The organism is Stenotrophomonas sp. YJH_SMC_12-1, assembly GCF_059370935.1.
On sequence record NZ_JCAFUD010000007.1, the window covers coordinates 111076 to 168746 of the forward strand.

Here is a 57671-nt window from a genome sequence, read left to right on the forward strand (position 1 = left end):
CGACGCCGGACGACAACCGCGTCACCCACGGCTGCATCAACGTCTCGCCCGCGTTCTACGAGCAGATCGTGCAGTCCACGTTCGAGAAGGGCGGTGTGTTCTACATCCTGCCGGACAAGGATTCGATCGCGAAGACGTTCCCGGAGTTCGCGCAGAGCCGTGGCGATGCAAAGGACGAAGACGAGAAAGGCGCGCGGCGCGCAAGCAAGTAGAAGTGGGTAGTGGAAAGCGTTTGCGTACTGGAAGTCAGGAAGCCGCAGCGCCCGCCGCCCGCGCCAATGCAGCGGCATGCGCATCGCCCTTCCTCTCGCTGTAACGGTCCACCAGGTAGTCCGTCCTGCCACGCGTCAGCAGCGTGAACTTCACCAGCTCTTCCATCACATCCACCACCCGATCGTAGTACGGCGAGGGTTTCATCCGGCCGTCGTCATCGAATTCCTGCCAGGCCTTGGCCACTGACGACTGGTTGGGGATGGTCAGCATGCGCATCCAACGGCCGAGCACGCGCAACGTGTTGACCGTATTGAACGACTGCGAGCCGCCACTCACCTGCAGCAGCGCCAGCGTCCTGCCCTGCGTGGGCCGCACGCTGCCATCTTCCAGCGGCAACCAGTCGATCTGGTTCTTGAACACGCCGGTGACCGTGCCATGCCGCTCGGGGCTGACCCAGACCTGGCCTTCCGACCACTGCGACCATTCGCGCAGTCGCTGCACTTCAGGGTGGTGCGGGTGCACGCTGTCCAGCATGGGCAGCGCATGCGGATCGAACACGCGGGTCTCGCACCCCAGGTGACGCAGCAATCGCTCGGCTTCCAGCGCCAGCTTGCGACTGAACGACTGCGGCCGAAGCGAGCCGTAGAGCAGGAGGATGCGTGGCGGTCCCGGATCTGCCGCGGCGAGCTGGTGGTGATCGGGCTGGGGCAGCGAGGCGTCTACCAGATTCGGTAGATGGGGGCTTGTGATGGGCTTATTCATTCGATTATTCTAGAAATATGGAAACGTTGAATGCAATTGCTGCCCTGACTGCCCTGGGCCATGCCACCCGCTTGGCTGCCTTCCGCTTGCTGGTGGAGGCTGGCCCGGCAGGTCGCATGGCGGGCGACATCGCCACGGCCCTGCAGGTGCCCCCAGCCACGCTCAGCTTCCACCTGAAGGAGCTGGTGCAGGCCGGCCTGGTGGAGAGCGAAAGCCAGGGTCGCCATGTCTGCTACCGCGCCAACTTCGATGCGATGAACGGCTTGATCGAGTACCTGACGCACAACTGCTGCGCGGGCTCGCCAACCGAGCAATGCATGCCGACGGCGCCCGCCTGCAAGGGCTGACCCCACACAGATCCTCTCCTCTCAAGGCAATTGCTCCATGACCCGCAATGTCCTGTTCCTCTGCACCGGCAACAGCGCCCGCAGCGTGCTTGCCGAAGCCACCCTGCGTGCATGGGGCGGTGATCGCTTCAGCGCATTCAGTGCGGGCAGCCAGCCCAATGGCCAGATCAACCCCTTCGCGCTGGCCCAGTTGCAGGCCGAAGGAATGCCCATTGAAGGGCTGCGCAGCAAGTCGTGGGATGAGTTCGTGGATGCAGCACCGATGGATCTGGTGATCACCGTGTGTAATGCAGCCGCAGCGGAGGCCTGCCCTGTGGTGTTCGGTGACTTCGTCCGCAGCCACTGGGGCCTGCCCGATCCGGCGGCCGTAGCGGGTAGCGATGCCGACAAGGCCGCAGCATTCGCGCAGGCCCATGCCATCGTGAAGCTGCGACTGCGTGCATTGCTCGCGTTGCCCGAATCGGTGTGGTCCGACCGCACGGCGCTGCAGCAGGCGCTGGACCGGATCGGCCGGCTGCTGCCGTCCGACGGCGCGCAGTGACGGTGCCATGAGCCTGTTCGAGCGACACCTGACGCTGTGGGTTGTGCTGTGCATTGCGGCTGGCACCCTGCTGGGCCACGTCCTGCCCGGCGCTTTTGCCGCGCTGGCATCCGCAGAGGTCGCCAAGGTCAACCTGCCGGTTGCGGTGCTGATCTGGCTGATGATCATCCCGATGCTGCTGAAGGTCGACTTCGCTGCGATGCGCCAGTTGCAGCAGCACTGGAAGGGCATCGGCGTAACGCTGTTCATCAACTGGGCCGTGAAGCCATTCTCGATGGCGCTGCTGGGCTGGCTATTCCTGCGCCATGCCTTCGCCGACTGGTTGCCAGCAGCACAGATCGACAGCTACATCGCCGGGTTGATCCTGCTGGCAGCCGCACCCTGCACCGCCATGGTGTTCGTGTGGAGCAACCTGTGCCGCGGTGATGCCAACTTCACCCTGAGCCAGGTGGCGTTGAACGACGCGATCATGGTGGTTGCCTACGCGCCGGTGGTTGCACTGCTGCTGGGCCTGTCGGCGATCACCGTGCCGTGGGATACGCTGCTGCTGTCGGTGGGCCTCTACATCGTGGCGCCGGTGCTGGTGGCTGCGTTGCTGCGGCGCTGGATCCTGATGCGTCGTGGCGAGGCAGCGTTGCAGCGGGTGCTTCGCAAGCTTGGGCCCGTCTCGCTGTGTGCGCTGCTGCTCACACTGGTCCTGCTGTTCGGCTTCCAGGGCCAGCAGATCGTGAAGCAGCCGCTGGTGATCGCACTGATTGCGGTGCCGATCCTGATCCAGGTCTATTTCACTTCCGGCCTGGCTTACCTGCTCAATCGTCGCCTGGGCGTGGCGCATTGCGTGGCCGGCCCTTCGGCGTTGATTGGTGCCAGCAACTTCTTCGAATTGGCGGTTGCCAGCGCGGTGGGACTGTTCGGCGTGCATTCGGGGGCGGCGCTGGCCACCGTGGTGGGCGTGCTGATCGAGGTGCCGGTGATGCTGTCCGTGGTGCGGATCGTGAACCGTACTCAGGGCTGGTATGAGAGGCGCGGGGAGCGCTGACAGATCAGGCGCGCGGCCAGCGTGGTCCTGCGGTGTCGATGTCCGATCCGACGTGCCGCTGTCGCTATTGCCTTGGCGATGCCGCCCCACGCCACACCCTCAACTTCGATCCGTGTCGCATATTGCCAAAGCCGCTGCGGCCATTGCGCCGCCTCGATCTTCGGCAACTCAACAGCATGCAAGAATGCTGAAAGCGTCTTCGATCGAATGCTGTTTGCAACTTGTCTGATTGGCGTTGCGCAGCGACGGCGGTACAGATGACGTGCCACCGGAAAAGGGTGGCCGGGACTCGAAAACCCGTCAGATCACGAACGTTGTTTTGCGCTTGCCGGCCGGCGTCACCTTGTGTGGCGCCGGTCGGTAATCCGTCTGCCGGCCATGGCGGGCGGAGCGTGGAGGCCTTGCGCCTGCCGGTCTTGTTCGTGATCTCCCGGTTTTCGAGCCACGTCTCCGCCCGCCACCTCTGCGTGGCGGCTGCCGTCTGTCCTGCACGGAGCCCTTGCCATGAGCACACCCGAATCCTCCCGCCTGCGCGCGCAGTACGTGCCCGCCAACGCGGACGCGCCCTCGGAAACACCGCACCCGCACGATCCGCACGGTTTCATCGCCACGCTCGACCGCATCGGCAAGGGCGCGGCCGCCGACGGCCAGCCCTGGCCCGAACGTCATCAGATGCCAGGGCGCCGCATGGCGCTGGCCGACGCGGACTGTGCGTTGGCCGGGCTGCGCGTGGCGCTGGAAATGCTGCTGGCTGCCGAGCGCGTGCGCCAGAACGGACCCGACAAGGAGTACGTGGGCGACCGCGTGATGGAGGGCCTGATGATGGCCAGTCTGTCGCTGGCCGCACAGGTCAGTGCACGCATGCGGCCGGAAGGGTGATACGGGGAACAACGCGCTCTGCAGCGCCGGGCACGGCCCGGCGCTGCAGAGCGCGCCACATCACTCGCAGAGCGCGCTGTCTTCCTTCAACGCGGCATCCTGCAGTGGCTGGCGCTGTTCGATCTGCGCACGCTGTTCCGCCGTCGGTTCGCCCAGCCACCACACACGGCAGCGCGCGGTAAGACGGCCGACCAGCTTCGACTGATCGGGCGAGTACAGCATCGCCAACGCGGTGCCGGGGCAATCGTGGGCCTGGCAGGCGGTGTAGAACCACCACGGCTCGCCCTGCAGCACTACCAGCTCGCCAGGGCCGCTGGGCCCGCTCAACAGGCGTTCGCGCAGCGATGGAATCTCCTTGTCAGCGGATTCGGCTGCGGCCGTGTTCTTCATCAGGGCGTTGAACGCGGCCAGCACCTTCGGATCCTTGCGGCCGCAGTCGTCCACGGTATTGCCGCCCACCAGGGTGAAGAAATGCGTCGCCAGCGGGTTGTCCGCGCAGGTGAGTTCCCCGCCGGCGCTCGGGTCTTCCGGTTCGCCTTCGTTGTCCCACACCGAGGGGTCCACACCGTCTTCGGCGGACGGTTCCTTCTCGACCACCGCCGCCGCGGCGGCCGGTGCTTCGGCGGTCGGCGCTGGCGCCACAGCAGGTGCAGTCTCGCCAGTCTTTTCCGGTGCCTGTCCGCAGGCTGCCAGCAGCGCGGCCATCATCGCCATCCCTGTGATTCGCATCTTCATTCCGTGTCCTTGTCTGATCTGCGCTGCGTCCGCCGAATCGGCGGCCGCGTGATTCTAACCAGCGGCGCGCTAGGATGCGTCTGAAGCCTTCCCATCATCGCCAGGGCCTGGACGCATGCGCCGCACACGACTCGCCATGATCTTCTGCAGTGCCCTGCTGATGGCATCGCCGGCAACTGCCCACGATGCAGAAGGCGCGAAGCCCGCACAGCCGCTTCCCGATATCGCGCTGCCCGCACCACTGGACCGTGTACTGCGCGACTACGAGCAGGCGTGGCGCACGGGTGATGTCAAGGCATTGGGTGCGCTGTTCGCCGAGGATGGCTTTGTGCTGCAGAGCAACCAGCCGCCGGTGCGCGGCCGCAGTGCGATCGAGGCCGCGTATGCCGGCCAGGGCGGCAGCCCGTTGCGGCTGCGTGCGCTGGCGTATTCGATGGAGGGCAACACGGGCTACATCGTCGGTGCGTACAGCTACGGCAACAACGTGGGCGATACCGGCAAGTTCACGCTCACGTTGAAGCGCGTGGGGGATGGGCCGTGGCTGATCTTTTCGGACATGGACAACACCAGCGCGCCGCCACGGGCGCGGTGATCGGCGTTGCAGTAGATCCACGCCATGCGTGGATATGCAGCGCGCGTGATGCCAAGCAAGCTTGGCACCCACCAAAGCCTGTCTCCCGTCCGGCACCCGCGTGTACTCCCTGATGAAAAAACCCCGGCACGTAGCCGGGGTTTTTCGATTCACTTGAACAGCGTGTCCGGGTATTCCGGTTTCTGTTCCCGCGCCAGCAATGCGCGCAGGCCTTCTTCCGGCGTCTGCTCGCCATGCAGCACGGCACGCACGCGGTCGGAGATCGGCAGGTCGATGCCATGGCGGCGCGCCTGTCGCATCACTTCGTCGGCGGTCTGCACCGACTCGACCACCTGGCCGATTTCGCGCACGGCATCCTGCAGCGTCTGGCCACGGCCCAGGGCCAGGCCCAGGCGGCGGTTGCGCGACAGGTCGCCGGTGCAGGTCAGCACCAGATCGCCCAGGCCCGCCAGGCCCATCAGCGTTTCCGGCTTGGCACCGATGGCAGCGGCCAGGCGCAGCATCTCGTTGAGGCCACGGGTGATCAGGCCGGCACGGGCGTTGAGGCCCAGCTGCATGCCATCGGCCACGCCGGTGGCCACGGCCAGCACGTTCTTCATCGCGCCGCCCAGCTCGGCACCAACCATGTCGTCGCCGGTGTAGGCGCGGAACGCCGGGCCATGCATCGCCTCGGCCACCATCTGCGCGAACTCGGGCACGTCGCCGTGCACGGTGATCGCGGTCGGCAGGCCCTGGGTCACTTCCTTGGCGAACGACGGCCCGGTGACAACGGCCAGCGGCACGTCCTCACCCAGCACTTCGCGCGCCACTTCATGCAGGAAGCGGCCCGAACCGGGTTCGAAGCCCTTGGTGGCCCAGGCCACGCCGGCACCGGCAGGACGCAGCGGCGCCAGCGCACGCACGGTTTCGCCGAAGGCATGCGAGGGGGTCACCACCAGGATCCAGGCCGCGCCCTCCACCGCCGACGCCAGGTCGGTGGTGGCACGCAGGCTGTCCGGCAGCGGGATGCCCGGCAGGTAACGCGGGTTCTCGTGGCGCTGGTCGATGGCTTCGACCACGGCAGCATCGCGCCCCCACAGCACGGTCGGATGACCGTGCCGTGCGAGCAGGCTGGCCAGCGCGGTTCCCCAGGAACCGGCGCCAAGCACGGCGATCTTGTCAGCGGTAGTGCTCATCCGTGACGTCGCGGCAGGAATCAGGCGTTGCCAGCCGGCTCGGAGTCAGCCAGCGACGGTGCGTCGCCCTGCTCCTGGCGCTGGCGCAGGGTTTCTGCGTACAGGCCTTCGAAGTTGATCGGCTGCAGGAAGAACGGCGGGAAGCCGCCGGCCTGGATCAGGTCGCTGATCAGCTGGCGCACGTACGGGAACAGGATATTCGGGCACTGGGTGCCGAGCAGCACGTCGATCGACTGCGGGTCCAGGCCGACCAGGCCGAACACGCCGGCCTGCTTCACTTCGGCCACGTAGGCGGTGCGCTCACCGGCCTGGCAGGTCAGGGTCACGGCCAGCACGACTTCGAAGGCGTTCTCACCCAGGCGCTGCACCTGCTGGTTCAGGTTCAGCTGCAGCTCCGGCTGCACCTGGTCATTGAAGATGGTCGGGGCGTTCGGCGACTCGAAGGAGACGTCCTTGACGTAGATCTTCTCGACGGTGAAAGCGGGGCCGGTGGCGGCATCGACCGGCGCAGCAGCGCCGTTGGTGATCTCTTCGGACATTTCCAGTAACTCCAATGAATGCAATGAAAACGATGGTCGAATTACTGCGATGGGGGCGGGATCAGGCCCATACAAGGCCGGATCCGCCACCCGCGGCAATCAGTTGCGGCCCTTGACCAGCGGCAGTTCGGCCTGCTGCCAGGCGGGAATGCCGCCGTCGAGCACGTAGACCTTCTCGAAGCCGGCCTTCTTCAGCGCCTTGGCGGCGGTTTCCGAGGCGTTGCCGCTGCGGCACACCAGCACCACCGGCGACTGCTTGGCGTTGGCCACCAGCTTGTGGTCCGGGCCGAAGGCACTGGCCTGGGCGTTGCGGCTGCCGGCAATGTGGCCCTTCTCGAAGTCACCGCTGGCCGACAGGTCGACCACCACCGTGCCGCCCGCGTTCATCAGCTGGGTCAGTTCGGCGGGCTTGATGCCCTTGAAGCCCCGGAACAGGCGGCGGATCTCGGTGACGATGATGGCCACGGTCAGGCCGACCAGGGCCGCGGACAGCATCGGGTTTCGGCCTGCAAAGGCCAGCAACTCTTCGTAATTCACTCAGGTCACGGGTCGATTAAGCGGGCGCCGATTGTCGCACAAGCCGGACGCGGCCCGTCACTGCCCCTTCCACAGGTCCGGCAGGCCGGCGGTCTGCCACCAGCGCTTGGCCTCCGGATCCCAGCGCCAGCGCTCGACCACCATCACGGTGCGTTCGGCCTGGGTGTTCTGGTTGATCACCCCGATTTCGACCCGGCGCTCGACCAGGCCGCCTTCCAGCGCCGCGCTGCTGCGCTCGCGGTAAGACGACACGCGCAGCTGCGCGTAGCGGTTGAGCTCGAACTCGGTAGGCGGCTTTTCCTTGCGCAGCTTGGGGTCCAGATAGCCGATGGCATCGTCCATGCTGCCCCAGCGGATGGTGGCGCCGTAGGCGATCTGGGTCTCTTCCAGCAGCTTGCGCTGCTTGCGGCTCAGGTCGTCGGCCGAAGCCACGGCGCTGACCAGCAGCAGGGAACACATCAGGAACTGGATGAGGCGGCGCATCGGTGGTTTCCCCAGAACGTCAGCCTGCCATCCTACCCTTTGGCGAAGGCAACAAAGCGACCGCTGAACTCTGCGGCAGGCTTGCCATCGGCACCGGGCTGGGTGGCGATGATGCTGATGCGGGCCTTGCGGCGCTGGCGGAAGGTGTTCAGGAAGGCGTCCCAGCCGGTGGCCTCGGCCGCTTCGGCGTGGGCGTGCAGGTCTTCGTAGACCGGCGCCAGGTAGCGCAGGTTGCTGTCGGCCACGTAGACCTCGGCATCGTGGCCGGCCAGGCGCAGGCGCAGGCTGACCAGCGCCCAGCCGGACAGGGTCAGCACCGAGGCCAGGCTGCCACCGAAGGCGTTGCCCTTGTCGTTGACGTTGGCGGCCAGCGGCGCGGTGATGCGCAGCACGCCATCGGCATAGCCGTCGAGCTGGATCTGCATGGCGCGGACCGCCGGCATGCAGTCCAGCACGTCCTGCAGGGCGGCCAGCGAGGAAGTCAGAGCATCAACGGACATCGGAGCAGAGACCACGACAACGAAGGGCCCGCATAATGCAGGCAATGGCCGACCATACGATACCCACTGGCGCCGCCGGTTCCGAGCCGGGCTGGACCTTCATTTCGCTGCGACCGCAGGGCCAGAATTCCGCGCTGCGCCGCGCCGTTGCTGGGCTGGGCGGGCATGTGGTGGCCCTGCCACCCTGGCGCCTGCAGCGCTTGAACGGCATGCCAGTGGTGCGTCAGCTGCAACGCGCGCTGAACTGCGATCGGGTGGTGTTCACCAGCCCGGCCGCCGTTGCCGCAGCCGCGTCCCTGCTGCCACTGGCCGAGGCGCAACGCAGCCCGTGGCTGACCGTGGGCGAAGGCACCGCGCGCGCACTGCGGGCGCAGGGCGTCGGCGAGGTGCATGCACCGCAACGGATGGACAGCGAGGGCCTGCTGGCGTTGCCGGTGCTGGCCGAGGCGCGGGGCCTGCGCATCGGCCTGGTCACCGCGCCCGGCGGACGCGGGCTGATTGCTGCACACCTGCAGGCCGCAGGCGCCACGATCGAACGTGCCGATGTCTACCAGCGCCGCCTGCTGCGACTGCCCCCGCGAACGCTGGCGCGATTGGCGCATTCAGCACAGCCGTGGGTACTGGCCGTGAGCAGTGGCGAAGCGCTGCAGCATTTCTGGCAACAGCTTCCGCCGGCCGGGCAGCAGCGCCTGCGGGCGTCTGCCCGCGTGGTGGTTGCCAGTGACCGCCTCGGCGAACAGGCGCAGGCGCTCGGCCTGCAGCGCATCACACGCAGCGCCGGCCCCACCGCTGCGCAGCTGGTGGCCGCTGCACACGCCACGCTCACCGTCCCGGCAGCGACCTGAACAGGGACGTGGGTCACGCTTGCCGCTGTGGTCGGCAACAGTGATGCTGTGCACAACGCGGCCTGCCGGATCCTGACCGGCGACGTTGCCGACAAGGAAGCCCCATGAACGAGACTCCGCCCGTTTCCCCGCCCCGTCGACCCGTGCGCTGGCTGCTGCCGCTGGCCGGGGTGGTCGTGCTTGGCGTGGGCGGCTATGCCGGCTGGTACGTCTGGCAGCAGCAACAGCACGAACAGGAGGCGCAGGCACAGACCATGGCCGTGCAGCTGCAGGGCCTGGAGGCGACGCTGGATGCACTGCGCCGCGACCAGCGCGCGACCAGCCAGCGGCTGCAGGATGCGGCGACCACCAACCGCGTGCTGCGCGACGAGATGCTGGGCCTTTCGCAGCGCAGTGCGCTGCTGGAAGAGAACCTGGCCAAGCTGGCCGACAGCGCCAACCAGGGCCGCCAGGCGGTACAGCGCGATGAGGCCGAACTGCTGCTGACCCAGGCGGCGCAGCGGCTGAATTATGCCGACGACGTGGAAGGCGCGCGCCGCCTGTATGCACAGGCCGCCACCGCGCTGGCCGATCTGCCCGACAGCGATGGCCTGAACCTGCGCCAGGCATTGGTGCAGGAGCGCGATGCACTGGATGCGCTGGGCGCCGGCCCGCGCGTGCAGTCGCTGCAGCGGCTGGACGCCCTGGCCAGGGCACTGCAGGGGCTGCCGTCGCAGGTGACCGGCAACGCTGCGACCGACACCGCAAAACCGTGGTGGCAATCGACGCTGGCCCCGTTCGTGGACATCACCCCGAGCCGCCAGAATGGCCCGCTGACCGCCGCCGAACGTCGCAATGCCGACGACGCCCTGCAGCTGGAACTGACCCTGGCGCGCGCCGCGATCGAACGCGGCGACCGCACGGGCCGCGATACCGCACTGGAACGCGTGGAGCACTGGGCACAGCGGCGCTGGCCGGATTCACCGGCCCTGCGCGCGCAACGTGCTGAACTGAAGGCCTTGCGCGAGCTTCCGCTGCAGGCCAGCAACACCGTGCTTGGCAGCACCCTGCAGCAACTGCGCACCCAGACCGACCGGAGGTAATCCCGCATGAAACCCCTGCAATCCCTGGTTGTGCTGTTGCTGGCGGTGGCCATCGGCGTGGTGGCCGCGCAATGGCTGGGCGCCGATGACCTCAACCGTTTCGGTGAAGTGACCCTGCGCTACGGCGGTTACGACTACCACAGCAACCTGCCGAAGGTGGCGCTGCTGTCGGTGATCGCAGTGCTGGTGCTGTGGCTGCTGTGGAGCCTGATTGCCGCACCGTTCCGCGCCTGGGGCCGCTACCGCCGCAAGCAGGGCCGGGTGCGCCTGATCGACGGCCTGCAGGCCTACGAGCACGGCCAGTGGCAGCGTGCCGAGAAGCTGCTGGATGGCGCTGCCAAGGACCCTGAAGTGAGCGCGGTGGCGCTGGCCAATGCCGTGCGCAGCGCACGGGCACGTGCCGACGGCCCCGCCGGTGAATCGCTGTTGCAGCGTCTTGGCGAGAGCGATGCCACCCTGCAGGCGCTGCTGCGCGCCGAACAGCTGCTGGCGCGCGATCTGCCGGTGGATGCGATCAACGCATTGGACGTGGCGGCGATCCAGCCGCTGCCGCCGCGCGGCCTGTGGCTGCGTACCGAAGCGCTGGCGCGTGCCGGCCGCGCACACGAGGCCTATGGCCAGCTGGGTGCGCTGCGCCAGAGCAAGGTACTGCCGGCCGAATCGAACAGCGAACTGGAAGCCCGCCTGGCCGCACAGGCGCTGCTGGAAGCGGCCGACGTCAATGCATTGGCCGCACAGTGGGAAGCCACGCCGAAGGCGCTGCGGCCGACCCCGGACGTGGTGGGCGCCTATGCCAGCCGTGCGGTGGCCCTGAACTGGGATGAGCCGGCGCTGCTGGCGCTGGAACAGGCGCTGGACCAGCGCTGGGACGACGAACTGGTCGCGCTGTACGGCCGTCTGCCGGCCGAGCGCCTGGCCACCCGCCAGGCCAACCTGGCGCGCTGGCGCAATGTGCATGATGGCTCGGCCGCACTGCATCTGGCGCAGGGCCGCGTCGCCCTGGCCCAGCAGCAGTGGGATGCTGCCGATACGTTCCTGCACGAGGCCATCGCCGCCGGCGCCGGTGCCCCGGCGTGGGAGGCACTGGGTGAACTGTTCGCGCAGCGTGGCGAGCACGCGCTGGCCGCGCAGTGCCTGGCCAATGCGCTGCGACTGCAGCGCGGCGAGGACAGCGTGGCGCTGGTGCGCGGCAGCGAGGCACCATTGCGTGCCACGGTGGAAGAGCAGCCGATCGCGGTGCAGCCGCCGGTGTATGACGCCAATGAAGAGCGCGACGAGTTCGGCAACCCGCGGTTGCCGTGAGGCGTGCCGACCAACGGTCGGAGCCCACCGGAGCAACAAAAAAACGCCGCCCATTGGGCGGCGTTTTCATGTGTGGAACCCGGTAGTCGCCAACCTTGGTTGGCGCGCGGTCGCAACGATCAGCGTTCGACGATCGCCACCACGCCCATGCCGCCGGCGGTGCAGATCGACACCAGCGCGCGGCCACCGCCGCGTTCGGCCAGCTGCTTGGCTGCGGTAGCAATCACACGTGCACCGGTGGCGGCGAACGGATGGCCGGTGGCCAGCGACGAGCCCAGCAGGTTGATCTTGTCCGGGTCGATGCGGCCCATCGGTGCATCCAGGCCCAGGCGGTTGCGGCAGTAATCCTCGCTCTCCCACGCACGCAGGGTGCACAGCACCTGTGCAGCGAAGGCCTCGTGGATCTCGTAGATGTCGAAGTCCTGCAGGGTCAGGCCGTTGCGCTTGAGCATCTCCGGCACGGCCACGGTCGGTGCCATCAGCAGGCCTTCGCCATGCACGAAGTCCACCGCAGAGACGTGCGCATCGCGCAGGTACGCCTGCGGCTCATGGCCGTGCGCACGCGCCCACTCTTCACTGGCCAGCAGCACCGCGGCGGCGCCATCGGTCAGCGGCGTGGAGTTGGCGGCGGTCAGGGTGCCACGGCCGGAGACCTTGTCGAAGGCCGGCTTCAGCGTGGCCAGCTTTTCCAGCGAGGTATCCGGACGCAGGATGTTGTCGCGCTCGACGCCACGGAACGGTGCGATCAGATCGTTGAAGAAACCGCGCTCATAGGCAGCGGCCAGCTTCTTGTGCGAGGACACCGCCCACTCGTCCTGCGAGTCGCGCGAGATGTTCCATTCCTTGGCCATGTCCTCGCAGTGGTCGCCCATGCTCTTGCCGGTGCGCGGCTCGGCCACACCCGGGAACTCGGGCTTGAGCTCGGAGAACTTGAAGCCGGAAGTGAGCGCGCGGATCTTGTCGCCGGTGCTCTTGGCACGGTTGGCGGCCAGCAGGCGCGCGCGCAGCTTCTTGCCGTAGACGATCGGCACGTCGGAGGTGGTGTCCGAACCGCCGCCGATGCCCGATTCGATCTGGCCCAGCGCGATCTTGTTGGCGACAGTGATGATGCTGTCCAGCGAGGTGCCACAGGCGCGCTGCAGGGTGATGCCCGGGGTCAGCGGCGACAGGCCGGACGACAGCGTGGCTTCACGGCCCAGGTTCCAGTCGCTGGAGTGCTTGATCACCGCACCCATCGCCACTTCACCCAGCTGCTGGCCGTGCAGGCCGAACCGTTCGACCAGCGCGCCCAGCGTACGGACCGACATGCCGAGGTTGCCGACATCCGAATACGCGGTGTTCTGGCGGCAGAACGGAATGCGGACGCCACCGAGGATGGCGACGGGACGAGCGTTGGGCATGGAGATACCTGGCATGGATGAGGGTGTCTGCAACATGGCCTGCACGGCGGAGCAGGCATAATGGAGCCAAGTGTAGCTGCCGCCCTGTGATGGGCCAACCGTGGAACCATGAGCAAACCCGACCCCGCGATGAATGCCCTTGGCGTGCTGGCCCTGGAACTGGCCGGCGGTGAAATCCCCCGCCAGGCGGTACTCAGCGCCGAACAGGCCGGTGAACTGGCCGATCGCGTCGGCCGCGACCTGTCCAAGCTGGTGCCGCAGGTGGCCGAGCTGGACCTGGTGTTCGCCGCCGCCCATTTCGACCCGGCCGAAGTGCTGCGCCCGGGCTGGCCGATCCACCGCCGCCTGGAAGAACTGCAGATGCGTGCCCCGGGCCGCAACCAGGGCCCGCGCCTGCTGGCCTTTGGTACCGACGCCCAGGGCGACGTGCCGCTACCGTTCCAGGCCGACGCCAGCCTGGTGGGCGGCGGCCTGCGCGTGGTGCCGTTCCTGCTGACCGGCAGCGACGTGGCGACGACCAATGCGGTGGCCGAGGCGCTGGAAGACACGCTGCTGGCCAACGGCATGGCCCATGCCGACACCGCGTTGATGGCGCAGAACACCTTCGGTGCCCGCATCGAGCACGCGCGCTATTTCACCGTGAATGATCTGGCCGCGATGATGTCGATGCAGTACGACAACCAGGGCCTGGCTGCGCTGTGGCCGCTGATCGAGACCGCGATCATGGCCCCCGGTGAAGACGAATGGCTCAACGCCGCGCCCGAGCCGCTGCTGCGTTACACGCATGGCGAAGCACGCATGGCGCTGTTCGATCCGGCCGGCTGGTGCGCGCACTACGATCACGGCAAGAACGATTGCGACCGCCTGAAGGGCATCTACGAGCAGTTCCTGATGCGCCAGCGACAGATGGCCGCGGTGCTGGAAGCACATGGCGTGCCGGTACTGTTCGTGCACTGCGAGGCCGGCCAGGACGCGCGCGAACTGCTGGCGCGCTGATCAAGCCGCACCACGCGCCGCCAACCGGTTCGGCGGCGCGATGTGCCACCATTGCGGGCTTGTGCATGGATACTCATGCGCGATCAAGGACGAACTGCATGCTGTATACACTTCAATGCGCAGGGCTGACCCTGCTTGCCACAGCCGTCTGTGGCCTTCCGATCATGGCCCAGGCAGCGGCACCGGTTGCCGCGACACCCACCTGCACAGTTGCGCCGGCCTTCGCTGCTGCCGTGGCGGAGCCCGAGGTCTATGACAGCCATATCAGCTTCAGCAACACGGTCAAGGTGCAGGTCAACGTCGATGCGCAGGGCCGCGCCCACGATGCGCGCGTGCTGAACGGCTCCCGCAACCGGGTGCTGGATGATGCAGCCCGGCAGGCGGCCCTCAGCTGGAAGTATCAGTGCAAGGGCCTTGGCGGCATCGCGCAACCGGTCGTGCCTGTTCCGGAACCGGCTTGCCGGCTGGACCGCCTGAGCTGGGCGGACAACGAACCCAGGTTCTCCAGCGCAGTGCGGTCCAGCGGTTTGCGCGGCTCGGCGGAAGTCTGGTTGCGCCCGGGGGCCGGCGATCCGGTAAAAACGGAGGTGAAGATCGGCCGGAGCAGCGGGGATGCACGCATTGATGACACGCTGCTCAACGCCGCACGGAACTGGCGGCTGACCTGCCCGCCGGACGCGCCCGTGAAGCACCCCTGGATCAGCTTCACCCAGTCATTCAACTTCGAACCGCGGCGCCAGCCAGCGGCCACGGAGGCATCAGAGCCGGAGCCAGATGATGTGGTGATTGCAAATGATGCCCTGCTGGAATTCGGCACCGTCGCCGGCTTCGTTGAAGCGCTGCCGAAGATGAAGGGTGTAGATCTTGCGCCGGATCAGTCGAGTCAGCCGGGGATGACGCTCTACAACACCAGTCTTGGCGCGATCATGCGGGAAATCGAGATGACCGAGGGACGGTTGAAGCCGGTGACCATGACCCACTGGCTGGTGATGGTGCCGCCCCACCGCACGGCACCGGCCGTGGTGCGCACCTTCAAGCGCGAAGTGATCGATGCCAAGACGGGCAAGGCCCACATGCAGACCGATATCTCGATCCTGTGTGAAAGCGGCCCTGCCGAATGCGCTGAACTGCGGCAGCGACGCGACACATTGCTGCGATACCCCTGACCGCAGCAAAGGCAGCCGAGCATCGGCTCGGCTCTACAGGAAGGGATACAAGAAAAACGCCGGCTTGCGCCGGCGTTTTCCATTTCCAGCAGGAGCGCGCTTACGGCGCCTTCTGGATCACCGCACACGCCAGGCGCGCGCCGGCATTGCCGGTCGGCTGGGTCTTGTAGTCATCCGCATCGGCGTGGACGATCAGGCCACGGCCGATGATGTCGAAGTCATCACCCTTGCCGATGTTGACGTTGCTCGACACCGGGCCGTCGATGGTGGCCACGCCCTTGTCGTCGGCCTTGATGTTGGGCATGTCGCCGCCGTGGTGCGGATCGGTGGCGACATTGCCGTGATCCTGCTTGCCCGGGTTGAAGTGGCCACCGGCGCTCATGCCATCCGGGGCGCTGCAGTCGCCCTTCTCGTGAATGTGGAAGCCGTGCTCGCTGCCCGGCTTCAGGCCGCTGATCTGGCCGGTCACGTGGACCTTGCCATCGACCACCTTGAAGGTGACGCTGCCCTTGGTCTCGTTGCCCTGGGTCGGTGCCAGCTCGGCGCTGGCCGTAGCATCGGCAGCCGGTGCAGCCGCCGGGGCCGGCGTTGCAGCCGGTTCGGTGGTGGCACCGTCGGCCGGCGCGGCCGGAGGGGTTTCAGCCTGCGGCGCGGCCGGCTGCTGGTTGCAGGCCGCCAGGCCCAGCGCAGCAATAGCTGCGAACAGCGAAGTGTGGATCAAGCGCATGGAATCTCTCCCTGGATGATGCCTGCAGTGATCAGCGGACAACCCGGATCACGCCACAGGCGATGCGGACGCCGGCATTGCCGGCGGGCTGGCTGCGATAGTCGTCGGCGTTGGCATGCACGACCAGTGCACGTCCGGCGATATCGGTGGCGGCGCCTCCGCCAAGGGTAACGCCCTTGAGGTGGATATCGACGTTGGCGCGGCCCTGGGCGTCGGCACGCAGATTGTCCATGTCGCCCAGATGGTGCTTGCCGGTGCCGGCGCGGCCATGCGCAGCGCCACCGGGATTGAAGTGATTGCCGGCACTGCTGGCATCCACCGCACTGCAGTCGCCGCGCTCGTGGATGTGGAAGCCGGCCTGCTGCATCGGCTGCAGGCCACCGATCAGGCCGGTGATGTGGATACCGCCGGGCTCCACCATCAGTGCGATGCGGCCACTGACAATGCTGGCCGAGGCCGGCGCAAGATTGGCCTCGCCCTGCTTCGCTGCGCTGACCACGGTCGGCGGCGGCGGAGTAGGTTCGGTCTTTTTCGGCGCGCTGCCGCAGGCAGACAGCAGCACGGCGGCGGACAACGGCAGGATGGCAAAGGACAGACGCATCAAAGACTCCTTGCAGATGACACTAAGCGTTGCATCGTCCATGAACGATCAACAGTTCGGCAAGCGGGCGCGAGGATCGCGTGCAGGGGCCGTTCAATGGCCCCCGCGGCGGCGTCCGGCGCCCAGCTTGCGGGTAAGGGTATTGCGGCCAAGGCCCAGGCGGGCCGCGGCTTCGGCACGGCGGCCGTGGGTGATCTGCAGCGCGGCCTCCAGCAGGGCATGGTCGACCCGCTCGCGCACCTGCGCGTGCAGCCCTTCCACGCCTTCGGCCAGCTGACGGCGTGCCCATTCGGCCAGCAGCGCTTCCCACTGCCCTGGATCGGCGCTGGTGGTGCTGCTGCGACGACCGCGCGTACGGTTGAGCGCGGTATCGACGTCGGCCACGCCGATGGTGTCGGCGGCCGCCAACGCCGCCATCCGCCAGCACACGTTTTCCAGTTCGCGCACGTTGCCCGGCCAGTCGTGTTCGCGCAGCGCCTGCAGTGCGGCCGCGGTCAGCCGCTTCGGCGGCGTATCCAGCTTGCGCGCGGCGGCGGCCAGGAACGTACTGGCCAGCTGTGCGATGTCCTCGCGGCGCTCGCGCAGCGGTGGCAGCTGCAGGCGCACCACGTCGAGGCGGTGCAGCAGGTCGGCGCGGAACTTTCCTTGTGCAACCAGCCCTTCCAGGTCCTGGTGGGTGGCGGCGACCACGCGCACGTCGACGCGGATCAGTTCACGGCCACCGACGCGGAAGAACTCGCCCTGCGCCAGCACGCGCAGCAGCCGGGTCTGCAACGGCAGCGGCATGTCGCCGATCTCATCCAGGAACAGCGTGCCGCCATCGGCCTGCTCGAAGCGGCCGATATGGCGGCGCTGTGCGCCGGTGAAGGCGCCGGCTTCGTGGCCGAACAACTCGCTTTCCAGCAGCTCGGACGGGATTGCAGCGGTATTGAGCGCGACGAAGGGCCCCTGCGCGCGCGGTGATTCGCGATGCAGCGCATTGGCCACCAGCTCCTTGCCGGTGCCGGTCTCGCCGGTGATCAGCACCGCCAGCGGTGCCTGCGCCAGGCGACCGATGGCGCGGAACAGCGCGCGCATCGGCGGGGTATCGCCCACCAGTTGCGGCGGTTGGTCGCTATGCGCTTCGGCCGCAGGTGTGGCCGCCGCCAATGCCGGTGCGACGGCCGGCAGCACCCGTTGCGCCAGTGCCACCGCATCGTCCAGATCGAACGGCTTGGACAGGAATTCATGCGCGCCACCGCGGAACGCGCCGGCCGTGCTGGCTACATCGGTATAGGCCGACATCACCACCACCGGCAGCTGCGGCAGCGCGGCCTTGAGCTTGTCCAGCAGCACCAGGCCATCGTCGCCGGGCATGCGCACATCGGTGAACAGCAGCGCCGGTGGCGGGCTTTCGCTCAACGCCTGCAGGGCGGGTGCGGCGCTGTCGAAATCGAGGACCTGGTAGCCCGCCTCGCGTAGCGCGGTGCACAGCACGAAGCGCACGGCCCGATCGTCATCGACCACCCAGATGCACTGCGGGGACGAAGAGGACTCAGACATCGCGCGGGACCTCCTCGGCCGGGGCGGCGCCGCTGACGATCGGCAGCAGCAGAGTGAACACGGTATGGCCCGGGCGCGAGCGGTAGGTCAGCGTGCCGCGATGCTCGCGCGCCACCTGCTGGGCCAGCGCCAGGCCCAGGCCAGTGCCTTCGGCACGGCCACTCACCAAGGGCAGGAACAGGTGTTCAGCCAGTTCCTCGGGAACGCCACGGCCGTCATCGGCGATTTCCAGGCGCAACGCCAGCGTGTGCAGCTGCTCGGCAATGCGCACGCCATGCTCCACGCGGGTGCGCAGGGTGATGTTGCCGGCGCCGGCCTGGATCGCGTTGCGCACCAGGTTCCAGACCGCCTGGGTGAGGCGGTCGGCGTCACCATGGAATTCGGGGATGCTGGGGTCGTAGTCACGCTGCAGGCGCACCGCCCAGCCGGCTTCGCTCTCGGCCAGGCGCAGCACGCGTTCCAGCGCGGCATGGATGTTCAGTTCGGCATGCGGCGCGGCCGGGGCCGGCGACAGCAGCTGGTCGAGCAGGCCGTTGAGGCGCTCGATCTCCGAACCGATCAGTTCGATCAGCTCACGTTCGCCGGCGTCGCGCTGAGCGGCACGCCGCGCCAGCAGCTGCGCCGCGCCCTTCAGCCCGGCCAGCGGATTACGCAGTTCGTGGGCCAGCCCCTTCAGCGCCGCGCTGAGCGCGCTGGGCAGCGCCTGGGTGGGATCGAGTCCTGGGAACTCATCGACCGGATGCGCCTCCAGCAGCCAGCCGCCATCGTCGCGGCGGCTCATCCAGCCCTCGGCGAAGCGCGGCGCCTCGCCGGGCACCGCCAGCGCCAGCCGGTTCAGGCGCAGGCTGTCGCGCTCGTCGCGGGCCAGGAAATGGGCCAACGCCTCGCCCTGCACTTCCAAGGCGACCAATGGCCGACCCAGCAGGCGCCGGACGCTGACGCCCAGCCAGCGGGCGAAGGCCGGATTGCAGCCGGCAATGCAGCCATCGGCCCCGGCCCAGGCCAGCGGCGTGCCCAGGGCATCGAGGGACGGCGGGGGTGCGGGGTCGGACATTGCACCAATGTAGTGCAAAACGGGGGTCCGGGGTCGGATCCCATTCCGTCAGGAAAGGGCTCTGACCCCTGCCGCAGGTCGAGCAAGCTCGACCACTACCAGATGCGTGGCCGGTTACAGCTTCATGTTCAGGCCGACGAACACGCTGCGGCCCGGGGCCGGCGAGAACATCGGGCGGGCGCTGTCCCAGAAGAAGCTGTCGTACCAGGCGTAGGCGTACTGGCGGCCGGTGACGTTCTTCAGCTGCAGGTCCACGCTGAAACGCGGGGTGAGCTGATAGGCCGCACTGAGGTCGAGCACGGCGAAGCCACCGAACTTGCCGGCCACGTTGCGTTCTTCCAGGTAGTAATCGCCCTGTGCACGCGCCTGCAGGCCCAGCCGCAGCGCATCAGCGGCGCGGTAATCCACACCCAGATTGCTGATATGGCGCGGGGTGGCAGCCACTTCGCGGCCCTGCAGGGAAATGCCGGCATCGCGGTCGTCGCGGGTGATCTTCGCTTCCTGGTAGGCGTGCGAGGCCCATACCGTCCAGTCGTCGCCCAGTTGCAGGCTCAGCTGCGCATCCACGCCGCGTCGGCGGGTCTTGCCCAGGGTGACCGTGGTGCCGGTGGCCGGCATGTTGGATACCTCGTTTTCCGCGTCCTGCTGCCACACCGCCAGGCGTGCCTGGCTGCCGGCAAACGGCTGGAATTTCAGGCCCAGCTCCATGCCGGTGTTGGTGGACGGCTGCATCGGTGCCTGCCCGGGGGTGAGGTAGGCCGGCGCGGTGGACCCGGTCAGTACCTGGAAGGTGCGGCCCCAGTTCGCGTAGACGTGGGTGGTCTGGCCCAGGCTGTGGATGACGCTCAGCTTGGGCTGACCGATGGTGCCGTAGTCCTGCAGGCGTCCGCGGACGCCATTCATCAGGTGCGTGCTGCCACTGAAGCGATCGATACGATAGGCCGGCACGATCTTCCAAGCCTCGACCGGCTGGTAGACGGCCTGCACGTAGGCACCCCAGTTGTCGAAGCTGTGGCGATCGTTGTTCTGCACCCGCGCCGGCGGCTGGCTGAAATCGGTGGGTTCGGCGTAGGCGTAGCGCTCGCGGATATAGCCGTTGTCCTGCTGCTCGTAGTTCAAGCCGCCTTCGAGGGTAAGCGCTGGGCTGGCCTGCCAGGTCAGCGTGCTGAACAGGCCAGTCTGGCGCTCATCCCACACGCGGCGCTGACGCGGCAGGTTGCCGGTGGGCAGGTCGCTGAAGGTCACGCGGCGGTCGTCTTCATAGCGGTTGTAGTAGAGCCGCGTGCCGAAGGTGAGTGCGTCGGACAGCTTCAGGTCGACGTGCGCGGCGATCTGCCGCATGTCGCGGTCATCGCCATCATTGCCGTTGCGCAGCTCGCTGCCACGGCGGTGCGTGCGCAGTTCCTCGGCGGTCATGAAGCCGGGTTCGTCGGCCTCATGGTGATAGGCGCGCGCCGTCAGGCCCACGCGCAGCCCTTCGTCCAGCGTGCCGAAGAACCACTTGCCGCCCAGCGAGTACTTCTTCGAGGTGTCGTGGTCGCGATAGCCATCGCTGGCCTGGGTGCCAACAAAATAGTTCTGCGCGAAGCCATTGGCTTCGCGGCCAACCGCCAGCTGTGCATCACGGGTGTTGTAGCTGCCGTAGGCCAGGCGCGCATCGGTGTAGCTGCCGCCCTGACGCGTACCGAAGTTCACGTTGCCACCGATGTTGTGCAGCCCATAGCGCGGGTCGTTGGTCCCGCGCACCACTTCGATGTAGCTGATGTCCAGCGGGAACAGCATGTCGATGAAGCGCTGGTTGCCACTGTTGACGTTGCTGGGGATGCCGTCGATGAGGGTCTTGATGGCGTTGAGGTAGCCCTCGCCGTTGAAGGCGCGGAAGCTGACCTTGCCCGATTCGGCCCCCTGCCGCGTTTCGGTGAGCTGGATGCCGGGCATCTGCCCCAGCAGCTCCCAGCTGTGCGAGACGTTGCGGTCTTCGATCTGGTCCGCGCCGAGCACGTCCACCGAAGTCAGCACCTGGCGCGCGCTGAGCTGGCCTTCGCCATGCTGGTGCACCTGCACCTTGCCGAGGGTGAGCGCGGCATCGGCGGACTGTGCGAAAGCTTCAGGGGCGAACGGAGCGGCCGCGAGGGCGGCCACAAGGGTGGGAGTCTTCATGGGAAGGGGCGGCTGCGGTGAAATGTAATCATATAACATTTCACATGCCCGCTTTTGCAGCGTCGAGCAAGGCTCGGCGCTACAAGGGCGGGTGCCGGGGGCTGGGATTACACCGGGTAGCCGGTGGCTTCCCGTGCCTTCTTCCAGGCGGCTTCGAATTCACGCGCGGAGATTTCGTCGTCCTCGTCGAAATCCAGGAACGACACTGGCTGGTCGGCCAGCAGGAAGCGGTCGTCGCTGTAGGCCTGCTCGTCGGCCCAGACCATCCTGGTGCCGTAGATTTCCACCTGGCGCACGATCTTCTCGCCACGGGCTTCCATCAGCACGTTGCCCTTGCCCAGGCCCGATTCGGCCCAGTGCTTGTAGTACTTCTTTGCGGCGGACTTCGCGCCGGGTTTTGCGTTGTGCTTTGCGTAGGTCATTGCAGGGGTCCTGGCCGCAGGCGCGGCCGGAAAGTTCGGAATGGCGCCATTATCAGGCATCCGGGGTCAGAGCCCTTCCCTTTGGAAAGGGATCCGACCCCTGCTGGTTCAGTTCGGCAGGGGCACGCCCTTCGGCCACAGCATCCAGATATTGCCCTTCTGCTTCATGTCGCCGGCCAGCTTGCCGGCGGCATCGCCGCTGCCCCAGTACAGGTCGGCGCGCACCTCACCGGCGATGGCGCCGCCGGTGTCCTGCGCGGCCACCGGGCGCACCACCGGGGTGCCGTCCGGGCGCGTGGTGGAGAGCCACAGCAGGCTGCCCAGCGGCACCACGCTGCGGTCCACCGCCACGCTGTAGCCGGCGGTGAGCGGCACGTTCAGCGAACCACGCGGGCCTTCCGGGCTGTCCGGGTTGCGCACGAAGAACACGTAGCTGGGGTTGCTGCGCAGCAGTTCCGGCACGCGCGCGGGATTGGCCCGGGCCCAGGCGCGGATCGCGTCCATGGTGACGTCTTCCTTCTTCAGCTGGCCCTGGTCGACCAGCCAGCGCCCGACGGCGCGGTAGGGGTGGCCATTCTGTTCCGCATAGGCCAGCCGCACCTGCTTGCCATCGGCCAGGCGCACGCGGCCGGACCCCTGGATCTGCAGCAGCTGCAGGTCCATCGGGTCGGTCAGCCAGGCCAGCACCGGGGCGTTGGCGCCCTTGGCCGCGATGGTGCCGGCGTCGTCATAGGGCTTGAGCACCTTGCCTTCGACGCGACCGCGCAGGCGCTTGCCCTTCAGTTCCGGGTAGAGGCTCTCCAGCTGCACCACCACCAGATCATCGGGAGTGCCGTAGACCGGCACCGTCGCCTTGTCGGTGCGGGTCAGGCTGCCGGCATAGATCGGCTCGTAGTAGCCGGTAATCAGTCCGTCGGCCTGGTGGCCACCGGCACGCAGCGCATAGGCATCAAGGTCGCGCTGCAGGAACTGGCGGATCGCGGCCGGGTCCTTGTCTGACACTGCTGCGGCGGTGGCGCAGGGTCTGGCCCAGACCGCATCGTTCTTCAGGCGGGTGCAGCTGCTGCGCCAGGCAACGAAACCGGCCTGCAGATCGCTGTTGGAGACCGCTGGCAGGGCTTTCCAGTCGACCCTGGCGTAGGTGGCCGCCGGCGGTGAGGTCGGCGTGGGCGCTTCGGAACCCGTGCGGGGAGCGGTGGTGGCGCAACCGGCGAGCACCGCCGCTGCCAACAGGGTCCAGTGCCTGCGCTTGAAGAAGGTAGCGGAATCGATCATGCCGCCATGGTGGCGGGCCGGCCGCTGGGCGGCAACCCAGCGCGGGGCCAAGCGTTCATGCGCGGGGTCACGGCGTCTGCAGCAGCAGCGAGTACAGGATGCGCGCGTCTTCGGCATCCAGCGTCTTCGGCAGGTCGTCGCGGCCACGGAAACGGCGGTGGAAGGCGGCGACGGTGGCCTCGCGGTTGTCCAGCGAATAGCCAAAGCGGGCCAGCGCATTCCACGCGTCGAAACCCTCTGGCGCAGCACCGTCGGCCGCGCGCGGCCACACGCCAAAGCCGGCCTCGGCCAACTGCTGCCAGGGGAAGAAGCGGCTCGGATCCTGCTTGCGCGTCGGCGCCAGATCGGCGTGGCCAATCACCTGGCGCGGCGGGATGTTCAGGCGGGTGGTGAGGTCGCGCAGCAGCAGGATCAGTGATTCGATCTGCGCCGCACTGAACCGGCTGCGGCCATCGTTGTCGAGCTCGATGCCGATCGAAGCCGAGTTGAGATCGGTGATGGTGCCCCAGCGCCCGGCACCGGCGTGCCAGGCACGGCGCTCATCGGCGACCAGTTGATAGCGATGGCCATCGGCGCCGATCAGGTAGTGCGCACTGACCGGCCCACCACTGTTGGCGGTACGCAGCGTATGCAGGCTCTGCTGCACCGACTTCTGCTCGGTGTGGTGGATGACGATGATGAGTGGCGTGCGCGCGTTCTGGTTGGGTGACGGCACCCAGGTGGCGAGCGGGTTGTGCTGCACGGGCGCGGTGGCGGTGCAGGCCGTCAGGGCGAGCGCCAGCAGTGCGGAAACCAGAAGGCGGGGGCTGATCATGGACGGATTGTAACCATGGACTGCAGCAGTCGTTCGGCGCGAAGTGCCGATCTCCCAGACACCCCTTGGCCCTGAAACCGGATATTCGACAACCACAATTCGCCTAATGACCCGCACGAGCCCATAGAAACAATTGCACGCAAACACCTCGCCCGACACTAGACACAACCCCACTCTCCAATGACAACCAAAATAATCAAAAACCCACAACCTCAATCAGACCACAAAGTACCAATCAGTATCCGCAAACAACCAACATCAAACTATCACTTCAAACACCAATTCATCCCTGAAAAGTGTAAGTCTTGAAACTTCCGCAATGGACGCAAGGTCTCTCCGGGTCGTCGCTTCGCGAACTACTCCCGATATGAGGATCTCATCAAAGTATGAGGAAACACCACCAACCCATCCCCCCACTGCCTCATCAAGCAACCTTTCGAGACCAGGTGAACACACATCCATCCTAAGATCAGAAAATTGATGATCACGACTATCCACCAGAAAGCATTCCCTACCACGAACAACAAGAAAAGCCCTCAACGAAACCACACTTCCATACAGAGCCGTAAAATCAATGCAAGAGAATTTTTCGAAACTATCCGACATTAAAAGCCACCCACTTTCCATTAATAATTTCTTCGCCAGAGAATTTTCTTCCAAACTCATCATCGCAGTGCTTCAGAACTGCCCGCCTTCGCACCCTTCCCGAGGCCTCCGCTCCCTTCGATTATGGTAACAGCGCCATATTTTCGAAGCAGTACCTTCGAAAGTCCAAGCCCCAGCTCAGCTGATGATTCCTTCGAGAAGAGGCCGTACTGATCAATCGTCCTGTCAAGATTCCCGGCCTACTCCGCCAGTGCAGCTACAGTGTGTTCTTGAGGCAGGATATAGACCGGCTGGAGCCCCCACTCTCAAAAATCAGCTCACGATAGGCACGTCCGTTCAGGGAGTGGCCGAACGAGGAAAGCGCCTCGCTACTGTGACCAAGTTCATCGAACAGCCCAAGCACTCCGGGCCACGAGCCGTACTTGTAGGAGACGGCCGCATTGACAAACACCTGACACGCAGGGCTCGACGAGTTCGCGCTACACACCGATAGCAGCCCGTAGTCCATTCGCTCCGACAGTTGCTTAACAACATCACGCACCGTCTTCTGGCATGAAGTGTCGCCGCCGCACTCGTCGAGCTGCTGCTTCATTGCACGAGCCTGTTCTTCCGCAAGGAAGTTGTTCTCAACCGAATTCTTGGCAATCCCCGCATTCAACGTGATCCCAGCCAGATCCTGCGCTAACAAGCCACCCGCCAGTACTCCGACCGCGTGCGACAGCGCCAGCGCCACCTCCTTCTGTTCCGGGCTCAGCTTGGCGGGGTTTCCGCCGGTCAACGAATTGGTCAGCACTCTCGCGGCCAACTCGCCGCCGGTCGCGGACACCGCTTCGGTTCCCGCGCTGCCTCCATTGGCTTCCGCCAGCGGCGCACCCAACACCGTATGCGACAGAAAGTGCAGAGTCGCATTGGGATCGCTGCCGTGGCTCGGGTCCAGCTTGCTGCCGATGAAGTAAGCGGCATATGGCGCCAGTGCATTGGGCGCGACCTGACCAGCGCCCTGTCCCGCCACACCACTCACCAGCGCCGTCGTCACTGCGTTCAGTGCACGGTTGTAGTCATCGAGGCGCCCCACTTCCCCGCGCCGCTGTATGCCTGGCTGTCAGCCGCCGCCACCTTGCTGCGCACAGGCACCCGATTCCATCGCCCTCAATCACAGGCCGTGTTGACCTTCATCATTCGTCCAATCCGCGGCCAGATCAACATGTAGAAGGCACCCGCGGCCAACCCAATGAAAAGCATGATGCCAGCGCGCCTGGGAGCCCACTCAAGCCAAAAGGAAGGACTGGTCCAGACCTTTATCCAAGCGCCAGGAGAGAAGGCACCCTCGAACGCGAGCCACGCCAACAAGGCACAGACTGGTGCAGCTACAACATGGCGAGCTTTGAGCCGCGGAAGAAATTTATCCACAAGCATAACCCCAGGCACACCGAAGATGAGGCCCAACACAGCAGCTATGGCGCAAACCAGCGATGCGAAAATTGCAGCCTGCGAAAGACTGCCTATCCGATAACTCAGCGGAATGCCTATGAATAAAGCCCCTCCAAGCGCGGAACTGGCAATCACGGACACAATCTTTGCCCCCAACTCACGCTCACTCACTGGCAGACCTCCACCATCTTTCCATCAGGGCCCCGGTAGCTCATGCGTTTCTGCCTCGAGGGAAAAGTACTCCAAAGCCACTGCAACTTGCCAATTTCGCTACCAATATCGCGCGTACTGGAACTCCACACTTGTCTATCGGCCCACGAATTCTAGTTGAACATTGGACTCGAACCCGTACCCCAGCCTCTGGTTGAGACTGAGAATCCACCGGATCCATTCGTATGCACCTGTCGGATCACAAAGCCCGGATCCAATGCATGTGCTCCAGGCACCGTGATGTTGATCAGACTACTGGTGCTCGGATCGATGAGGTGCGTTACGTAACCCGTCGGGTCATCCCGTCACGCTCCGGACTACTGCAAACCCAGAAGCGCTTTTGCGCGGCGATTGAACTACAGATACTCCTCATAGGAAAGATCAACCTTGTCACTCAGGAGAATGTAGACACCACTCGCTGTCAGTTCCACCTTATCAACCTTACCTTCAAGGCGGGAGGAAACCTCCTCGGGTCCAAATCCAAGTGCGTCGCTGCAAAGCCGGGCATCCCAGAACTGGGCAGGGTACATCGTCAGGATGTTCTTCCTGCCGTCGAAATCCTTGACTCCAGCAGCTTTCAGATCCTCAAGGGTTGGCCCCTCTCGGCCCACACCGTCCTGATAGTCCATCGAATGCATGCCGTACGTGACCTTCACTCTGTACGCACCGAACGCCTCGGCAACAGAAGCGACGCAGTTCGTCAGAACGCTCGGATAGTCCCGTGCCTTGTTGCTGCTTCTGAACCCATACAGAGTGATCTCGTCCAACGCAGCCACATCCGCGTAGTCGTACCCGGTCCCCCTGAAAGCGTATGTACCGATGATCGACAGACCTTTCAGTCCAGTCTTGATCTCATAGCTTGCCAGCAATTCTCCTCCACAGTCGGGTACAGGCGGCAGCTCGAGAGCATGGAATCCCAATGGGCACTCGATTGCCGACATCCTATCCATGACATGGAGATGCCTCTCGGCAATCGAGATGGCTCTGTCAGGCCGTGCCTGAAGATGGATTGCAATGCCCTCAGTACTCACTGATTCCTCGTCCTCACAGAAATCACATCATCCATTCCATCCGGCGTGTGCGCGTTCTGGTTCGGCGACCACACCCAGGTGACGAACGGGGTGTGCTGCACCGGCGCGCTAGCCGCGCAGGCCGCAAGGGCCAGTGCCAGCGGTGCGGAAACAGGGAGGCGGGAACTGATCATGGACAAATCGTAGCCAGTACACTGGCGATTGACAGAAGCGCGATCGACCACTTCGTCATCTTGCCCACATTGCTCATATCGCTACTGCCGAGCTGATTGAACCTGTTTCATTCATATGGAGTCTGCACTTGCCGGACGCCGATCACCCGAAGCACCGCTGCCCCCCCCCTTGGCCCTGAGCGGATATCCAGCAGGAAGTGAAGTACGTCGCGGAAAGTCCGAAAACAACCAACGAACAAATAAGCAAAATAGTTCAGGACGCCCGCAGCTGCGGTGCCGCATGAAGCGCACGATCGCCACGATACTCAGGACAGGTAGGGTGACCAACCCAAGCATGAGGATACAGCGAACCAAACCCCACAGTAGATCACATGGAATGAGTGCCACCACGCGCATCTGACCGCAGCGGAGGGAGCTGATTCGGAACTCAGAATCGAGGAAGACAATCGCCCCTGCGACCAAGCACGCCGACCAGATGGATAGATACATACCCATAACAGGTCGGTAGCGCCACGCATTTTGTCAACTTTCCATGTACTGATTGATTACTCATTCAGTAACAGGATCGTAGACCGCACCAACCACCCCAGCCTCATCCAGGCGACGCCTCACCTCTTCACTCACGATCAACGCGCCCATGAATTTCTCGATTCGGAAAATATGCCTCGCGCCGATCCTCTCTCGATCGACAATGAGTTTCGTGAACGCCCTGTACTGACCCGCGAGATCCGGTCTGACCGGATCATCCTCTTCAAACTTCATGAAATCGGAACGACCTTCGTCTACGCAGTCAACGCGCGTCTCCACGATCAATACAGAGTACTCGCCACGAACATCCTGACCCTCGATGATCAATGGTTCGACAACGACATTCATATAGGGCTCATCGAACTCAGGCAAGCCAACAAGCGCATCTCGAAATCTCGCACTTACCACTGGAACACTTGCATACCCGGCAAGAGAGTAATCGACCTCAACCCCACAATTCACGAGATCAAGGCTGTAGGTCCCAGGTTCCATGAAGTTGACGGGAGGATCTATGAAGAGCCAGTTATCCACATGATTGATATTCCCTAGAGTCCATCGCTCTGCAATGCTCATGTCGGGCCTGATGCGAAAGTATTTCAACTCAACTCCTCGTCAACCACTTGTTGACCTGACTTCCCACGATAACCGCTTCTGCCTTCATCCTCTCCAGCGTTCTTGTGACTGCAGAGTTGTACGCTGCCGTGCCAGGCTTCAAGCCACTGGTCGCTCTGTCAAGATTATCATATACGTACTGATGGTATGCCTCAGGGTGCGGCCCACGATGGCCCTTGACTGCAACCAGATTCTCTACAGACTTGTTTATATCAAGCCCTGCGCCTTCGAAGAACCGCATGTACTCTTTGGTCCACGCGACCTTTCCATTGGCCCCCACAAGACATTTATTGGTGCAAATATGATGCTTGGGAGCAGACTCGAAATCGACGGGAGCGGGGACCGATGAACGCGCACCATCCAAGGTGACGTAACCCCCACTATTGTCTTTGAAGATCGGCTTGCCTTCATCCGTATATCTCCCGGTCGAGGTGTAGGTTCCTCCTCGCGGACCAGTAACGCTGGCCGTGCCATCGGCGTTCTTGACCAGCGTGTAACCGTTGGGAACATTGAACTCTGGCGAAGGCAGTGCCAACGGCTTGTTCACAGGCGCCGGGACGTCTGCCGGCTGTCGCGGGGGGACCAGATCGGGTGCCACCGGCTTTGCAGCGGCGCCTGACTCCAACGCCGCCAGTTTCCTGGCCTTCGCGGCCGCCCGCATCGCGGTGACATCACCCAGGCTGATCACAGCCAATGCGACGTCCAGCCCCATGTCACCCTTGGTGAATCCGTTTGCGGCCACATCGGCCAGGTTCCATTTCTGGTTCAGGCCCAGCTCGTAGGTCGCCGCATCCCAGCCGTTCCCGAAGTAGCCTGAAATGGACGACCAGGCGCCGGCGCCCTTTTCCTTCATGACACCCCAGCCGCCAATTTCACCGATGCGCTGGAAGTCGTTCAAGGCCTGCTTGGTGCTCTCAATGGACATGTAGATGGCATTCATCTTCGCCATGTCCATGACCATTCCACCCGCGTTGGTCACCACGCCTGCTCCCGAGCCCGCCTTGTCGAACAGCAGATTCAGTGCCGCGTTGGCCGCCGCCTCCTGTGTCTTCCCATTCAACGCGAGCATGCCGGCGGTGAATGGATCGCAGCGCCCTGCCGCTGCACAGGTGATCTTGTAACGGGCATCCAGGGAAGACGTATGCGTCAGCAGATCGGAGGCGAGCTGGCCACCATTGCCCTTCGTCAGTGCCGCCTGGGCCAGATCAAGGCCATTGTCGTTGATCCATCGCAGATAGGTGGAATCATTCTGGGTAAGTGACCAATAGGCGTCACCCAGTTTCGACTGCTCTGCGCGGCAGGCAGGCGAATCGGCAGCCGCGGTACATGCTGCAATCAGTGCCGTATTGCGCGCATCCGACAGCGCTGCCAGCTCCTTCTGTTCGCCGCAACGCTCCCCGCTCTTCATGCAGCTAAGCATGGCGTCCAGGAACTGCATGCGCTCTGCATGATTCAGGTAGTTGTTCTCGACGGAGTTCTTGGCGATGGTGGCTCCCAACGCCGCACCCATGGCTCCGTCTCCACCAATCCCACCAGCCATCGCGCCGACCGCCTGGCCCAATGCCTTGATCTGCTGTTCCTGCTCCGGAGTCAGCTGCCCGCCATTCTGCCGCGCGTAGTAGTCACCCAGGAATTTGGCTGCCAGTTCACCACCTCCTGCAGCAGCGGCTCCGGTACCCGCCGAACCCCCATTCGCCTCCGCAAGCAGCGCGCCAAGAAGCGCGTGCGAGAGCATCTGCATCGCCTCACTTGGGACGGCGCTCTGCTTGTTTGGATCGAATGTCTTTCCAATCAGCTCAGCGGCGTAGGGCGCGAGTGTGTTCGGGATGACCTGACCACCTGCCTGCCCTGCCACGCCGCCGACCAGCGCGGTGGAGACCGCGTTGAGCGCACGGCCGTAGGTACCGTCGGGTGCCCACTTCTGCTGCGTGACCAGTGCATCAGGGTAGGAGCTGTCAAATCCGGCAAGGGCGGCGTACTGGTCCTTGGAACTGAGGTTGGCAAACGCCTCCTTCTCTGCGGCGCTCTTCCCTTCCAGGTAGGCATCAGTGATCTTGTTGATCCCGTAGCTTCCAATGTCCGATGCGATCTGCTTGCTGGTGGCCAGTACCGTGCCTGCTGCATTCGCCATCGCCTGCTGATCGGCCAGCATCTTGTTGGCATCCGGCATTGCCTCCAGCGCGCGGTGTGCCGCAGCTGCATCGGTATTGACACCAAGTTCGGCCGCTGTGGTCTTCCTGCCGCCGATGGTGATATTGCCCTCGGTCAGTGTTGCACGCGTGCTTGAACTGTCGCTGCCACTTTCATGCATCGGCAGTCCACCGCCGAACCCGACACCATCCACGCCGCCGAACGTTCCGGATTTGATGCTGCTGCCGATACCCTGCAGCTGCTCAACCGCTCCCACACTCTTGTCCGTCGGGCCCTTGCCACTGCTGCCGAAGCCACCGCTGATGCTGCCCGACGTGGCCTTGTAGTCCATATGGTTCTGCAGGTCGGTAAACGTCAGCGAATCCGCAGTCAGCTCGCTGTTTCCTGCATTGGTGCTGGCGATCGCGCCGCCCACCAGATTCACGTGGCCAGCATCCACGTGATAACCACCATTGCCGGCAAACAGGCCGCTCTGCTGGCCAACGCCCTGATAGCTACCGTTGGCCTTGCCTCCGCTGGCGTAGCCGTCGGCGTTCCACGCGGTGCCGAACGAGACCTGCACGCGGCCGCCCACCTGGCTGTTCTTGGACATGCTCTCGGCGACGTCCTGCAGCGATTCGATGGTCAGCGTGCCCCCCGTCTTGACGTCGATGCGGTCGGCGGTGGCGGTCGCGCCGCGAAGGGTGGTATCGCCCTCGGCCTTCATCGAGATGTTCTTGCCGGTCAGCGTGGTGTTCTGCCAGGTGCTGCTCTCGGCATTGGACTTGCTGCTGCCCACACTCGCTTCGGCGTAGACATACACACCGGTCTGCGCACCCACCGCAACGCCCACGCCGACTTCGGCGCCGGCATTGCTGCTCTTGCTACGGTCGGCCACATGCGCCTTGCCGGCTTCCAGCAGGATGTCACCGGCCGAATCCAGACTGAGCGTGTTGCCCGCGCTCAGGTTGCCCTGCACCACGTGGATGTCGCCCTGGGTGCTGGTCAGGTTGACGTTGCCGCCGCCCTGGATGGTAGAGCCACGCGAGACCTGGCTGCTGCCGTCGGCACTGCTGCTGGAGGTCTTGAAGCCAACGCCGGCCTCGGCACTGATCAGTGCCCCGCCTCCGCCCTTGCCGGCCATGCTGGAGATGGCACTGGCGGCCTGATAGGCATTGGCACCAGCAGCAAGCCCCTGCATCTTCTGCAGGCGGTCGTCGGACTTGCGGGCGGCGTCGACGTTGTTGAGCAGATCGATCAACGGCGATTTCACCCGCGCGAAGGCGCCGATCTTCAGGTCCTTGTCGCTCTGCGAGTAGTGACCGCTTTCGTCAGCGGTCAGCAGCTCGATCTCAGCGGCAGTGATGTTCACGTCCTTGGCCGCCACCACATTGCTGGCGCTCTGCGTGTACTTGCCACCGGCGGTGAGGTTGACGTTGCCGCCGAGACTGCCAATGGTGCTGGCTACCTGCGAGACCTGCGCGCTGTCATCGCGATGCTGCTCGCGATGCCAGCCGGAGAACTTCTCGGTATCGGAGATCTGCACAGTGCCGATCGCCTTGCTGTCCGAGCGGTTGGCATTGCTGACCGTGTCCTGCCCACTACGGATCGTCAGGTCGCCCGCAGCGCGGATGCTGACGTCCTTTTCCGCCGCAATGTTGGCGGCGGTCAGGCTGATATCGCCCTCTGTGGTGGCCATGCGTACACCGCCACCCACCGACAGCTGTGTGCCGGTGATGGTATCGCTCTGGCCGGCGCCATCGCTGCGCGCGTTGTTGGTGCCGATCGGCAACCCGGACGAGTTGGTGGCGATACCCCAACCCTTGCCCCGGCTGTCGCTGTCACTGCGCTCGGTGTTGTGCGCGACATCGAACACGATGTCCTTGGTGGCCAGCAGGACAGCATTGCCCTCGGCCGTCATCTGCGCACCCTGGCTGGTGATCGAGCCGCCATTGGCGATCAGCGAGAGATTGCCGCCAGCATTGAGGTTGCTGACCCGGGCGTCACTGGTGGAGTGGCTCTGGTTGCTGTTCGAGCGCTGGCTGCCGGCCGTGATCGCCGGCAGCACGGCCGCCGACACGCCGGCCGCTACGCCTTCAGCGGTACGCGTGATCCGGCCCATCATCGTGCCACTGTCGGCCATGCCTTCGGTGGCGTTGTCGCGTGCAGTGCGGTACGCCTTGGCCGGGTCGTAGGTGACGCCCACCGAGAACCCGCTGGACTTGCTCGACTGGCTGGCCTGGGTATCCACCGTATCCTGGCGGGCAATCAGGTTGATGTCCTTGCCGACCAAGGTCAGGTCCTTGCCTGCGGCCACGTCGGACGCGGCGATCGTCAGCTGGTTGCCGGCGTTGATCAGCACGCTGCCTTCGCGCGAGGCGATGGCGGAGCCGACCTGGGTGGTCGACTGCTCGGCAGAACTGCTGCTGTTCTTCGAGCTGCCGTAGCCGATCGAAGCGGTTCCATTGGAGAAGCCACCGGTGAAGCCGGACTTCTTCCTGGTCTCGCTGGACTCACTGCTGTGATGGTCTTCCGCAGAAGTGATCAGCACATTGTTGCCCGCACCGAGGACCACTGTGCCGGTGGCATCAACCACCGCGCCTACGGCGGTCAGATCGCGGCCGGCGGTGACGCTCACGCTCTCGCCCATCAGGCCGGTGCCAATGGCGTAGCTGTCGCTGCTCTCGGCGTGGCGGGTGGTGGTGGTGCTCGACAGGGTTTTCTTTTTCTTGTCGTAGCTGTCCAGGCTGAAGTCATGCGTTTCGTTGGCCGAAAGCAGGTTGACGTCGCGACCGGCCGCCACACTCAGCGTGCCATCCGAGCTGGCAACCTGGGTGGCAGTCAGGTTGATATCGCGGTTCGCTCTCAGCACTACATTGTCGCCAGCCTGCAACTGGCTGCCACGCACGGTCTCATCACTCTGGCTGATCTGCAGCGAGCTGCGCTTGCCACCTGCATTGAAGTCGCTGCTGCGGCTGTCCACCAGCGCCTGGCTGTTGATATCGCCACCGGCCTGCAGGGCCATGCCGCCATCGGCCTTGATGCGGGTTGCAGCCAGGTTGATGTCCTTGCCCGCCGCCAGCACCACATCGCCAGCGCCCTCAATCGACGTCACCGCATGCGTGGTCTGGCTGTTGCTGGTGTGGTTGCGGCTGTCGTGGTTCAGCGCACTGCTCTGGCCCAACGTCTGCGCACCCAGGTCCAGGTTGCCACCGGCAACCAGCTGGGTGATGCCGTGGCTGCCGGCATTGCGGATCTCTGCAGCCTTGAGGCCGATGTCACCGCCGGCCACCACCGACAGCACGCCATCGCCACCGGAGTTGGTGACATACAGGCCCGCCACGCGATCCAGCGTTGTCTTCTGCTGCGACAGGCGGTCGCCCTGATCCTTCCATTCCGTGGTGGTCGAGGCCACGGTGATGTTGCCGCCGGCCTTCAACGCCAGCGCATCGGTAGCCTTGACGGTACTGCCGATGATGTCGATGTCCTGCCGCGCCGACAGGCCCACCTGGGCACCGCTGATCTGGCCGCCGGACAGGTTGCGGATGTTGCCGGCATCGATGCTGACCAGCTGCCGGCCGGCAATCGTGCCGCTGTTGACCAGGTCACCGCGCAGTTTGACGTCCACCTCCGCGCCGGCCAGCAATGCGCCATCGTTGCCAAGGTCGCCCGGCAGCACCCGCAGGTAGACCTGCGGGACCAACGCGCGAACCACCGAGCCATCGGCCAGGGTGACGTCCTTTTCCACCAGCCAGACGATGTCGCTGGTCAGGCGTGCCATCTGCTCGGCGGTGAGCGCTACGCCTGGGCGCAGGCCCCATTCGCTCGCCACCGTGGCACCGGCCTCGAGCAGCGCGCGGTACTGGTCCTCGTCGCTGGCATGGCCGGTAAGGAAGCGGCGGCCGGTGAGTTCGCCGATCTGCTCGCGCACCAGCTTCTGCTCGTAGAAGCCGTCGCCCAGGCGCTTCTGCGTCTGCGAGGGATCGAAGCCTGCGCGCTGCAGCAGGTAATCCGAGCTGAGCCAATCGCGATAGCTGGCAAAGCGCGGGTCGGTTTCCACGATGTGGTTGCCACGGTTGGCGTCCACATTGAACAGGCTGGCGGTGGGTGCACTGGCATTCGGGCTGGTGGTGATCACCACGCGCGGATCAGCACCGGTTGTCGTCGTGGCCTGCTTGCCATCCACTGCGGCATTGCCACCACTGCCGGCATGCTCTCCGGCGCGCACCGCCGCCGGGCCGTTGGCATTGGCCTGCCCGGCCTGGGCGGCATTGATGTCCTGCGCCGTGCCAGCACCCGCCCCGGCGTTGCCGGCCTGGCTCGGGCCCTGGGCACCCGTCGCGTCCGCGCGCACGCCGTCGGTCTGGGCGACCGCCTGCTGATGACCACCGTTGGCGCCCTGCGCCGCGCCAGCGGTGCCCGGCCCCTGTGCGTCCACGCTGCCGGCACCCTGGCCTGTGCTCTGGCCGGGCCCCTGCACGCTGCCCGCGCCGGGGCCGACCGCACCTGCACCGCGGCCGCTGGTATCCAGCTGCGCGGTGCCCTTGCCACCACCGGCGTTGGGGTTGCTGCCCCCGTTGTTGTCGTTGCGCAGGTTGCCGACATCGATGGTGAGCTTGCCACCGGCGGTTATCGACGAACCCAGCGCGCCGGTCTTCTCGGTGATCGGTGCCGCCTTCCAGCGGCTGGAGGAGCCACCGTAGGTGATGGACTGGTTGTCGAAGGTGCTGGTACGGGTCAGCTGCTCGGCAGCATTGATCACCTCGGACTGATCGCGGTTCAGGCCGACGATGGCCAGGTCGCGACCCGCGGCGATGTTGGCGAAACGGTTCTCCAGCCGATCGGTGCTGATCCGCATGCTGCCGCCCGCGTTGATCACGGCGTTGTTTCCTGCCGAAACCACCACGTCTTCCACGGTGGTGCGGGTGGCAATGCGGGTCTTCTCGTTGCCGCTGGTCTCCTGCGGGTGACGCTGCATGTTGATCAGCGTCGCGTCCGGATTGTCATAGTCCGGATAGGTGATGATCTGCACGCAGGTCGTGGTGCAGGTGCCGTAGGCGTTGTTGTACCGAAGGGTATCGGTCACGTACTCGATCGGCGGCGACCCCGGACCACGGGTGGACAGATCGCGGAAGGGATCTTCCGCGCCTGCGCCAAGCTGATCGGGATTGTTGCGGTTGTCGGCGCGGCTGACGTAATAGATCGTGACCGTGCCGTCCTGCACGCTCAGGCGCTCACGTGACGCGCGTGCGCCATGCACGCCACCGCGGGCGAACGCATAGGCGCTGGTGTTGCTGGACAGCCGGATCACCGCCTTGCGGATCTGCTGGCCATCCGGAGTGACATAGGGGGTGTCTTCGAGGATGTCCGCCGGGTTGAGGTAGTAGATCTCATACGGCTGGTAATTCGAGGTAGCGCGGAAATCCCGGTTGTTGTTGTTGGCGTTCTTGAACCAGCCGGGTTGTTCCAGCCGCACCGGTGCATGCACGGTGGTGACCTTCCCCACGACCACGTTCTCGCGGATGTTGTTCACCGCCAGCGCGGACAGGTCCAGGTTGCCGCTGACCTCGATGGTGGAGCCGATGTTGTCCACCTTCTGGGCGCTGCCTACCGCGCCCAGGCCGTTCAGGGCACCGCCGATGGCAGCGTCGCCATCGCTGAAGATCAGGCTCTTGCCGCTGTTGGTCAGCGTGCCGACGCCGAGGTCCAGGCGCTGGCGCGCGGCGATGGTACCTGCACGGTCCACGCCGCCGATGTTGGCTGCCAGGTTGTTGAGCGAACTTGCCTGGATGGCGACGCGGTCACCGTAGATGCGGCCGCTGCCGATGTTGTCGACGGTCGCGGCGGTAATATGGGTGACGTTGCCGTCCAGCAGGCCGTAGTTGACCAGTGCGCCGCCCGCTGCAAGGCGGGTCAGGCCGATGCTGCTGATCTCGCCGGTGGAGGCGTTGGTGATGTTGCCCGCATTGATGTTGACGTTGGCGCCGGCCAGCTTGCCGGTGTTGTCCAGGTTGCCCTGGATGGACAGGCTCAGCGTGCCGTTGGCCACCATCTCGCCACGGTTGGTGTGGCTCTGGCCCAGCTCCAGAGTCATGTCACCCTGCGACATCAGCCGGCCATCACCAATGATCTCGCGGGTGCGGAGGGTCTGCTGCCTGCCGGCCACCAGGGTGCCGCCGCTGTTGACCAGGGTATCGGCGCGGACATCGGAGCCCAGCGCCGCCGACACCAGGCCACCGCTGTTGTCCAGGCGCTGGTTCACCTGCAGCACGAGGTTGTCGGCAATCACCTGGCCGTTCTGGTTGTCCAGGTTGCTGGTGGTCACCTGCAGGGTCTTGCCCTGCAACCCCAGTGCAGGACCATTGCCCGGGCTGAGCGTATTGCGGTTGTCGACATGGCCGGCCTGCAGGTCGAGGCGGCCGGTCGCGGCCACCAGGCCGCCACTGTTGAGCAGCGCGCCCTGCAAGCTGATGTCGGCATTGCCACCGGCGGTCACGCTGCCACCGGTGTTGGCCAGCTGCTGCGCGCGCAGCAGCAGGTCGGCCGCACTCACCAGCGAGCCGCCGCCACTGTTGTCGATGTTGATGGCCTGCACGTCGGCACCGGCCTTGGCGGACACCGCGCCACCACGGTTGTCCAGATCGCCGCTGCGGATCTGCAGCGTGCCACTGCTGACAATGCCGTTGCCGTTGGAACCGGCATTGATCAGCCGCTGTCCGGCGGTGTTGATGCTGAGGGCTGCCGCCGACTGCAGCAGGCCGCCGGTGTTGTCCAGGGCACCGCTGCGCAGCTCTGCGTTTCCGGAAAGGCTGGCAATGATGCCGCTGCGGTTGTCCAGTGCCTGGCCGCGGGTATCCAGCTGCAGATCGTTGGCGATGATCCGGCCACTGTTGTTGTTCAGGCCGCTGGCCGAGACCTGCAGGTGCTTGCCGGCCTGGACCAGGCCGCCCTGGTTGCGCAGCGCATCGGCGCTGGTCAGCTGCATGTCCTGACCAGCAGCCACGGTGCCACCATCGTTGTTGATGGACTGTGCCTCGGCCAGCAGTGCGCCTCCGGCAGACAGGGTGCCCTTGTCGCTGTTGTCGAGCAGGCCGTCGACGCGCACGGTCAATGCGCTGCTGCCATCGCTGTGCACGATGCCGCCGCGATTGTCGAACGCGCCTGCGGTGAGGGTGGCGTCTCCTGTGGTCAGGATGCGGCCACCGCGATTCTCCAGCGCGTGGGTGATCGCCAGGGTGCTGATACCGCCGCCGGCAGCCTGGATCGTGCCCCGGTTGTTGAGCAGCTGCGCGCTGCGCAGATCCAGCGTGCCATTGCCGGCAAGCGTGCCACCGCTGTTGTCCAGCCTGTCGCGCGCGGACACCTTCAATGCATCGCTGCCAGAGGCGATGATCGAACCGCCCGCGTTGAGCAGCGTGCCTGTATCCACGGCGATGCGGGTAGCCGACAGCGTGCCGTCACGCAGGTCGGTGGTTTCGCCGGTCAACTGCAGGGCGCCATTGCTGAGCAGCTTGCCGCCCTGGGCATTCAAGGTGTGTGTGTTGATGGCCAGCATGCCGGTGCCAGCTTGCTGCACGGTGCCGCCGGCATTGCCGAACACTGCACTGGTCAGTGTCAGGTCGCCATTGCTGGCGATCAGGCCGTTGCCACCGTTGTCCAGTGACGTGGTGGCCTGCACGGTACTGGCCTGCGCGCCCGTCGCCAGCAGCTTGCCGTTCTGGTTGTCGAAGCGGTCGACGTTGAGGGCGAAGTGATCGGCAGTGAGGGTGGCGCCGCGATGGTCCACGGTCACTGCATCCAGCTGCAATCCGCCTGCCGTGGCGATGCTGCCGCCGGCGCCGTCCAGCTGGGTGGCCTGTACGGTCAATACGCCCTTCCCTGCATGGACGATGCTGCCCGCGGCATTGACCAGTTGCCCGGCATCGACACGCAGGTTGCCGGCATTGCTGGCGAGGGTGCCGCCGCCGTTGTTGAAACGGCCGGTGACGGTGATCCGGCTGTCGGACGTACCTGCCGAACTTAAGGTACCGCCCGCATTCGACAGCGAACCGGCGCTGATCTGCTGCGCACCGTTGGCAGCGATGGTGCCGCCGTCATTGCCCAGCGCGCCGCGTACCTGCAGCGACATCGCCTGGTTGCCGGTAGCGGTCAGCGTGCCCGCCGTGTTGTCCAGCTGGCCGGCCTCGACGCTGACCTGCTGCGCGGCCGTGGTGCCCGCACTGAGATCGATGGTCTCGCCCTTCAGTTGCAGCTCGCCATTGCTGACGATGCGGCCGGCATGACCCTGCAGCGTGTCGGCATCGATCTGCAACAGGCTGTCGCCCGCCTGCTCGATGCTGCCGGTGCGGTTGTCCAGCGAAGCCGCTGACACGCGCATGCCCGCACCGCTGGCGATGACACCCTTGTTGCTGTTGTCGAGCAGGCCATCGGCCTTTGCCACCAGGCGTGCTGCGCTGTGCAGCGTGCCGCCCTGGTTGTCGATGCTGCCTGAGGTGATGCCGAGCCCACCGTTGGCCAGAATGCGGCCGCCACGGTTGTTGAGGTCCTGGCCGATGCTCAGCTGGCTCGCTGCGGTGCCGGCGGACTGCAGCGTACCGCCAGCATTGACCAGCACGGCGCTGCGCAGGTCCAGCCCACCGTTGCTGGATACGGTGCCGCCGCTGTTGTCGATGCGTTCGCGCGCGCTCAGTCGCAGCATGTCGCCGCCGGTCGCGGTCAGCGTGCCGCCGGCGGTGATCAGGGTGCCGGTATCCACCTCGATCCGCTTGGCCGAGGTGACACCCGCCCGCAGGTCGGTGGTGGTGCCCTTGAGCAGCAGGCTGCCATTGCTGACCAGCGTGCCGCCCGTACCGTTGAGCGTTCCAGCATTGATCGACAGCACGCCTTCGCCAGCGTGCTGCACGGTACCGCCGGCATTGCCGAACACCGCCGCCTGGATGCCCAGGTCGCCATTGCTGGCCAGCAGGCCACCCCCGCCGTTGTCCAGGCTGCCGACCACGTCGATCCGGCTGCCCTCCGCACCCGTCGCCATGACCTTGCCGGCCCGGTTGTCGAAGGACTGTGCGTCCAGCGCGATGCGCTCGGCCTGCAGGGTGGCGCCGCGATGGTCCACGCTGCCCGCCTGCAGGGTGATGGCGCCCGCGCTGGCGATGGTGCCGCCCTGGCCATCCAGTTGCCCGGTGCGCAGCAGCAGGCCCTGGCTGCCGGCATGGCTGAGCGTGCCCTTGACGTTGGCCATGCTGCCGGCGTCGATCTTCAGCGCCGCACCATTGCTGGCCAGCACGCCGTTGCTGTTGTCGAACAGGCCATCCACGTGCAGCTCGGTGGAAGCGCTGCCTGCCGAACTGAGCGTGCCGCCGCGGTTGGAAAGCTCGCCGGCTTGAATGTTCTGGGCACCGTTGCTGGCGATGGTGCCAGCGTCGTTGGCCAAGCGACCGCTGATCTGCATCGCCAGCGTTCCACTGCCCGTAGCGCGCAGCGCACCCGCACTGTTGTCCAGGCTGCCGGCCACGATGTCGAGCTGCTCGGCCGCCACGGTACCGCCGCGCAGGTCCAACGACCCGCCCTGCAGATCCAGCGCGCGGGCAGTACCGATGCTCCCGCCCTGGCCCGACAGTGTTTCCGCCTCGATGTGCAGGTTGCCGTTGGCAGAGATCGAGCCGCTGCGGTTCTCCAGCTGTGCAGCCCGGATCGCAGAGGCCGCTTCACCGGCCGCAATCAGCTTGCCATGGTCGTTGACAAAGCGCCCTGCGCGTACGTCGATGGCGCCATTGCTGCCCAGCGTTCCGCCGGTATTGTCTAGCAGGCTGCGGGCCTGCAGCTGAAGGGGCTGGGCGCCCAGCGCGCTCAACTGACCACCTGCCGTGATCACGCTGTCACCATCGATGCTGATGCGTTGCGCCGTCGTGGTGCCCTCGCGCAGATCGAGGCTGTCGCCCTGCAGGTCCAGCGAACCATTGCTGAGCAGGGTGCCGCCGGCACCGGTCAGGTCCTGCGTGGTGATGGCCAGGCTGCCGGAACCGGCCTGCTGCACGGTTCCCCCGGCATTGCCGAAGGTGCGCGCGTGGATATCCAGGTTGCCGTTGCTGGCGAGGGTGCCGCCATTGCCGTTGTCCAGCGTGCCCTGCACGCGCAGCGTATTGCTGCCGGTGCCAGTGGCGACGATGCGTCCGCCCCGGTTGTTCCACCCGGCTGCCGTGATGTCCAGTTGCGTGGCGGTCAGCGACGCGCCCTGGTGATCGACTTCGGCCGCGTTGAGCTGCAGTGCGCCGGCGGTGGCGATCTGTCCCTTCGCGCCGTCCAGGCGCCCGGTGTCGATGACCAGGCCGGCGGTACCTGCATGGCTGAGCGTGCCACCTGCGTTCATCAGGGCGCCGCTCTGCAGCTGCAGGTTGCCCGCATTGCTGGCAATGCTGCCGCCGCTGTTGTCGAGGGTGCCGTCGACCCGGATCTGCGACGCCGCGGTACCGGCCGAGTTGAGCGCACCGCCGCGGTTGGACAGCGCGCCCGCGTGGATCTGCTGGGCGCCGTTGGCACTGATGCTGCCGCCGTCGTTGCGCAGCAGGCCCTGCACCTGCAGCTGCATCGCATTTTCGCCCAGTGACAGCAGGCTGCCGCCACTGATGTCCAGCCCGGCAGCATCGATCTTCACGTCATGGGCGCGGGTGCTGCCCTTCTGCAGGTCCAGCTGCTGCCCGCTCAACTGCAGCTGACCGTTGCTGGCAATGCTGCCACCGGTCCCCTGCACCGAGGTCGCGTTGATCTTCAGCGTGCCGGTGCCGGCGTGGTCGACGCTGCCGCCCTCGTTCAGCAGGCCATCGGCCGTGATGTCCAGGTCGCCATTGCCGGACAGCAGGCCGCGCTGGTTCTGCAGCCGCTGGCTGGCATGGATGCGGCTGGTGCCGGTGCCTGCGGCGATCAGCTTGCCGCCATCGTTGATGACGGTGCCGCCGTTGATGTCCAGCGCACCATTGGCACCCACGGTGCCGCCGCTGTTGTCCAGGGTGCGCGCGACCTGCAGGCGCAATGCATCACTGCCCGTCGAGGTCAGCGTGCCGCCCGCGGTGGTCAGGTCGCCGGCACGTACATCGATGCGCTGTGCAGCGGTGGTGCCATTGCGCAGGTTGAGGGTATCGCCGTGCAGCTGCAGGGTACCGTTGCTGAGGACGGTGCCGCCCTGGCCCTGCAGGTTGGCGGTGGTGATGCGCAGGTTGCCGGTACCCGCCTGCTGCACGGTACCTGCGGCATTGCCAAAGGATGCTGCGTCGATCTGCAGGTCGGCATTGCTGGCCAGCAGGCCACCGTCGCTGTTGTCCAGATGATTGCGCACGCTGAGCGTACTGGCCTGCTGGCCGGTGGACAGCACGCGGCCGCCACGGTTGTCGAAATCCCGTGCCGTCAGCTCGAGCTGGCGGGCGACCAGCTGCGCGCCGCGGTGGTCGGCACGGCCCAGCAGCAGGTCTGCCGCGCCTGCGGTAGCGATGCTGCCCTGTACACCCTCCAGTACCTCCGCTCGCAGCAGTAGCCCTTCGCTGCCGGCGTGGTTGATGTTGCCCTTCGTGTTGACCAGGGTGCCGATGTCCAGACCCAGGCGCGTGGCATTGCTGGAGATGCTGCCCTCGCCGTTGTCGAGCTGACCGATCGTCCAGGTCGTCGCCGCGCTGCCACCGTGGGCAAGGCTGCCGCCACGATTGATCGCCGACTGCGCCTTCAACTCGAAGCCACGGGCGAAGGTCATGCGGCCGGCGCTGTTGTCCAGCTGCTGCACCTGCGCGCTGGCCGCACCCTGGACCTGCAGGGTGCCGCGCATGTTGCGCAGCGCCTGTCCCTGTACCTGCAGGGTACTGGCGCCCAGCGTACCGTCGCTGTTGTCGAGGCTGTTGCGGGCGCTGAGCTGCAGGTCACCGCTGGCTTCAATGCGGCCACCGTCGTTGCTCAGGGTTCCGGCGATGTTGAGCATGCCGGTTGCCAGGGGCGGGAGCGGCGTGACCGGCGGGGTGCCGGTGCCCGGAGAGCCGCTGCCTGGGGTACCCGTGCCGGGCGTGCCGGTGCCCGGATTGCCCGTACCGGGCGTACCGGTGCCAGGCGGGGTACCGGTGCCGGTACCCGGCGAGACGCTGGCCACGTTGCCGATGCGGCCCTGCAGATTGCTGACATCGGCCGCCTGCAGCTGCAGCGCCTGCGTTCCGAGCTGTTCAATGCTGCCGCCACGATTGCGCAGCGCATCGGCGTTCACTTCGATGCGGCGCGCATTGAGCGTGCCACCACTATTGTCGACGTCTACCGGGGTCTGCACGCGCAGCTCACGCTCGGCACTGAGCGTGCCGGCATTGGCAATCCCGCCGCTGGCGTCGATGCGGGTGTCCTGCTGCGCATGCATCGCGCCGACATTCTCCAGCCGGCCATCGGCGGTGACTACCAGTTCACCGGCCTGCGCGCCGATCTTGCCGGCGTTGCGCACGCCCACGCCGTGTTCGTTGCCGACCAGCCAGATCCGATTGGCGTACATGCCGCCCAGTTCGCCCACGTCCAGCGCGAAGACGGGCGCCGCCGAAGCTGGCTTCTGCGCCTGGACACTGCTGTGATCGGCACTGACCACGTTGCTTCCCAGGCTGGCCTGCAGCTGGTTGGCCCAGATGCCGGCGTTGACCTGCAACGAACGGGTGATGATGTCGGTGTAGTCGGCGCGACTGGTATCCAGGCCTGCACCACCGACTCCGATGCTGCCGCCTTCCACGCGATATCCGTCCAGCACGCCATTGGTGACGATCGGCGTGCCGGTGGTGAGGGTCACCCGGCTGGCGTTGAGGAAGCCTGCGCCATTGACCTGGATGCCGGCCGGGTTGGCGATGACCACCTGCGCCCGCGCACCCGCGACCTCCACGTAGCCATTGAGGTGGCTGGGGTTGCTGCTGTTGACCTCGTTGAGGATGACACGCGCGGTACCGGTGGCCAGCCACGGATTGCCCTGCACCCAGCCACCCAGCTGGGTCTGCACGTCGCCGCGCGAGTTGTTGAGGATGACACCCTGCTGGCCGACGTCGAACTGCTGGTAGGTGTTGCGCGACACACCGCCGGCGCTGGGCGTGGTGATGTTCACCTGCGGCGTGCCGTTGGCCGAGGTGATCACCGTCGGGCGCTGGTTTGCCGGTGCGCCGGGGTCGGCGGCAATACGGCCGCGATCAGCCGGCGCCTGCTGCGCGGACAGCGGCTGCACCAATCCCACCCAGCCCAGCACCAGCCAGAGCGCGAAACTGATCGGCCGCAGGGTGCCGACGGTATTGCCGCCGTGGTGGTCTATCCCGCCGTGCGCAGCGTTGACCAGCTCGGAGGCGACCTGCATGACGCCGAGCGTACGGTTGAAGACCAGACGGTAGACTTTGTTCACGGCGCTGATTCCTTTCGGTGCTGTTGGGTTGTATGCGCAGCAGGCTGCGCGGTACCGCATCGTGTTGGCCGCGCAGGGGACTGCGCAGGCCGGTCATGTGCAGGCGTCAGAACGAGACGCCCAGGTTCATTCCGAAGGTGGTGTAGGCGGTCTGGAAGCCACGCGGCTTGGACAGCGGGCTGCCGACGAACGCATCCCAGTTGATGTGGCGGGTGCCACCGCGAAGCCCGAGGGCCGTACCGGTGAGCCGGTCGCCCAGCAATCGGGCCGTGGACGGGCCGGCGACACGCCCGTGATCAACGGCGACGTAGGCCTCCACACCGCCGCCTAGGGGCACGCCCACTTCATTGCGCAGCAACCAGCCACGCTCACCGGTCAGCGACATTTCGCCATCAAAGCCACGCACGGTGTAGCGGCCACCAATGGAGAACCGGTCCTGCGGCACCAATGGCGAGCGGTTCCACTGCGCACGCCAGCTGCCGATGTAGCGCAGGCTCTGCTTGCCCCACTGCAGCGGCAGGACCAGCTGCGCGTCCGCGTTATAGATGCGGCCATGCGCCGTGCCTTCGCCGAACGCCTCTTCCGGCGCACGCAACGCGTTGAAGGCACCGGTACCCTTGCGGTAAGCCAGGTTCAGATCCAGTGTCGCCTTGCCGATGAAGTGACGGTGGCCCAGGCCCAGCTCCCAGCCAGCCATGCGCCGGCGCTGCACTTCAATCTCGGTATCGTTGATGAAGTTGTCCGATTCGCGGTACCAGCCACGCGCGTACATGCTGGTCTTGGCATGCGCGTTGCGGAACAGCATGCGGGTCAGCCGCAGTTCCGCATTGCGGCTGGAGCCGCTGTAGACGTAGTTCTCGAACGCACCGGCAACGGTCTGCTCATAGTCGTACTTGCTGGCGTTGGCACCCAGCAGCCAACCGCCCAGCGGTACGCTGTAGTGCGCCGCCCAGCTGTCGGTGCCACGTTCGCTGCCGTTGAACACCGATCTGCCCACGTTGACGTAGAACAGATCGCTCAGGCCCGCAGGGTTGTCCACCGACACCGTGGCACCGGCCTGCATCTTGCCCGTGCTCTGGCTGCCGGCATCGTCCAGGGTCAGGTTGACGCGTACCGGACGCGCCTGCTTCCAGCTGATCACCAGGTCGCTTTCGCCGGGTTTGGCGGCGGCGCCATCGGCCGGTGGCGCGATCTGTATGTCCACTGAGGCGGTCGGCACGCGCTGCAGGTTCTCCAGCGCCTGCTCGATGTCACGCAGGTTCAGCACCTCGCCACGCTTCACCGGCATCGCATTCCAGAGGGCGGGGGTACGGTCTTCTCCGTCAGCGAAGCGGATGACGTTGACGCGCCCTGGCACGACCGTGAGCGTCAGCACGCCGGCCTTCAGGTCCTGCGGTGCGGCAAGGATGCGGGTGGTGACGTAGCCGCGCTCGATGATCGCGTTCTGCACGCGCTTCATCACGATGTCCACGCCCGCCGTACCCAGGCAGCGCCCGGTGGCGGGGTTGCTGCGGGGATCGGCTGCCGCCAGCGCCCAGCGGAAGCGGTCGGCAAGCTCGCCCTGCAGCGCGATGGTGGTGATGGTGAAACAGGGCGACTCATCAACCGGCAGGCGGCCGAGGTCTTCGGTGGCTGGCTGCAGGCGCACATCCGGTGTGGATTCCTGCTGTTCACGCAGCACGCGCTCGCGCTCCTGCTGCCGGAGCAGTTCCTGCTCCGGTGACACCGTCTGTGCCCATGCCGGCGCCTGGAGGCCAGTGATGGCCAATGCCACGCCCACGGACAACCGCCACTGCAACACCCGGCTGCGTACTTTACGTCCCTGTTCCACGATGCTTTTCCCTGCTGATGACTGCCAGACCGACGAAGATGCGGCTGGAAGAGGCAGCACTGTAAGGGAATCGTGTGGCAGGAAAAAGCACCAGCGAACCACGCTGGCGCAAGCCTTCAAGGCAAAGTGTGATGTCTGACGGAGGGCATTCCGCCAGCGGGCAGAGTCCTGGATCTACACTGGAACCAGCAGAGCTCCGTCATTGCGTCCACTGATGCCGGTGGCACAAGGAAAACCTGTACCTGACGCCCGCCACTGCGTGCAGCGCAGCAGTGGCGGGACGCCCTTGAAACCGTGAAACCGGTCAGGCCTCGTAGGCCGATTCACCATGCGAGGTCACATCCAGGCCGGTGCGTTCGGCCTCCTCGGTCACACGCAGGCCGACCACGACCTTGACCACCAGCAAGATGACCGCGGTCACCACCGCCGACCACACTACGGTGAGGCCGACGCTGACCACCTGCACCCAGACCTGATGGGCGATATCCAGATCCGCCTTGGTACCACCCAGCGACTGTGCACTGAATACGCCGGTGAGAATCGCGCCGACGATGCCGCCGACACCATGCACACCGAACACGTCCGCCGTGTCGTCCACCTTCAGCAGGCGCTTGAGGCCGGTCACCCCCCAGACGCAGACCATGCCGGCGACAAAGCCGATGATGATCGCGCCGAGCGGGCCGACGGTGCCGCAGGCCGGGGTGATGCCGACCAGGCCGGCCACCGCACCCGAGGCAGCGCCCAGTGCCGACGGCTTGCCCTTGCTGATTGCCTCCACCAGCGTCCAGCCCAGCACCGCTGCGGCAGTAGCCAGCACGGTATTGAGGAAGGCCAGCGAGGCCACGGTATCGGCCGCTGCCGCCGAGCCTGCGTTGAAGCCGAACCAGCCCACCCACAGCAGCATCGCGCCGATGTAGGTGAACGGCACGTTGTGCGGCTTCAGCGCGGTCTGGCCGTAGCCCAGGCGCTTGCCGACGAACCACGCGGCGACCAGGCCGGCGACGCCCGCGTTGATGTGGACCACGGTACCGCCGGCGAAGTCGATGGCACCCAGCTCACCCAGGTAGCCGCCACCCCACACGATATGTGCCATCGGGATGTAGCTGAGGGTGAACCACAGCGCCGAGAACAGCAGCACCGCGCGGAACTTGATGCGCTCGGCGAAGGCACCGACGATCAGCGCGGTGGTGATGCCGGCAAAGGTCGACTGGAACGCGACGAACAGATAGTCCGGCAGGCCCTTGATCGGTGTGTTGCCGACCGACTCGGGGGTGAAGCCCTTGAGGAAGGCGAACTCGGTGAACGACCCGAAGAAGGGATTGCCCGCGCTGAACACCGCGCTGTAGCCGTAGGCCACCCACAGCAGCAGCACCAGCGAGAACACCACCAGGATCTGGCTGAGTACCGACAGCACGTTCTTCGAACGCACCAGGCCACCGTAGAACAGGGCCAGGCCCGGCACGACCATCAGCAGCACCAGCAGGGTGGAGGTGAGCATCCAGGCCACGTCGCCATGATCATAGGCGGCGGCCGCTTCGGCCACGGCCGGCGCAGCGGCTGCAGCTGCAGGGTCCTGCAGCGGTTCAACGGCCACGCTTTCGCTCGGCAGCGGCGACACCTGCGCCTGGGCGTGGGCATTGCCCGGCCAGGCACCCGCGGCCAGCGCACTCAGCAGCATCAACAGCCACACGACATGGAACCGGGCTTGCCACCCGGTGAGAAGGCGCATCTTCATGGGGGAGTCTCCGGAAAGGGGTTACAGCGCGTCGGCACCGATTTCGCCGGTGCGGATGCGGATGACCTGTTCAACGGCGGTGACGAAGATCTTGCCGTCACCGATCTTGCCGGTGCCTGCCGACGATTGGATCGCTTCGATCACCGCATCGGCACGCTCGTCGGTGACTACGGTTTCGATCTTGATCTTGGGCAGGAAATCGACGACGTACTCGGCGCCGCGATACAGCTCGGTGTGGCCCTTCTGGCGGCCGAAGCCTTTCACTTCGGTCACGGTAATGCCCGACACGCCTGCGTCGGACAAGGCCTCGCGGACCTCGTCGAGCTTGAACGGCCGGATGATGGCGGAGATCAGTTTCATGCGCATGTCCCGATGGTGGATGGGGCCAGCGCGCCAGCGCGCGTTGGCATCAGGCAACCACGGGTCATCAGGATGATGACCGTGGCTGTTGCACCGGACACGTACAGGGCCGGGACGGCCGTGCCTCTCTCCTTGCACGACCGACGCGGGAGGGAGGGCGGCCCTGGTCGCGTATCCGGTCTCTCTCTTGCCCCTGGATCAGGGGTCAGAGCCCATTCGTAAACGAACGGGATCCGACCCCGACCTGACCGCGGCTCCCCAGCCGCGAAAACGGAAGCGATGGCGGCGGGTGGGAGGGGGAAACCCACCGCCATCGCATCCGGTCAGCTGGCGTAGTACAGCTGGTATTCCAGCGGGTGGGTGGCCGCGCGGAACTTGGTCACTTCCTGCATCTTCAGCGCGATGTAGCCGTCGATGAAGTCATCGCTCATCACGCCACCGGCCTTCAGGAACTCGCGGTCCTTGTCCAGCGCTTCCAGCGCCTGGTCCAGCGAGGAGCAGACCTGCGGGATCAGCTTCTCTTCTTCCGGCGGCAGGTCGTACAGGTCCTTGTCGCTCGGTGCGCCCGGGTCGATCTGGTTCTTGATGCCGTCCAGGCCGGCCATCATCAGCGCAGTGAAGGTGAGGTAGCCGGACTGGATCGGGTCCGGGAAGCGCATTTCGATACGGCGCGCCTTCGGGTTGGAGACCCACGGAATGCGGCACGAGGCCGAACGGTTGCGGGCCGAATAGGCCAGCATCACCGGCGCTTCGAAGCCCGGCACCAGGCGCTTGTAGCTGTTGGTGCCCGAGTTGGCGAAGGCATTGATGGCCTTGGCGTGCTTGAAGATGCCGCCGATGTACCACAGCGCCAGCTGGCTCAGGCCGCCGTAGCCGTCGCCGGAGAACAGGTTGGTGCCGCCCTTGGACAGCGACTGGTGCACGTGCATGCCGCTGCCGTTGTCGCCGACGATCGGCTTGGGCATGAAGGTGACGGTCTTGCCGTTGCGGTGCGCGACGTTCTTGATCACGTACTTCATGCGCAGCAGTTCGTCGGCCTTCTGCACCAGGGTGCTGAACTTGGTGCCGATCTCGCACTGGCCGGCGGTGGCCACTTCGTGGTGCTGCACTTCCACTTCGATGCCGACCTGTTCCAGGGTCTTGCACATCTCGGCGCGCAGGTCGTGCAGGGTGTCGGTCGGCGGAACCGGGAAATAGCCGCCCTTCACGCCCGGACGGTAACCGCTGTTGGCGCCGTCGTACTTGGCGCCGCTGTTCCAGGCGGCTTCTTCGGAATCGACCTTGAAGAAAGTGTTGCCCATTTCATTGGCGAAACGGACCGAGTCGAAGATGAAGAATTCCGGCTCCGGGCCGAAGAACGCGGTTTCGGCAATGCCGGAGGACTTCAGGTAGGCCTCGGCGCGCTTGGCGATGCCGCGCGGGCAACGGCCATACGGCTGCATGGTGGCCGGGTCGAGGATGTCGCAGCTGATCACGATGGTCGGATCGGCGTAGAACGGGTCGACGTAGGCGCTGGCGGTATCCGGCAGCAGCACCATGTCCGACTCGTTGATGCCCTTCCAGCCGGCGATCGAGCTGCCATCGAACATCTTGCCTTCTTCGAACAGCGACGGTTCGACGATGCTGACCGGGAAGGTCACGTGCTGCTCGACACCACGCATGTCGACAAAGCGCAGATCGACGAATTCGATCTGGTTGTCCTTGATCAGCTTCTCAACGTTTTCCACGGACATCGGTACGACCTCGGATGGGGATGAATGCCTGCTGAGGTAGAGCAACGACCGTGCCAACTTTTCAGATGCCGCAAGTCATTGATTTCATGAAGGCCGCCCCGTGCGGGTGCAGAACGCGGCGCACCAAACGAGTGCACCGACCACCAGACGCACCCGTTTGGTGCAGCGCGGATCGTCTATCCTCTCGCCCTTCTTCCTTCCGCCGCGCGTGCACGCACCGTCCATGTCCGACCTGCTCTCCGCCCTGCTGCTGGGCATCCTCGAAGGCTTGACCGAGTTCCTGCCGATCTCCAGCACCGGCCACCTGCTCATCGCCCAGCACTGGCTGGGTGCCCGTTCGGACTTCTTCAACATCGTCATCCAGGCCGGCGCCATCGTGGCCGTGGTACTGGTGTTCCGCCAGCGCCTGCTGCAGCTGGCCACCGGCTTCAACCAGCGCGGGAACCGCGAGTACGTGTTCAAGCTGGGCGCGGCGTTCCTGGTCACCGCGGTGGTCGGCCTGGTGGTACGCAAGGCCGGCTGGTCGCTGCCGGAAACGGTCAGCCCGGTGGCCTGGGCGCTGATCATCGGTGGCGTCTGGATGCTGCTGGTGGAGGCCTACACCGCGCGCCTGCCCGACCGCGACCAGGTGACCTGGACGGTGGCGATCGGCGTCGGCCTGGCGCAGGTCGTGGCCGGCGTGTTCCCCGGCACCTCGCGCTCGGCCTCGGCCATCTTCCTGGCCATGCTGCTGGGCCTGAGCCGCCGCGCGGCCGCCGCCGAGTTCGTGTTCCTGGTCGGCATTCCCACCATGTTCGCCGCCAGCGCCTACACCTTCCTGGAAATGGCCAAGGCTGGGCAGCTGGGCAGCGAGAACTGGACCGACGTGGGCGTGGCCTTCCTTGCCGCGGCCGTCACCGGCTTCGTCGTAGTGAAGTGGCTGATGGGCTACATCAAGTCGCACAGGTTCACCGCCTTCGCCATCTACCGCATCGCGCTGGGCGCGGCGCTGCTGCTGTGGCTGCCGTCCGGCAGCTGAACAGCACCGGGGCACGGCAACCCCGTTGCCGGCCCTACCCCGTTTCCCCCACGGTTCCCCAAGGAGAATCACCATGAACCGCAAGCTCACCCTGCTCCTCCCGCTGGCCCTGATGGCCGCCTGCAGCCAGACCCCGGCACCGGCCGGCACAGGCGGCGACGACGTGGCCCCGGCCGCGGCCAAGGCAGCAGACCAGCAGACGCTGGCGCACCTGGATGCGCAGCGCCTGCAGAGCCAGCACTGGCTGCTGCAGCAGGCCACCGGCGCCGACGGCAAGCGCATCGACGCGCTGTTCGCCCGCGAAGACAAGCCGGTCACCCTGGACTTCGCTGATGGCCGCCTGTCGGTCAGCAACGCCTGCAACCACATGGGTGGCGGCTACACCCTGGCCGACGGCAAGCTGACGGTCAGTGCGATGGCCTCGACCATGATGGCCTGCACCGACAAGGCGCTGATGGCGCTGGACGAGGCCGTGTCGAGCCGCCTGCAGGGCGAGCTGAAGGCCGAGCAGGATGCCGATGGCAAGCTGACCCTGACCACCGCCAAGGGCGACGTGCTGGTGTTCAACCCGGAACCGACCGCTGAAACCCGCTACGGCGGCGCCGGCGAAACCGTGTTCCTGGAAGTGGCTGCGAAGACCGAGAAGTGCTCGCACCCGCTGATCCCGGACTACCAGTGCCTGCAGGTGCGCGAAGTGAAGTTCGACGACAAGGGCCTGAAGCAGGGCGAGCCGGGCAAGTTCGAGAACTTCTACGGCAACATCGAGGGTTACACCCACGAAGACGGCGTGCGCAACGTGGTGCGCGTGAAGCGCTACGAGGTGAAGAACCCGCCGGCCGATGCGCCGTCGCAGGCGTACGTGCTGGACATGGTGGTCGAGTCGGCCATCGAGAAGAAATAAAACGATGGAAGGGCGGCCGCGAGGCCGCCCTTCTTCATGGTCGGTAGGGCCGGCCGCTGGCCGGCTGCCCTGCGCGGCACTGCCAACACACGGATGCTGCCGGCCAGCGGCCGGCACTACCCGGATGCATCGGGAGATCGGCATGAAGCACGTCCCCGTCCTCATCATTGCTGCGCTGCTCGTCATGTCCGCGAATGTGGCCGCTGCCAGCACGCCCAGCACCTATCAGCTTGAAGCGCACCTGTGGCAACTGGTGCGTGCCACCAACGCGCAAGGAAAGCGCATCGACGCGTTGTTCGTCCGCGGTCGCGCGCCCTACACACTGCGCTTCCAGTCCGGTTTCATGAGCGAGTTGAACCTGTGCAACCACGTCAGCAACGAGTACCGGCTGCAGGGCAATCTGCTGATCCTGCGCAACGGCGTGCAGACCACAGCGCTATGCATCGATCAGAGACTGCCCACGCAGCAGAAGCTCGCCGGAAAGCTGATGCACGGCGAAGGCTCGGCACCGACGCTTGCGCTTGACGACCGCGGCGCGCTGGTGCTGCGCAACGCGAGAGGCGACACCGCAGTGTTCGAACCGGCGGCGCTGCAAGCGGATGGAAGGTAGGGCCGGCCGCTGGCCGGCATCTTCCCTGTGTGCTGCTCAGCCCAGCGCCGGGTTCAACGTGTAGGTGCCGTGCAGTGCGGCTTCGGCCAGCACGTGGCCGTGCATGGCGCGGTACGCGTCGGCGGCGGTGAAGCGCTGCGGCAGGTCCAGCGACGCCACGTCCAGCGCGAATACCCGGAAGAAATAGCGGTGCATGCGCTCGTCGTTGAACGGCGGATACGGGCCGTCATAGCCCAGGTAATCACCGGCCATGTCCGGGTTGCCCGCGAACCAGCCGGTGAAGTCGTTCAGGCCCTGGCGGCTGCCGGCCGGGCCGGCGGGTGCGGGCTTGCCCTTCACCACGAAGCCGTCGCTGCAGCTGCCGGCGGCGATCTCCTGCACCGTGGCCGGGATATCGGCCATCACCCAGTGCACGAAATCGCAGCGCGGCTGGTCGCGCGGCACGCTCATGTCGCTGCGGCCAACCGTCTCCGGCACGGTCGGTACGTCCGGGTCCACGCATACCAGCAGGAACGAACGGGTGCCGGCCGGCGCCCCGCTCCAGGCCAGGTGCGGGTTGCGGTCCGGGGCGAAACCATTGGCGTCGCCCGCGGCGAACTCACGATCGATCGGTGCGCCGTTGGTCAGGCTGTGGCTGGTCAACTGCATCGGACTCTCCTCACTCTTCCGGGTAACCCAGGCGCACCGCAACCGGGGTGAGCTGGGCGAAGGCGGCGCTCATCACGTCGCGGTAGTTGCGCCAGTGGCCGGCCGGCAGGCGCGGGGCTCCCAGCTGTGCCGCCGGCGGCATCGGCCGCTCGAACAGGCGGCCCAGCAGTTCGGCCATCGCCTGCGGATCGTTGCCGATCTGGTCGATGCGCAGCAGCACGTGCGGGTACAGGTCGTCCTCATGCAGCGTGGCGATCTGGGTCAGCGCGCGGGTCAGCCATTCACTGGCTTCGGCCAGCGACGTCATCGCCAGCGGCGCGGCGGCACCGTAGGCCACCCAGTCCAGCAGCATGTCGCGCGGGTCGCGCAGCACCAGCACCAGGCGGCCCTGCGGCAGCTGCGGGCGCAGCGCCCACAGCAGGGCGTTGTCCCACCACAGCAGCCAGTCGATCACGGTGTCGCTCTGCAGGCCACGTGCCGGCAGCTGTTCACGCCAGCGCTGCACCAGCCGCTCCGGCGTCAGCACGCCTGAGGCCAGGTCCTGCAATGTGTTGTAGTTCTGGAACGCATCATCGGGCGGCGTGTTGGTGTAGCGGTCGCTGCGCAGCACCGGGCTGGCAGCAGCCAGGCCGGTCGCCACCCGCTCAACGCCCGAACCCGGCGGGCCCCAGAGGAAGATCGGCGCGGAGCTGGCATCGCCGTCGATGCTGCCCTTGTCCGGCCAGCTCGGCGGGGACTTGGCCTGTGGCGGCAGTGGCAAGCGCCGCGGCGCCTGGTCAGCCTGCAGCGACAGCCAGGTGCGCAGGGCGTCCTGCGGCTGCCCGGCGCGGTCCTGGATCTCGCCCATCCACGTCCGCAGGTCGGCGCGATGCTCTTCCGGCGCCAGCTCGATCAGCGCCTGCACGCGGGCCACGGCGGCGGCGGGATCGCGCTGCAGCAGGCCTTCGACCAGCCGGGTCTCGCCGCTGACGCGGCCCGGTTCCAGGCTGACGATGCGTTCGGCGATCGCTTCGGCCTGAGCATGTTCGCCGGCCATGTCATGCAGGCGAAGGCGCGCCTCCAGGGCCGGCAGATGCGCGGGCATCGCCGCCATCCAGCGCTCGACCACGGTCACGGCGCTTTCGCTGCCCACCTGCTCGATGGCCAGCCGTGCCAGCCACACATCGTGCAGCTGGTCATTGGTATCCAATACCGCATCCAGGCGTGCACGCGCTTCATCCTCGCGCCCCAGGCGCTGCCATGACATCAGCAGCAGCTGCAGCACCTGGCGGTCTTCCGGCTGCGTCTCCAGCAGCGGCAGCAGGTAGTCCAGGGCCTGCAGCGGCTGGCCATTGCGCAGCGACAGTTCACCCGCCAGGCGTCGCATCGACGGTACGTCCATCTCCGGCTGCTGCAGGGCCACCTGCATCGCTTCGGCGGCGGCCGGTACGTTGCCCTGGCGCAGTGCCAGCTGCACCACCAGCCCATGCAGCGAGGACAGTGACGGATTGAGTTCCAGCACGCGGCGGAACGACTGCTCTGCAAACGCCAGCATGTCCTTGCCCAGGTAGGCAAAGCCCAGCGCGTACAGCACGCGGGTATCGTCCGGCAGTGCCTTGCTGGCAGCCGACAGCAGCGCCAGTGCACGGTCGGCGTCACCGCGGCGCAGTGCAACCATGCCGTCGATGGTCAGCAGTTCCGGATGGTCCGGCTCCACGCGCGCGGCCAGGGTGGAGATGCGCTGCGCTTCGTCGAAGTCATTGCGGCCGATCGCCAGGTGCGCCTGCATCAGATAGGCGGAGAACGAGTTCGGATCGAGGCCGGTGGTGCGCACCAGTGCTTCGTCGGCACCCTCGAACTGGCGCAGTGCCAGCAGCAGGCCGGCATGCTGCAGGTGCAGCTGGGCGTCGTCCGGGGCCAGCCGCAGCGCCTGCTGCAGGGCCTCCATCGCCTCCTCGGCGTTGCCCTGCTGCTGCAGCGCAAGCGCCAGCCAGCGGTGGGCGTTGGCCTGGCCGGGTTCGTCACGGGTCCACGCCTGGGCCAGCTGCACGGCCTGGTCGGCCTGGTTCTGGCGCAACGCTTGGATGATCTGGTCTTGCATGGCAGTCCGGTTCAAGTGCAAAGCCGCATTGTAGCGGGCTGCGCGCTGTCGCCGGTTCAGGCCTGCAGGACCCGCTGCAGGCGCTGGGCGACCCAGCGCTCGGAGAAGCCGTCGCCGCGCCAGTTTTCGATGAACCCGCAGTGGCCGCCCCAGCAGGCGGTTTCCAGGCGCGCCTGGCCCGGCAGCTGCCAGTTGCTGAAGGTCGCGTACGGAATCACCGGGTCATCCTGCGCCATCAGGATGTCGGCCGGTACCTGCAGGGTCGACAGGCGGTCGCCGGCGATCGAGTAGCCGTCGAAATAGGCCTGCAGCGAACCGAAGCTGGTGTGGCGCTCGACCAGCCAGGCGGTCAGCGCGCGGATGTCCAGCTTCAGCACGCGGTCGTCGCAGTCGCTCAGCTCGGGGAACAGATCGCGCTTGCGGCGCAGCGAGCCGGCCCACTTGCGGCGGAAGTACCAGTCGTACATCGCCGGGCCGTTCTCGATGCTCTCCATCGTCAGCGCCGGGTCCAGCACCGGGCACACCGAGGCGACGCGCAGCAGCGGCACGCCGGCAGCCGGTGCGCGCAGGGCCAGGCGCAGCACGAAGTTGCCACCCAGCGAATAACCGGCGGCCACCAGCGGCAGCTGCGGCCAGCGCTGGGCGATATCGCCCGCGGCGTGCACCACTTCATCGATGAGATTGGAGTGGAAGATGCCGGGGTTCAGGTGATGGGTGTTGCCGTGGTCGCGGAAGTTCAGCCGCACCACGTCGAAGCCCTGCTCGATCATGCGCGCGGCGGCCATGCGCATGTAGCTGGATTCGGCACTGCCTTCCCAGCCATGCAGCAGCAGCGCGATGCCCTTGGGCTCGCGGCCTTCGACATGGCTGTGCCAGCCCTGCAGGCGCACGCCATCACCACCATCGAGGATCAGCTCTTCGCTGACCGCACCGGTGGCCGCCAGCAGCAGCAGGCCGCGCTGCAGGCGCATGCGGCTGGAGCTGAGCATCGACTGCAGGTGCGGATTGCGCAGCCAGCGCGGCGGCTGATAGTCAGCCGCATGCAGCGTCGGCGTACCGGCGTCCAGGACAGGTGGCGGGATCAGGGCCACCGTAGCCTCACCCGGCGCTCATGGCCGCCACGATGCGCGCGCGCGAGGTTTCCGCGATGCGCCGACGGCCTTCCAGGTCCTGTGCACCGATCGGCGCCAGGAAGTGCACTTCGGCACGTCGCGCCGGCTCGCCGAGCAGGCGCAGGAAATTGGCAAAGAAGCTCTCGTTCGGGCCGAACGCGACGATGGTCTGCGCGTCGCCCTTCGCCCCGTACACCAGGGCCACCGGCTGCACCGGCACGCCGGTCTCGACCGCGGCCTGGAAGATGCGGGCGTGGAACGGGCCCACTTCGTGACCGCCGCGGGTCCGCCCTTCCGGGAACACGCCCACGGCCTTGCCCTCGCGCAGGCGGTCGGCCATCACCTGCATCACGCCACCGAGCGATTCGGTGTTGCCACGCTGGTGGAAGATGGTCTGGCCGCGCGCGGCCAGCCAACCCACCAGCGGCCAGCTGGCGATCTCGCGCTTGGCGACGAAGCCCATCATGCGCTGGCTGTGCAGGATGCAGATATCGACCCAGCTGACATGGTTGGCCACGAACAGCACGGCACCGGGCAGCGGCGCGCCGACCTGCACCAGGCGGAAGCCGAAGATCCACATCAGCCCGCCCTGCCACCAGTTGACCACCTTGGCGCCGAAGGTCGCCTCGCCCACGCGCAGTTCGCCCCACGGCGGAAGCATGCCGATCAGGATGAGCGGCAGGAACACGATGATGTGGACCAACAGCAGCGGTACGCGGTACAGGTAACGGCACACACGCGCCACGCCGCCACGGGGGGCCGGAGTGGGGGAAGTCATCCGCGCACGATACCGGAGGGCCGTCATCGCTGCCAGCCGATTTAGGCCATAACCGCCATCGACCGGGGCAATCGGCGGGGAACGCTGGGTTCCGCTGCCGTCAACGAGCCCCAGGGGGGCTCAGCCGTGACCGGCAGCCACCACCGCCAGGGTCAGCCGCGAGATGCATACCAGGCGGCCCTGCTCGTCCTCGATGCGGATCTCCCACAGCTGGGTGCTGCGGCCGACGTGCAGCGCGCGGGCGGTGCCGGTGACCGTGCCCGAGCGCACGGCACGCACGTGGTTGGCATTGATCTCCAGGCCCACGCAGACCTGCTTGCCGGTATCCACGCACAGGTTGCCGGCGCTGCTGCCCAGGGTCTCGGCCAGCACCACCGAGGCACCGCCGTGCAGGATGCCGTAGGGCTGGCGGGTGCGCTCATCCACCGGCATGGTGGCCTGCAGCCAGTCCTCGCCGGCGGCACTGAAGACGATGCCCAGGGATTCAATCGCCGTGTTGCGGCTGAGCGCGTTGAGCTGCTCGATGGAAACGGCTTCGCGGAACACCTGGGCCATGCGGGTACCTTCAGAGGATGGGAACGAGACCGGCGCCGAATGCGGTCAGCATGCGCACCAGCAGCCACTTCGGGCCGACGTTGACTTCGGGGAAGTCGCCGACGGCGACGTAGCAGCGATGGAAATCAGGATCCTGCCGCGGCAGCGGCTGCGGGCACTCCGGGCCGGGCTTGAACTCGTAGTCGGTGGCGTAGCGCCAGGGCCAGAAATCAAGGATGGGCAGCGCTTCGGAGGCCTTGCCGACGCTGTAATTCAGCCCCGACAGCACCGGTGGCTTCGCCCGTGGCGCCACCGTCCAGGAGTTCTGTGGGTGGGTGTCACGCAGGATGCTCTGCGCCAGTTCCTCGGCAAAAACCGGGTCGTCGATGATCACCGCGCCTTCGGTGTTGTAGTTCTCGCTGCGCGGATCGAAGTTGTGGGTGCCGACCACGCCGATGCGGCGGTCGACCACCAGCGACTTGGCGTGCAGGCCCA

The 57671-nt window shown here is 66.1% G+C and carries 46 protein-coding genes (2 of these 46 only partly in view); 14 read left to right on the forward strand and 32 right to left on the reverse strand.

Going from position 1 to position 57671, the window contains the following annotated elements:
- Positions 1-212, forward strand: the 3' portion of a protein-coding gene (locus tag AC5P8Y_RS14135) for a L,D-transpeptidase family protein (protein ID WP_049402849.1). Its footprint begins 481 nt before the window's first position; the window shows 212 of its 693 coding nt (coding positions 482-693); its start codon lies off the left edge, out of view; the stop codon is at positions 210-212.
- Between the two features lie 34 nt (positions 213-246).
- Here the strand turns inward: AC5P8Y_RS14135 and arsH are convergent, their stop codons facing one another.
- Positions 247-975, reverse strand: a complete 729-nt coding sequence (gene arsH, locus AC5P8Y_RS14140; RefSeq protein ID WP_049402850.1) for an arsenical resistance protein ArsH — start codon at positions 973-975, stop codon at positions 247-249.
- A 17-nt stretch (positions 976-992) separates the two neighbouring features.
- Between arsH and AC5P8Y_RS14145 the strand changes: the two genes are divergently transcribed.
- The 4 genes from AC5P8Y_RS14145 to AC5P8Y_RS14160 all read left to right on the forward strand — a co-directional run bounded on the left by AC5P8Y_RS14145 (position 993) and on the right by AC5P8Y_RS14160 (position 3781).
- Positions 993-1322 carry an ArsR/SmtB family transcription factor gene (locus AC5P8Y_RS14145; protein ID WP_024957759.1) on the forward strand — a complete coding sequence of 110 codons (330 nt, stop codon included), beginning with the start codon at positions 993-995 and terminating at the stop codon, positions 1320-1322.
- Between the two features lie 37 nt (positions 1323-1359).
- Complete coding sequence (locus AC5P8Y_RS14150; RefSeq protein WP_495202028.1) at positions 1360-1863, forward strand: arsenate reductase ArsC; 504 nt, start codon at positions 1360-1362, stop codon at positions 1861-1863.
- A 7-nt stretch (positions 1864-1870) separates the two neighbouring features.
- Positions 1871-2902 (forward strand): ACR3 family arsenite efflux transporter, encoded by a 1032-nt coding sequence (gene arsB / locus AC5P8Y_RS14155; RefSeq protein WP_049402852.1) that lies wholly within the window; start codon positions 1871-1873, stop codon positions 2900-2902.
- Positions 2903-3406: 504 nt separating this feature from the next.
- Positions 3407-3781, forward strand: coding sequence for a hypothetical protein (locus tag AC5P8Y_RS14160; protein ID WP_080354663.1), 375 nt, complete (start codon positions 3407-3409; stop codon positions 3779-3781).
- Between the two features lie 60 nt (positions 3782-3841).
- Here AC5P8Y_RS14160 and AC5P8Y_RS14165 read toward each other — a convergent pair whose 3' ends face one another.
- Positions 3842-4516 (reverse strand): Ivy family c-type lysozyme inhibitor, encoded by a 675-nt coding sequence (locus AC5P8Y_RS14165; RefSeq protein WP_049402853.1) that lies wholly within the window; start codon positions 4514-4516, stop codon positions 3842-3844.
- Positions 4517-4652: 136 nt separating this feature from the next.
- On the opposite strand from AC5P8Y_RS14165, the gene AC5P8Y_RS14170 reads away from it, so the two are divergent.
- A complete protein-coding gene (locus AC5P8Y_RS14170; protein WP_049402854.1) occupies positions 4653-5108 on the forward strand; it encodes a YybH family protein in 456 nt (151 codons plus the stop codon).
- A gap of 149 nt (positions 5109-5257) precedes the next feature.
- Here AC5P8Y_RS14170 and AC5P8Y_RS14175 read toward each other — a convergent pair whose 3' ends face one another.
- From AC5P8Y_RS14175 to AC5P8Y_RS14195, 5 genes are all read right to left on the reverse strand, one after another.
- On the reverse strand, positions 5258-6283 hold the full coding sequence (locus AC5P8Y_RS14175) for an NAD(P)H-dependent glycerol-3-phosphate dehydrogenase (RefSeq protein ID WP_012478742.1): 1026 nt from the start codon (positions 6281-6283) through the stop codon (positions 5258-5260).
- Between the two features lie 20 nt (positions 6284-6303).
- The gene (gene secB, locus AC5P8Y_RS14180; protein ID WP_005407596.1) at positions 6304-6822 is read right to left on the reverse strand and encodes a protein-export chaperone SecB; all 519 of its coding nucleotides are present in this window, start codon (positions 6820-6822) and stop codon (positions 6304-6306) included.
- A 99-nt stretch (positions 6823-6921) separates the two neighbouring features.
- Positions 6922-7359 carry a rhodanese-like domain-containing protein gene (locus AC5P8Y_RS14185; RefSeq protein ID WP_005411869.1) on the reverse strand — a complete coding sequence of 146 codons (438 nt, stop codon included), beginning with the start codon at positions 7357-7359 and terminating at the stop codon, positions 6922-6924.
- Between the two features lie 57 nt (positions 7360-7416).
- Positions 7417-7842, reverse strand: a complete 426-nt coding sequence (locus AC5P8Y_RS14190) for a hypothetical protein (protein ID WP_005407594.1) — start codon at positions 7840-7842, stop codon at positions 7417-7419.
- 32 nt (positions 7843-7874) lie between these two features.
- Positions 7875-8342, reverse strand: a complete 468-nt coding sequence (locus AC5P8Y_RS14195) for a YiiD C-terminal domain-containing protein (protein ID WP_005407593.1) — start codon at positions 8340-8342, stop codon at positions 7875-7877.
- 35 nt (positions 8343-8377) lie between these two features.
- Between AC5P8Y_RS14195 and AC5P8Y_RS14200 the strand changes: the two genes are divergently transcribed.
- The 3 genes from AC5P8Y_RS14200 (at position 8378) to AC5P8Y_RS14210 (ending at position 11571) form a co-directional block, all read left to right on the forward strand.
- Complete coding sequence (locus AC5P8Y_RS14200; RefSeq protein ID WP_049402855.1) at positions 8378-9187, forward strand: uroporphyrinogen-III synthase; 810 nt, start codon at positions 8378-8380, stop codon at positions 9185-9187.
- Between the two features lie 104 nt (positions 9188-9291).
- Entirely contained in the window at positions 9292-10269 is a 978-nt protein-coding gene (locus AC5P8Y_RS14205) for a uroporphyrinogen-III C-methyltransferase (RefSeq protein WP_012478740.1), read from the forward strand.
- 6 nt (positions 10270-10275) lie between these two features.
- The gene (locus AC5P8Y_RS14210; RefSeq protein ID WP_049402856.1) at positions 10276-11571 is read left to right on the forward strand and encodes a heme biosynthesis HemY N-terminal domain-containing protein; all 1296 of its coding nucleotides are present in this window, start codon (positions 10276-10278) and stop codon (positions 11569-11571) included.
- A gap of 119 nt (positions 11572-11690) precedes the next feature.
- On the opposite strand, the gene AC5P8Y_RS14215 is transcribed toward AC5P8Y_RS14210, so the two are convergent.
- Positions 11691-12986, reverse strand: a complete 1296-nt coding sequence (locus AC5P8Y_RS14215) for an acetyl-CoA C-acetyltransferase (RefSeq protein WP_012478738.1) — start codon at positions 12984-12986, stop codon at positions 11691-11693.
- 93 nt (positions 12987-13079) lie between these two features.
- Between AC5P8Y_RS14215 and AC5P8Y_RS14220 the strand changes: the two genes are divergently transcribed.
- Together AC5P8Y_RS14220 and AC5P8Y_RS14225 are read left to right on the forward strand one after the other, a co-directional pair.
- Positions 13080-13967, forward strand: a complete 888-nt coding sequence (locus AC5P8Y_RS14220; RefSeq protein WP_005407588.1) for a hypothetical protein — start codon at positions 13080-13082, stop codon at positions 13965-13967.
- 98 nt (positions 13968-14065) lie between these two features.
- Positions 14066-15133: a TonB family protein gene (locus AC5P8Y_RS14225; RefSeq protein WP_231522456.1), complete on the forward strand. Its 1068-nt coding sequence runs from the start codon at positions 14066-14068 to the stop codon at positions 15131-15133.
- A gap of 100 nt (positions 15134-15233) precedes the next feature.
- On the opposite strand, the gene AC5P8Y_RS14230 is transcribed toward AC5P8Y_RS14225, so the two are convergent.
- The 18 genes from AC5P8Y_RS14230 to glnA all read right to left on the reverse strand — a co-directional run bounded on the left by AC5P8Y_RS14230 (position 15234) and on the right by glnA (position 49495).
- On the reverse strand, positions 15234-15860 hold the full coding sequence (locus AC5P8Y_RS14230; protein WP_005411864.1) for a superoxide dismutase family protein: 627 nt from the start codon (positions 15858-15860) through the stop codon (positions 15234-15236).
- Between the two features lie 31 nt (positions 15861-15891).
- The gene (locus AC5P8Y_RS14235; RefSeq protein ID WP_005407586.1) at positions 15892-16461 is read right to left on the reverse strand and encodes a superoxide dismutase family protein; all 570 of its coding nucleotides are present in this window, start codon (positions 16459-16461) and stop codon (positions 15892-15894) included.
- A 93-nt stretch (positions 16462-16554) separates the two neighbouring features.
- A complete protein-coding gene (ntrC, locus tag AC5P8Y_RS14240) occupies positions 16555-18003 on the reverse strand; it encodes a nitrogen regulation protein NR(I) (RefSeq protein ID WP_033834614.1) in 1449 nt (482 codons plus the stop codon).
- On the reverse strand, positions 17996-19057 hold the full coding sequence (locus AC5P8Y_RS14245; RefSeq protein ID WP_033834635.1) for a two-component system sensor histidine kinase NtrB: 1062 nt from the start codon (positions 19055-19057) through the stop codon (positions 17996-17998). Before AC5P8Y_RS14245 ends, ntrC begins: the two co-directional genes overlap by 8 nt.
- A 114-nt stretch (positions 19058-19171) precedes the next feature.
- A complete protein-coding gene (locus AC5P8Y_RS14250; protein WP_049402858.1) occupies positions 19172-21217 on the reverse strand; it encodes a TonB-dependent receptor in 2046 nt (681 codons plus the stop codon).
- A gap of 107 nt (positions 21218-21324) precedes the next feature.
- Entirely contained in the window at positions 21325-21639 is a 315-nt protein-coding gene (locus tag AC5P8Y_RS14255; protein WP_495202029.1) for a hypothetical protein, read from the reverse strand.
- 108 nt (positions 21640-21747) lie between these two features.
- A complete protein-coding gene (mltA, locus tag AC5P8Y_RS14260; RefSeq protein WP_049402885.1) occupies positions 21748-22914 on the reverse strand; it encodes a murein transglycosylase A in 1167 nt (388 codons plus the stop codon).
- Between the two features lie 67 nt (positions 22915-22981).
- On the reverse strand, positions 22982-23728 hold the full coding sequence (locus AC5P8Y_RS14265) for an N-acetylmuramoyl-L-alanine amidase (protein WP_033834611.1): 747 nt from the start codon (positions 23726-23728) through the stop codon (positions 22982-22984).
- A 258-nt stretch (positions 23729-23986) separates the two neighbouring features.
- Positions 23987-24394, reverse strand: coding sequence for a hypothetical protein (locus AC5P8Y_RS14270; protein ID WP_141097868.1), 408 nt, complete (start codon positions 24392-24394; stop codon positions 23987-23989).
- A gap of 196 nt (positions 24395-24590) precedes the next feature.
- Entirely contained in the window at positions 24591-25409 is an 819-nt protein-coding gene (locus AC5P8Y_RS14275; protein WP_053451608.1) for a VENN motif pre-toxin domain-containing protein, read from the reverse strand.
- Between the two features lie 74 nt (positions 25410-25483).
- Complete coding sequence (locus tag AC5P8Y_RS14280; RefSeq protein ID WP_033834609.1) at positions 25484-25936, reverse strand: hypothetical protein; 453 nt, start codon at positions 25934-25936, stop codon at positions 25484-25486.
- A 395-nt stretch (positions 25937-26331) separates the two neighbouring features.
- Positions 26332-27006: a hypothetical protein gene (locus AC5P8Y_RS14285; protein WP_033834608.1), complete on the reverse strand. Its 675-nt coding sequence runs from the start codon at positions 27004-27006 to the stop codon at positions 26332-26334.
- Between the two features lie 722 nt (positions 27007-27728).
- Positions 27729-28280 carry an imm11 family protein gene (locus AC5P8Y_RS14290; RefSeq protein ID WP_197572800.1) on the reverse strand — a complete coding sequence of 184 codons (552 nt, stop codon included), beginning with the start codon at positions 28278-28280 and terminating at the stop codon, positions 27729-27731.
- Positions 28281-28308: 28 nt separating this feature from the next.
- Positions 28309-43836, reverse strand: coding sequence for a hemagglutinin repeat-containing protein (locus tag AC5P8Y_RS14295; protein WP_495202030.1), 15528 nt, complete (start codon positions 43834-43836; stop codon positions 28309-28311).
- Between the two features lie 106 nt (positions 43837-43942).
- Positions 43943-45667, reverse strand: coding sequence for a ShlB/FhaC/HecB family hemolysin secretion/activation protein (locus AC5P8Y_RS14300; RefSeq protein WP_164227153.1), 1725 nt, complete (start codon positions 45665-45667; stop codon positions 43943-43945).
- A gap of 304 nt (positions 45668-45971) precedes the next feature.
- Positions 45972-47402 carry an ammonium transporter gene (gene amt / locus AC5P8Y_RS14305; RefSeq protein WP_049402861.1) on the reverse strand — a complete coding sequence of 477 codons (1431 nt, stop codon included), beginning with the start codon at positions 47400-47402 and terminating at the stop codon, positions 45972-45974.
- Between the two features lie 21 nt (positions 47403-47423).
- Positions 47424-47762 carry a P-II family nitrogen regulator gene (locus tag AC5P8Y_RS14310; protein WP_004134334.1) on the reverse strand — a complete coding sequence of 113 codons (339 nt, stop codon included), beginning with the start codon at positions 47760-47762 and terminating at the stop codon, positions 47424-47426.
- A 323-nt stretch (positions 47763-48085) separates the two neighbouring features.
- Complete coding sequence (gene glnA, locus AC5P8Y_RS14315) at positions 48086-49495, reverse strand: type I glutamate--ammonia ligase (protein ID WP_005407550.1); 1410 nt, start codon at positions 49493-49495, stop codon at positions 48086-48088.
- Positions 49496-49718: 223 nt separating this feature from the next.
- On the opposite strand from glnA, the gene AC5P8Y_RS14320 reads away from it, so the two are divergent.
- The 3 genes from AC5P8Y_RS14320 to AC5P8Y_RS14330 all read left to right on the forward strand — a co-directional run bounded on the left by AC5P8Y_RS14320 (position 49719) and on the right by AC5P8Y_RS14330 (position 52024).
- Positions 49719-50513 carry an undecaprenyl-diphosphate phosphatase gene (locus tag AC5P8Y_RS14320; protein ID WP_024956253.1) on the forward strand — a complete coding sequence of 265 codons (795 nt, stop codon included), beginning with the start codon at positions 49719-49721 and terminating at the stop codon, positions 50511-50513.
- 73 nt (positions 50514-50586) lie between these two features.
- Positions 50587-51414: an META and DUF4377 domain-containing protein gene (locus tag AC5P8Y_RS14325; protein WP_005407548.1), complete on the forward strand. Its 828-nt coding sequence runs from the start codon at positions 50587-50589 to the stop codon at positions 51412-51414.
- A gap of 142 nt (positions 51415-51556) precedes the next feature.
- Positions 51557-52024: an META domain-containing protein gene (locus AC5P8Y_RS14330; RefSeq protein ID WP_049432642.1), complete on the forward strand. Its 468-nt coding sequence runs from the start codon at positions 51557-51559 to the stop codon at positions 52022-52024.
- Positions 52025-52060: 36 nt separating this feature from the next.
- Here the strand turns inward: AC5P8Y_RS14330 and AC5P8Y_RS14335 are convergent, their stop codons facing one another.
- The 6 genes from AC5P8Y_RS14335 to AC5P8Y_RS14360 all read right to left on the reverse strand — a co-directional run.
- Positions 52061-52672 carry a YbhB/YbcL family Raf kinase inhibitor-like protein gene (locus AC5P8Y_RS14335; RefSeq protein ID WP_005407546.1) on the reverse strand — a complete coding sequence of 204 codons (612 nt, stop codon included), beginning with the start codon at positions 52670-52672 and terminating at the stop codon, positions 52061-52063.
- A gap of 10 nt (positions 52673-52682) precedes the next feature.
- The gene (locus AC5P8Y_RS14340; RefSeq protein WP_049402862.1) at positions 52683-54752 is read right to left on the reverse strand and encodes a tetratricopeptide repeat protein; all 2070 of its coding nucleotides are present in this window, start codon (positions 54750-54752) and stop codon (positions 52683-52685) included.
- A gap of 56 nt (positions 54753-54808) precedes the next feature.
- Positions 54809-55798: a YheT family hydrolase gene (locus tag AC5P8Y_RS14345; RefSeq protein ID WP_032965474.1), complete on the reverse strand. Its 990-nt coding sequence runs from the start codon at positions 55796-55798 to the stop codon at positions 54809-54811.
- 52 nt (positions 55799-55850) lie between these two features.
- Entirely contained in the window at positions 55851-56642 is a 792-nt protein-coding gene (locus tag AC5P8Y_RS14350) for a lysophospholipid acyltransferase family protein (RefSeq protein WP_024956258.1), read from the reverse strand.
- A 120-nt stretch (positions 56643-56762) separates the two neighbouring features.
- The gene (locus AC5P8Y_RS14355; RefSeq protein WP_005407542.1) at positions 56763-57197 is read right to left on the reverse strand and encodes a hotdog fold thioesterase; all 435 of its coding nucleotides are present in this window, start codon (positions 57195-57197) and stop codon (positions 56763-56765) included.
- A gap of 10 nt (positions 57198-57207) precedes the next feature.
- A protein-coding gene (locus tag AC5P8Y_RS14360; RefSeq protein ID WP_005407541.1) for a phospholipase D family protein crosses the window boundary here: on the reverse strand, positions 57208-57671 show its 3' portion. Its footprint extends 1585 nt past the window's final position; the window shows 464 of its 2049 coding nt (coding positions 1586-2049); its start codon lies beyond the right edge, outside the window; it ends in the stop codon at positions 57208-57210.

Excerpts from the sequence above, each read along its gene's own strand:
- AC5P8Y_RS14175 (WP_012478742.1), bottom strand. The coding sequence starts at position 6,283 with ATGAGCACTACCGCTGACAAGATCGCCGTGCTTGGCGCCGGTTCCTGG.
- AC5P8Y_RS14170 (WP_049402854.1), top strand. The coding sequence starts at position 4,653 with ATGATCTTCTGCAGTGCCCTGCTGATGGCATCGCCGGCAACTGCCCAC.
- AC5P8Y_RS14355 (WP_005407542.1), bottom strand. The coding sequence starts at position 57,197 with ATGGCCCAGGTGTTCCGCGAAGCCGTTTCCATCGAGCAGCTCAACGCG.
- AC5P8Y_RS14145 (WP_024957759.1), top strand. The coding sequence starts at position 993 with ATGGAAACGTTGAATGCAATTGCTGCCCTGACTGCCCTGGGCCATGCC.
- AC5P8Y_RS14290 (WP_197572800.1), bottom strand. The coding sequence starts at position 28,280 with ATGAGCATTGCAGAGCGATGGACTCTAGGGAATATCAATCATGTGGAT.
- AC5P8Y_RS14245 (WP_033834635.1), bottom strand. The coding sequence starts at position 19,057 with ATGTCCGACCCCGCACCCCCGCCGTCCCTCGATGCCCTGGGCACGCCG.
- AC5P8Y_RS14210 (WP_049402856.1), top strand. The coding sequence starts at position 10,276 with ATGAAACCCCTGCAATCCCTGGTTGTGCTGTTGCTGGCGGTGGCCATC.
- AC5P8Y_RS14160 (WP_080354663.1), top strand. The coding sequence starts at position 3,407 with ATGAGCACACCCGAATCCTCCCGCCTGCGCGCGCAGTACGTGCCCGCC.
- AC5P8Y_RS14320 (WP_024956253.1), top strand. The coding sequence starts at position 49,719 with ATGTCCGACCTGCTCTCCGCCCTGCTGCTGGGCATCCTCGAAGGCTTG.
- AC5P8Y_RS14330 (WP_049432642.1), top strand. The coding sequence starts at position 51,557 with ATGAAGCACGTCCCCGTCCTCATCATTGCTGCGCTGCTCGTCATGTCC.
- mltA (WP_049402885.1), bottom strand. The coding sequence starts at position 22,914 with ATGATCGATTCCGCTACCTTCTTCAAGCGCAGGCACTGGACCCTGTTG.
- secB (WP_005407596.1), bottom strand. The coding sequence starts at position 6,822 with ATGTCCGAAGAGATCACCAACGGCGCTGCTGCGCCGGTCGATGCCGCC.
- AC5P8Y_RS14250 (WP_049402858.1), bottom strand. The coding sequence starts at position 21,217 with ATGAAGACTCCCACCCTTGTGGCCGCCCTCGCGGCCGCTCCGTTCGCC.
- arsH (WP_049402850.1), bottom strand. The coding sequence starts at position 975 with ATGAATAAGCCCATCACAAGCCCCCATCTACCGAATCTGGTAGACGCC.
- AC5P8Y_RS14310 (WP_004134334.1), bottom strand. The coding sequence starts at position 47,762 with ATGAAACTGATCTCCGCCATCATCCGGCCGTTCAAGCTCGACGAGGTC.
- AC5P8Y_RS14235 (WP_005407586.1), bottom strand. The coding sequence starts at position 16,461 with ATGCGTCTGTCCTTTGCCATCCTGCCGTTGTCCGCCGCCGTGCTGCTG.
- AC5P8Y_RS14325 (WP_005407548.1), top strand. The coding sequence starts at position 50,587 with ATGAACCGCAAGCTCACCCTGCTCCTCCCGCTGGCCCTGATGGCCGCC.
- AC5P8Y_RS14165 (WP_049402853.1), bottom strand. The coding sequence starts at position 4,516 with ATGAAGATGCGAATCACAGGGATGGCGATGATGGCCGCGCTGCTGGCA.
- arsB (WP_049402852.1), top strand. The coding sequence starts at position 1,871 with ATGAGCCTGTTCGAGCGACACCTGACGCTGTGGGTTGTGCTGTGCATT.
- AC5P8Y_RS14200 (WP_049402855.1), top strand. The coding sequence starts at position 8,378 with ATGCAGGCAATGGCCGACCATACGATACCCACTGGCGCCGCCGGTTCC.
- AC5P8Y_RS14340 (WP_049402862.1), bottom strand. The coding sequence starts at position 54,752 with ATGCAAGACCAGATCATCCAAGCGTTGCGCCAGAACCAGGCCGACCAG.
- AC5P8Y_RS14230 (WP_005411864.1), bottom strand. The coding sequence starts at position 15,860 with ATGCGCTTGATCCACACTTCGCTGTTCGCAGCTATTGCTGCGCTGGGC.
- AC5P8Y_RS14255 (WP_495202029.1), bottom strand. The coding sequence starts at position 21,639 with ATGACCTACGCAAAGCACAACGCAAAACCCGGCGCGAAGTCCGCCGCA.
- ntrC (WP_033834614.1), bottom strand. The coding sequence starts at position 18,003 with ATGTCTGAGTCCTCTTCGTCCCCGCAGTGCATCTGGGTGGTCGATGAC.
- AC5P8Y_RS14350 (WP_024956258.1), bottom strand. The coding sequence starts at position 56,642 with ATGACTTCCCCCACTCCGGCCCCCCGTGGCGGCGTGGCGCGTGTGTGC.
- AC5P8Y_RS14190 (WP_005407594.1), bottom strand. The coding sequence starts at position 7,842 with ATGCGCCGCCTCATCCAGTTCCTGATGTGTTCCCTGCTGCTGGTCAGC.
- AC5P8Y_RS14150 (WP_495202028.1), top strand. The coding sequence starts at position 1,360 with ATGACCCGCAATGTCCTGTTCCTCTGCACCGGCAACAGCGCCCGCAGC.
- AC5P8Y_RS14225 (WP_231522456.1), top strand. The coding sequence starts at position 14,066 with ATGCTGTATACACTTCAATGCGCAGGGCTGACCCTGCTTGCCACAGCC.
- AC5P8Y_RS14195 (WP_005407593.1), bottom strand. The coding sequence starts at position 8,342 with ATGTCCGTTGATGCTCTGACTTCCTCGCTGGCCGCCCTGCAGGACGTG.
- AC5P8Y_RS14265 (WP_033834611.1), bottom strand. The coding sequence starts at position 23,728 with ATGATCAGCCCCCGCCTTCTGGTTTCCGCACTGCTGGCGCTCGCCCTG.
- AC5P8Y_RS14205 (WP_012478740.1), top strand. The coding sequence starts at position 9,292 with ATGAACGAGACTCCGCCCGTTTCCCCGCCCCGTCGACCCGTGCGCTGG.
- amt (WP_049402861.1), bottom strand. The coding sequence starts at position 47,402 with ATGAAGATGCGCCTTCTCACCGGGTGGCAAGCCCGGTTCCATGTCGTG.
- AC5P8Y_RS14335 (WP_005407546.1), bottom strand. The coding sequence starts at position 52,672 with ATGCAGTTGACCAGCCACAGCCTGACCAACGGCGCACCGATCGATCGT.
- AC5P8Y_RS14270 (WP_141097868.1), bottom strand. The coding sequence starts at position 24,394 with ATGAGTTTGGAAGAAAATTCTCTGGCGAAGAAATTATTAATGGAAAGT.
- AC5P8Y_RS14220 (WP_005407588.1), top strand. The coding sequence starts at position 13,080 with ATGAGCAAACCCGACCCCGCGATGAATGCCCTTGGCGTGCTGGCCCTG.
- glnA (WP_005407550.1), bottom strand. The coding sequence starts at position 49,495 with ATGTCCGTGGAAAACGTTGAGAAGCTGATCAAGGACAACCAGATCGAA.
- AC5P8Y_RS14215 (WP_012478738.1), bottom strand. The coding sequence starts at position 12,986 with ATGCCAGGTATCTCCATGCCCAACGCTCGTCCCGTCGCCATCCTCGGT.